Here is a 56825-nt window from a genome sequence, read left to right as displayed (position 1 = left end):
CCCGTGTCGACTCCAGGCGCGCAGGCACCGGCCACCACCGGTGTGCATCACTTCTCCCCGACGGTCTCGGACGTCGAGGCCTCGGCCGACTGGTACTCGAGGGTCTTCGGGCTCGAGCGCCTCCCGGCGACCTTCCCCCACCACGCGGACGAGGAGGGCGGGTACGCGGTCCTGCTCGCGGACCCGCAGACCGACCTGTTCATCGGGCTGCACTCCCACCGCGCCCACGTCGACGGGACGTTCGACGAGCGGCGCACCGGGCTCGACCACCTCGCGTGGGGCGTGGCGGAGCGCGGCGACCTCGACACCTGGGCGACCTGGCTCGACGGGCTGGGCGTCGCGCACTCCGGCGTGATCGACAAGGGCGAGCCCATTCCCTACTCGACCGTGGTGTTCCGCGACCCGGACAACATCCAGCTCGAGCTGATCCACCTTCCTGCCTAGGTGGCCTCCGGCCTCGTGAGCACTTTCGGTCGCTATGGCGACCGAAAGTGCTCACCTGCGCGAAGCGCACCCATGCCCGCCGCCACCTCCCCGAACGACGTGGACAGCGGCGCGAGCCCGATGCGGATGCCGTCCGGCGCGCGGAAGTCCGGCACGACCCCCCGGGCCCACAGCTGCGCCACGATCTCCCGCGCGTCCGGATGCCGCAGCGTCACGTGCCCTCCGCGGCGGGCGGGGTCCCGGGGGGAGGCGAGCTCGACGCCGAGCGGCGCCAGGGTCGCGTCCGCGATCTCGACGGCGAACGCGGTGAGCGCCTCGGACTTCGTGCGGACCGCCCCGATCCCGGCCTCGGCGTAGAGGTCCAGCCCGACCCGCAGCGGCACGAGCGCGAGCACCGGCGGCGTGCCGGAGAGGAACTGCCGCACCCCGGCCGCCGGGACGTAGCCCGCCCGCATCGCGAACAGGTCCTCGCGCCCGAACCAGCCCTGCACCGGCTGGCGCAGCACGCCGTGGTGCCGCGCCGCGACGTAGGCGAACGCGGGAGAGCCCGGGCCGCCGCCCAGGTACTTGTAGGTGCACCCGACGGCGAGGTCGGCGCCCCACGCGTCGAGCTCCACGGGCACCGCGCCCACCGAGTGGCAGAGGTCCCAGCACACGAGCGCGCCCGCGTCGTGGACCGCCCCGGTGATCGCCGCGGCGTCGGCGAGGTACCCGGAGCGGTAGGTGACGTGGGAGAGCGCGACGAGCGCCGTGCGCGGCCCGACCACCCCGGTCACCTGCTCGACCGAGACCCCGCCGTCGGGCTCGGTCGGGATCCAGCGCAGCGTGCACCCGGTCTCGGCGGCGATCCCCTCGAGCAGGTAGCGGTCGGTGGGGAAGTCGTCGTCGGAGAGGACGATCTCATCGCGCCCCTCCCCGGACGCGGCGACGGCGGCGCGGGCGAGCTTGTAGAGCAGGACGCTCGTCGAGTCGCCCACCAGCGTCTGCCCCGCCGCGGCGCCGAGGAGCAGCGCGCCGAGCCGGTCGCCCACCGCGGTCGGGAGCTCCACCCACTGCTCGTCCCAGCTGCGGATGAGCCGTGAGCCCCAGTCGTGCGCCGTGAACGCCGCCAGCGCCTCACCGGTGACGCGCAAGGGGCGGCCGAGCGAGTTCCCGTCGAAGTAGGCGGTGACGTCCCCGTCGAGGACGAAGCGGTCCCGCAGCGCGGCCAGCGGGTCGGCGGCGTCGAGCTCCTCGGCGCGTGCCGCGAACCCGGGAGGGATCACGCCGCCTGTCCGGCCTGCTCCCGGGCGAGGGCCTCGCGGGCGGTCGGCCCGTGGCGCCAGCTCTCCGGCAGCGCGAGCACCCCCGCACGCAGGCCGCGGACGACGAGACCGGCGGCCAGGTCGGTCGTCGGGAGCCCCGGCAGGCCGTGCATCCGGCGGGCCCAGCGCGGCTGCAGGGCGAAGCCGAGGGCCGCCACCGCGGTCCACGCCGGGCGCGCCGGGGTGGTGAGCGCGACGCGGGTCGGCATCGGTGGCGCGAACAGACGCAGCGCGGCACGACGGCTGGTCGTCGAGGCGCGCAGCTCGGGACGCACGGCCTCGAAGTAGTCGGCGACCTCGGCCCGGCTCGCGGGCACGTCGGTGGCACCGAGCAGCTCCGCGGCGCGGACCTGCTCGGCGAGGAAGCGGTCGGCGTCGTCGTCGGACAGGCCCGCCCCGGCGCGGCGCACGGCGTCGAGGAAGCCCCAGACCTCGGTGACGTGGACCCAGCGCAGCAGATCAGGGTCGGAGGCCCGGTAGGTCAGGCCGGTGACCGGGTCCACCCCGTGCACGTGCTCGTGGACGGCGCGGACCTTCGCCGCCATCGCGTCGACCCGCTCCCGCGAGGAGAACGTCACCGTCATGACGTACTCGGCGGTGCGGCTCAGCCGGGGCCAGAACGCGGTGTCGAAGTCCGAGTGCTCGGCGACTCCCGCCATCGCCCGGGGGTGCAGCGCCTGCATGAACAGTGCCGACAGACCGCCCGCTCCCGCCGCCGGGTCCGCCATCACCCGCCACGTGACGCTGCCCGGCCCGAAGTAGCCCGACTCCGGATCCGTGGGAACAGCCGTGGCGGTCATGGGTCCAGGGTGTCCTCGCGCAGCCAGGTCCGCCACGTGGGGACGAGAACGTCGAGCAGCGCCCCTGGGTTCTCGAGGTTGGGGGAGTGCGCGGCGGCGGGCACGGCCGCGAACTCGGCCTCCAGCCGGTCGGCCATCGTGCGCTGGGTGGTGACCGGCCAGGCGTCGTCGTTCATCCCGCACACCACCAGGGTCGCGAGGCGGCGCCCCCGCAGCGCCGCGACGAGCTCGGGCACGCGGTCGGGCTCGCTGCGCAGCGCGTCGCCCATCCCCAGCAGCGCGGTCGGGGAGGACGACGCCAGGCGGTGGCGCAGGAAGGCCGCGACGGCGGGATCGGCGGCCGCCCAGTCACCCGCCTGTTCACGGAGCGCGACGACGGCGTCGAGGCCGCGCCGGCGCAGGACGGGCTCGAGGACGTCCAGACGGGACCGCCGGGGTCCCATGGGCAGCTCGCCGGGCCCCGTGTCCATGAGGGTCAGCCCGCGCACGGGGGCGCCGGAGAGGACGACGGCCCGCGCGACGAGCCCGCCGTAGGAGTGCCCCAGCAGCAGGACGGTCCGACCGGCGGTGGCCTCGGCGCGGACGACGTCGGCCACCACCGCGCCGAGCGGGCCCGGCCGGTGGTCGAGCTCGCCGCGCAGCGGCGGGGACTCGTACTGGCCGGGCAGGTCGAGGGCGAGCACGTCGATCCCGGCGTCGGCGATCGGGTCGATGAGCGGGGCGAAGTCCTCCTTGGACCCGGAGTAGCCCGGGACGAGCACCGCCACCGCGTCCCACTGCTCGTCCCCGGTCCGGGGCCGGGCGTCGGCACGCAGTGCGGCGAGCGGGCCCGGGAGCTCCACGCGCGCGGCGCGGTGGGAGGTCAGTTGCGCGGCTCCCGGCCCGGACGGGGGCGCCTCGACGACACGAACCGGGAGGGGGTCGCGGGCCGGGGTCACACCGGGAGAGTCTGCCAAACCGAGGGCCGGTCGCGGTGTGAACGCTGCGCGTCGGCGCCGCACCTCAGCGTGGTGGCCGCAGCCCCACGACGGTCGCCCCGCGCTGCTCGACGACGGTGCTGCCGACCACCGCGACCCCGACCGGACCCGGCGGGTCGGAGCGCCGGTCGACCGGGATCGCCGGACGGGTCGCGCCGGTGGCGGCGTCGACGACGGCGAGGCCGCCGGGGACCGGCACGAGGACCGTCGTCGGCGCTCCGAGGACGCCCGTGGTGATCGCCGCGCCGGGACCGAGCGTGTTCGGCAGCGTCCACCGCGGGAGCAGCGTGGCCGGATCGAGCCCGACGGTGGCGGTGCCGGTCCACCACAGCAGGACCGGGCCCGCGAGACGGACCCCGGTGGGCTGACCGGGCGGGTCGATGGCGGTCTCCCGCGCGGCGCCGGCGACGGGGCCCGCGGCGGGGCCGAGCGGCACCGTGCCGATCGGGGCGCCCGCCCCGTCGTAGACCCGCAGCGTCCCGTCCGGGGCCTCGAGGGCGGTGCGGTCGTCCGCGACCGCGACCAGGCGACCCCCCGTCACCCCGGAGAGCACGCTGAACCGGTCCTCGGGCTTGTCGTACTCCGCCGGGGTCGCGGAGAGCAGGCTGAGCCGGTCCGACGGCTCGGCGACGCAGCGCTCCAGTACGGCCACCGCATCGGCGCCGGCCGCGACCGAGACGTGCGGGCAGGAGGCGCGCGGCTGCGGGGTCGACTGCACCGGGTTGAGCAGCGCCCCGTACTCGAGGGTGGCGACGAGGTCGTCACGCCAGACCTCGAGGTAGTCGCGGCCGGTCGCGGTGACGTGCGAGCCGTCGACCAGCAGCCGGGTGCCCGGGCGTACGTCGGTGTTGCGGCTGGGGCCGCGCCGACCGGTCGACGGGTCCACCGTGGCGACGTCGCTGCAGAAGGTGCCCACCGGCGACGTGGTGCGGAAGAGCGCCAGCACGTCCCCGAAGCCGGTGCCCAGCGTGCACAGCGGCTCGGGGCGGCGGTACTGCCACGCCGGTGCCCCGGTCGCGGCGTCCAGTCCGGTCACCACACCGCTGCCGTCCGGGTCGGTGTCCCCGGTGGCGACGACCGGACCCGCGGTCGTGGGACCGGCGATCAGGTCGGCCCCGGGCGGCTCCCCGGCCGGGTTCGCGGCCCGCCACGCCGGGACCAGCGCCGTCGGCACCGGACCGTCGACCGGCGGGGCCAGCGGCGCGGCCGCGGGGCTCAGCGTCGTGGAGGCCTCGTCGCCCGCGCGGAGCACGAGCAGGGTCCCGACGACGGCCGCGACGACGATGAGGGCGATCGCCAGCAGGTCGACCCGACGCCGCCGTTCCGCGCGGGGCCACCACACGGCCCGGCGGTCCGTCGGTCGAACTGTCTCCGCAGCATCCGCGGTGTCCACCGCGTCCGCTGCGTTCTCCCCGGCCGGGCGGCTCGGGGTGCGCCGCCCGCCGGGGGCCGTCACCGCCTGATCAGTCCTCGCCCGCGCCGTTCGCGGCGACGGCGGTCTGGGCCTCGTCGCTGCCGCCGGAGCCGCGGCTGCCGCGGCCGCGACGGCGCCGACGACGCGGCCGCGAGGACCCGCCGCCCTCGCCGTCGTCACCCGACGCGTCGGCGGGGCCGTCCCCGGCGGTCGCCGATCCGCCCTCGGATCCCCCGGAGTCGCCCTGGGCGGGCCCGGACACGACCTCGCCGCCACGACTGCGGGTGCGGGACCGGGAACGCTGCTTGCGCGGCCGGGCGCTGCTCTCGGTGGTGTCCGGCGCAGCGGGGGCACCGTCCGGGGCGTCCTCGTCCTCCTCCTCGGCGGGACGACGGCGACGCGCCACCCGGCCGGTCGCGTCGTCGGGGATGCCGAGGTCGCGGTAGAGGTGCGGCGAGTTGGAGTAGGTCTCCGGCGGCTCGGGGGCGCCGAGCCCCAGGTCGTCGGAGATCAGCTTCCACTTGGGGAGGTCGTCCCAGTCCACGAGCGTGATCGCGATGCCGGTCTTCCCCGCGCGGCCGGTGCGGCCGATGCGGTGGATGTAGGTCTTCGCGTCGTCGGGGCACTGGTAGTTGATGACGTGGGTCACGCCCGTGACGTCGATGCCGCGCGCCGCGACGTCGGTCGAGACCAGCACGTCGATGCGTCCGCTGCGGAAGGCCTTGAGCGCGTGCTCGCGGGCGCCCTGGCCGAGGTCGCCGTGCACCGCGCCGACCTTGAAGCCGCGCTCGGCGAGCTCCTCGGAGACCTTGCTCGCGGTGCGCTTGGTGCGGGTGAACACCATCGTCGGGCCGCGGTCGGTCGCCTGCAGCGTGCGGGCGAGGATCTCGACCTTGTCCAGGGCGTGGGCGCGGAACACGAACTGCGCGGTGCGCTCGCCGATGGCGCTGGCGTCGACCTGCTCGGCGCGGATGTGCGTCGGCTGCGTCAGGAACGTGCGGGCCAGCGTGATGATCGGGCCCGGCATGGTCGCCGAGAACAGCATCGTCTGGCGCTTCGTCGGCAGCATCCCCAGGATGCGCTCGACGTCGGGCAGGAAGCCGAGGTCGAGCATCTCGTCGGCCTCGTCGAGGACCAGGCCGCCGATCTTCGCGAGGACCAGGTGACCCTGCTGGGCGAGGTCGAGCAGCCGGCCGGGCGTGCCGACGACGAACTCGACGCCGGTCTGCAGCGCGGCGATCTGCTGCTCGTAGGGGCGGCCGCCGTAGATCGAGACGACCCGGGTGCCGAGGCCCTTCGCGGCCCCCTCGAGGTCCTTCGCGACCTGCAGGCACAGCTCGCGGGTGGGGACGACGACCAGCACGCGCGGCGTGCCGTCCTCGGTCGGGGTGCCCAGGCGCTGGAGCAGCGGGACGCCGAAGCCCAGCGTCTTGCCGGTGCCGGTGCGTGCCTGGCCGATGAGGTCCTCGCCGGCGAGGGCCAGCGGCAGCGTCAGTTCCTGGATGGCGAAGGTGCGCTCGATGCCGTTCGCGGCAAGCGCCTCGACGATCTCGGGGGCGACGCCCAGCTCGGCGAACGTCGGGGCGTCCGCGGACGAGGAGGTCGACGCGGCCGGGTCCTCGGGTGGGGCTTCCGTGGCGACCTGGTCGGCCGCGTCGGGATCGGGTTCGGGGGTGATCGTGTCGGTGCTCAGCGGTCTGCCTTCCTCACGGCTCGTGCACGCGAGGTGAGCCGGCTGGCTCGACCGCCTCCCCGGGCCCGGGCTTCGGTGCCCGGTCGGAGTCGGTGACGGCGATGACGACGTCACCGGGGCGGGAGAGCCGACGAGGCGCCCGCGCGCTGGATTCTTCCTGCGGCGGGTCGGATGGCTCGGGCCACCGGGCGACGCGCCCGCAGGAGGCCGGAGCCGGCGACGGGCTGTGCGTGGGGGAGCGGCCCCGGGTGGGGCCACATCGGTCGAGTGGGGGTGTCACCGGCTCGGACCACCAGTGATGATACCCGCAGCGTGGCGCAGTCGGCAGCACCACGGGGGGTGTGGCGCCTAGGGTGCTCCGTCGTGACGGATGCGGGGCGTGACGCGGGGGGCGACGGATCGGCCGAGTACGGGCCCACCGCCCTGCTGCTCGGGCTCGTGGCCTACGGCGAGCTCTCGGCGTTCTCCCAGCTCGCCGCGGACGCCCAGCGCTCCCCGGACCTCGCGGGACGCGCCGAGCTCGCCACCCTCGCCGCCGTCGAGATGGATCACTACGTCCGCGTGCGGGACCACCTCGCCGCACGCGGCGTGGACGTGCTCGACGCCATGGGGCCGTTCGTCGCCCGGGTCGACTCGCTGCTGCGCGCGGTCGGTGCCCGCGACTGGCCCGAGGCCCTGGTGGCCACCGCGCTGGGCCGGGGCCTGGTCACCGACCTGCAGGGCGAGGCGCTCGAGGGGCTCTCCGGGGACGAGGCGGAGCTGGTCCGCGAGGTGATCGCCGAGACCGGTCACGGCGCGTTCGTCGAGGCCCGCCTCCGCGAGGCGTGCACGGACCCCCAGGTGCACGCGCGCCTGTCGATGTGGAGCCGCCGGCTGCTCGGGGAGGCCCTCGCGGCCGTCGTGGCGACCTTCGAGGAGCACCCGGGGCTCGCGGCCGTGGTGGAGGGCTCCCCGGGCGGTCAGGCGCGCACGGCGGTGCTGAAGCGGTTGAAGTCCCAGCACAACAAGCGGGTTTCCCGGTTGGGGCTGTAGCGGGTGCCCGGGCCGCCGCCGTCGGCCGTTCGCCCTGCGCGGACGAGGCGGTGGGTCGGCCACCCGCGCCCCGGTTCTGGACTAGCCTCCGCGGGCGCATCGGTCGCCGTGAACGTGGCGACCGCGGAGTCGGAGCAGACCGGAGGGTCGCGTGGAGGTCAAGATCGGCGTCGCGGACAGCCCGCGTGAGCTGGTGGTCTCGAGTGGGCAGACGCCCGACGAGGTGGCGGAGCTGGTCGACGGCGCGCTCTCGGGCAGCAGCGGCACCCTGTCGCTCACCGACGACAAGGGGCGTCGCTACCTCATCCCGTCCACCCGCATCGCCTATGTGGAGATCGCACCGTCCGAGGTGCGCCGCGTCGGGTTCGGGGTGGGCGCGGGCACCAGCTAGGAGGCCTTCGGCCTCGTGAGCACTTTCGGTGGCCATGGCCACCGAAAGTGCTCACGAGCCTCCGGCACCCAGCGGGAATCCCCCGATGCCGCGCCAGGCCAGCGTCGACATCAGGGCGATGGCGTCCTCGCGCGGCGGCTGCAGGCCCGCGTCGAGCCAGTACCGGGCCGCCGTCGTCGACAGCCCGACCAGCCCGACCGCGAGCAGCCGCGCCCGGTCGGGCTCCAGGCCGGCGTCCGCGGTGACGACCTCGGTGACCGCGTCGATGCAGTCCGACGTCGCCCGGTCCACCATCTCGGCGATCTCCGGCGTCGCGCGGGTGTCGGTCTCGAAGACCAGCCGCATGGCGCCGTCACGGGAGGAGACGACGTCGAAGTAGGCCTGCACGGCGGCGTGCACGCGGGCCTTGTTGTCGGTGGTCGAGCGCATCGCCGCGCGCACCGTGCGCACCATCTCGTTGGCCGCGGACTCCACCAGTGCGCGGTAGAGGTCGAGCTTGCCGGGGAAGTGCTGGTAGAGCACGGGCTTGCTCACGCCCGCCCGCTCGGCGATCTCGTCCATGGCCGCCGCGTGATAGCCCTGGGCGCCGAAGACCTCCCGCGCGGCCGCGAGGAGCTGGGCCCGACGCTGGGAACGGGACATCCGGGGACGCCCCGCCGCCGTCGGCGTCGCCGCGCCGATCTCGCTCATCCGGTCCGTCCTTCCCGCGCTCAACCGGGGTCCGCCCTCACAGGCACCTCTTCCGAAGGGCCCGCCCCGATCGGTCGACCCTACCCATGACCGTGGGCGAGCGCGTCCGTCACACGCAGTCCCGCGCCGGTCGCGCTACCGACACGTCGGGGTCGGGTTCCCTTCACCTCGTGGTCACCTGCATCCTTGTCCGGTGACGATCACTGCTCCCCGAGGTGGTCGCCCGCTGACCGGCGGGTGGCCGGTGTCCGCCCGCCGCCGTGCGCCGCGTCCGCCGGAGCCCGCGCCGCCGGCGCCGCTGGCGCCCGAGGCCGCGCTGGGCCCGATCGGCGACCCCACGCCGCACTGGCCGGGACGCCACGTCGCGATCGGTGAGACGGCCCTGCACGTCCGGGAGACCCCGCGCGCCCCCGGATCCGGTCACGACGGCACCGTCGTGCTCGTCCACGGCCTCGGTGGGTCCTCGACGAACTGGACCGACCTGGCCGGCGGGCTGTCGTCGCGCTGGCGTGGCCTCGCCGTCGACCTGCCCGGCTTCGGGCGCACCGACCCGCTCCCCTCGCGGGACTACTCGCTGCGCGCGCACGCCGCCACGGTCGCGGCCTACCTGCGCACCCTCGGCGAGCCGGTGCACCTCGTCGGGAACTCGCTCGGCGGCGCCGTCGCCCTCAGTCTCACGGCCGACCACCCCGACCTGGTGCGCACGACGACGCTGGTCAGCCCCGCCGTCCCGGACCTGCGGCCCGCCCCGGCGAGGCTCGGCGACGGCAAGATGGCGCTGGCCGTGCTCCCGCTGCTCGGGGCCAGGACCCGCCGCGAGCTGGCGACCGAGGACGCGGCCACGCGGCTGTGGCGCACCATGCGGCTCTGCTACGCCGACCCGGAGCGCGTCAGCGAGGCGGCGTTCGCCCAGGCCGTGGCCGAGGCGTCGGAGCGGCTCGGCCTGCCGTGGGCCGCCGAGGCGATGCAGCGCTCGTTCGGTGGCCTGGTCGGGACCTGGTTCGCCCGCGGCGCGGGCTCGCTCTGGGCGACCGCGGCGCGCGTGGCCACCCCGACGCTCGTGGTGTGGGGCGAGCGCGACCGGCTCATCTCCGTGCGCAAGGCCCGCCGTACGGTCGCGACGATCCCCCGGGCACGGCTGCTGCGCCTGCCCGACGTCGGGCACGTGGCCCAGATGGAGACCCCCGCGCTCGTCGCACGCGCGATCCTCGGCATGGACGACGCCGTCGCCGACGGCCGGTGGGACGCCTCCGACCTGGCCCCCCGGCCGCCCGGGGTGTGTGAGAACGTGCCCGGGTGACCGGATCGAGCGGATCATCCCGCCCGGGGAGGGAGCGACGCGGAGCCCGACCGTCGACCCGCCCGCGCCGCCGGGGTGAGCCGCTCGCAGCCTCCTGGGATCCGGAGCAACCGGAGTCCCGGGCGCGCCCCGACGCCTCCCACCTGCGTCGCCGCGCGGCGCTCGCCGTCCTGGTGGTCCTGCTGCTCGTGCTCACCGGCGTCGTGCTCGCCCGCACCCTCCTCCCGGGCGGCGACACCACCGACGTGCGCTCGCCAGCGGCGGCCGCCGAGGTCGGGCCCGTCGTCGGGGAGGCGCCCACCGGCGGGGACTACGCGGACGTGAACATCCCGACCGCCGAGCTCCCCGTGGGCGGCGCGTTCCCGGTGTCGGGGAAGGGCACGTGGCGCGTCGTGCCCGGGTCGACGCCCCAGGTCGGGCAGGGCCGCCCGTACACCTACACCGTCGAGATCGAGGACGGCACGACGCCGGCCGAGGGCGACCAGGCGTTCGTGACCGCGGTGGACGCCACCCTCGACGACCCGCGCAGCTGGGCGGGCTCCGGGCAGATCGCGCTGCGCCGCATCGACGCGGGGGAGGTGCCGGACTTCCGGATCAGCCTCACCTCGCAGCTGACGACGCGTGCGCAGTGCGGGTACCAGATCCGCTACGAGGCCTCGTGCTGGAAGTCCGACATCGGCCGGGTGCTCATCAACGGGTCGCGCTGGGTGCGCGGGGCGGGGGCGTTCGAGGGGCAGCTCGGGCTCTACCGGCAGTACGCCATCAACCACGAGGTGGGGCACGTCTTCCGCAACCAGCACGTGCCGTGCGCCGAGAACGGCGTGCTCGCGCCGGTGATGATGCAGCAGAGCTTCGGCGTCTCGAACGACTACCTCGCCCAGCTCACCGACGACACCCCGCAGGGCGCCCAGATCCCGCGGGACGGCAAGGTCTGCCGGCCCAACGCCTGGCCGTTCCCGACGGGTGGCCCGGCGCCGCGCTGAGTCCCGCCCTCCTCGTGAAAGCAATGGCCCCCACCCCCATCGCCGTCGGGAACACCCACCCGCCGCGTGGGGTTGAATGCCGGTAGCAGTCGACGAAGGAGACGCACGCGATGGCATCCCTGCCGCCCCTGGTGGAACCGGCCGCCGAGCTGACCAAGGAGGAGGTCGCGCGCTATTCGCGGCACCTCATCATCCCGGACGTCGGGGTCGAGGGTCAGAAGCGGCTCAAGAACGCGAAGGTGCTGGTCGTCGGCGCGGGCGGCCTCGGAAGCCCCGCGCTGCTGTACCTGGCGGCGGCGGGTGTCGGCACGCTCGGCGTCGTCGACTTCGACGTCGTCGACGAGTCGAACCTGCAGCGCCAGGTCATCCACGGCCAGTCCGACATCGGGAAGTCGAAGGCGCAGTCGGCCAAGGAGTCGATCGCCGAGACGAACCCGTTCGTCACGGTGAACCTGCACGAGACGCCGCTCGACTCGTCGAACGCGCTGGACATCTTCCGCGACTACGACCTGATCCTCGACGGCACCGACAACTTCGCCACGCGCTACCTGGTGAACGACGCCGCGGTGCTGATGGGCAAGCCGTACGTGTGGGGCTCGATCTTCCGCTTCGAGGGCCAGGTCTCGGTGTTCTGGGAGGACGCCCCGAACGGCCAGGGCCTGAACTACCGGCACCTCTACCCCGAGCCCCCGCCGCCGGGCATGGTCCCGTCGTGCGCCGAGGGCGGCGTGCTGGGTGTGCTCTGCGCGTCGATCGGGTCGATCATGGTCACCGAGGCGATCAAGCTGATCACCGGTATCGGCGACACCCTGCTCGGCCGGCTGATGGTCTACGACGCCCTGGACATGGAGTACCGCCAGGTCAAGATCCGTCGCGACCCGGACGCCACCGAGGTCACCGAGCTCATCGACTACGACGCGTTCTGCGGCACCGTCTCCGACGAGGCGCAGTCCGCGGCGGCCGGGCACACCATCACCGCGGTCGAGCTCAAGGAGAAGATGGACGCGGGCGACAAGTTCGAGCTCATCGACGTCCGCGAGCCGCACGAGTGGGAGATCGTCCGCATCCCGGGCGCGAAGCTCATCCCGAAGGACAAGATCCTCTCGGGCGAGGCCTTCGCGGAGATCCCGCAGGACCGGCAGACGATCCTGTACTGCAAGTCCGGCGTCCGGTCGGCCGAGGCGCTGTCCGCGCTGCAGAACGCGGGCTTCTCGAACGCCGTGCACGTGGGCGGCGGCGTGACCGGCTGGGCCCAGCAGGTCGACACCTCGCTGCCGACGTACTAGGTGCCGAAGGCTCGTGAGCACTTTCCGGTGCTATAGGACCGGAAAGTGCTCACGAGGGCTCCGCCCACCTACGCCGGTGCCAGCTCCCGCTCCTCGGCCGGGGAGTCGAGCGTCTCCTGGGCGATCGCGTCCCGGACCAGCGACGGGTCGTCGAGCGCCGCGCGGAAGCGTTCGTCGTGGCGCTGCCCCGTCCAGCCCGCGATGACCATGACCGCCACCGCGTTGCCGATGGCGTTGGTCAGCGCCCGGCCCTCGCTCATGACGCGGTCGATGCCGACGATGAGCGCGATGCCGATCGCCACCGCGGCCGGCGGGAAGAACTCGCCGCCGAAGGCGCTGAGCGACGCCGCCAGGGTGACGAGTCCGGCCCCCGTCACCCCGGCCGCGCCCTTCGAGGTCAGCACCATCAGCCCGACCAGCGCGATCTGCACCCCGATCGGGAGGTCCGCGCCGCCGGCCTGGGCGATGAACAGCGCCGCCATCGTCAGGTAGATGCACGTGCCGTCGAGGTTGAACGAGTAGCCGGTCGGCAGCACCATCCCGACGACCGGGCGGGAAGCCCCCGCCGCCTCGAGCTTGGCGAGCAGGCGCGGCAGCACCGTCTCCGACGACGAGGTGCCCACGATGATCAGCAGCTCATCCTTGATCATCCGGATCAGCTTGAGGACGTTGAACCCGCTGACCGCACACACCGCACCGAGGATCCCGACGACGAACACCGCGCACGTGACCCAGAAGGCGATCATGAGCAGGCCGAGGTTGGCGAGCGTCTGACCGCCGAACTGGGCGACCGTGTAGGCCATGCCCCCGAACGCGGCGACCGGGGCCAGGAACATGATGATCCGGATGACCCCGAAGATCACCTTCGCGATCAGGTCGATCCCGCCGACGACCCGCTCGCGCAGCGCCGGGGCCAGCATCGAGGTGGCCACCGCGACGAGGATCGCGAGCACCAGCACCCGCAGGATCTCGTTCTCGACGAACGGCCCGAACACGCTGTCGGGCAGCAGGCTGTCGGTGATGAACGAGACCGCGCCGGACTCCTGGCCCGCCTCCTGCACGCTCTCGGCGGCCTTCGCGGCGTCGGTCGGGTCGATCCCGCCCATCGGGAAGCCCGCGCCGGGCTGAACGAGGTTGACGACCAGCAGGCCCAGCGCGAGCGCGATGACCGTCATGACGAGGAAGTAGCCCAGCGCGCGCACCGCGAGGCCGCCGGCCCGGGCGAGGTTGCCCAGCGAGGCGATCCCGACGACGACGGTGCAGAAGATGACCGGTGCCGTCACCATCTTGATGAGCTGGATGAACGCGTCGGCCAGCCACTTGAGCTCCTTCGCGAAGCCCGGCGCGGCGAGCCCGACGACGATGCCCGCGGCGATCGCGACCAGCACCCAGAACCACAGCTGCTTGTGCACCCCGCCCCGGTGCCCGGCGGGTGGGGGGATCGGGGGCGGGGCGGCATCGGTGGTCGTCGACATCGGTGTCTCCTCAGGCAACAGTGGCGCGGATCTCATGCGGTGGGGTGAGGTTAGGAAGGCGCCCCGCGCGTGGCCCAGCACTTGCGCCAGGACTTGAGGAAGCGTTGAGCTGACGTGAAGGTGCTGCTCGTCGAGGACATGGCCGCGGTGCGCGACGCCCTGGTCGCGGTACTGCGCGCGCAGGGCTGGCGGGTCGCGACGGTCGGGACCGGCATCGACGCGGTCGCGGCCGTCGAGGACGCCGTCGACCCACCCGACCTCGTGCTCCTCGACCTCGGCCTGCCCGACCTCGACGGCGTGGAGGTCTGCCGCCGCATCCGCGGCCGCTCCTCGGTCCCGGTCATCGCGGTGACCGCGCGCGGTCACGACAGCGCCCGCGTCATGGGCCTGCGCAGCGGTGCGGACGACTACGTGGTCAAGCCGTTCTCGGTCGACGAACTGCTCGCGCGCATCGAGGCCGTGATGCGCCGCGTCTCGGGGCACGCGCTGGTCTCGACGGTCACGGCGGGTCCGGTCACCGTGGATCTGGGCGCCCGGTCGGTCCTCGTGGACGGCGCCGAGGTCGCCCTGCGCCGCAAGGAGTTCGACCTGCTCGCGGCCCTCGCGCGCCGGGGCGGGAAGGTCGCGACCCGTGAGGAGCTGCTCGACGACGTGTGGGGTCTGGCCCCGGACGACGTGGGCGCGGACGCCGGGCGGCGGACCCTCGAGGTGCACGTGGGCGCCCTGCGCTCACGCCTGGGCGTCCCCGGCCTGGTGGTGACCGTGCGCGGTGTCGGCTACCGCCTCGCCCTCGGCACGGGAGACCGCGGAGCCCGTTGACCCCGGCGCCCGCGGGAGGGTGACGACGAACGCCGTCCCCCGCCCCGGTCCGTCGTCGTGCGCCAGCCCGGGCCCGACGCGCACCGTGCCCCCGCGGCGCGCCACCACGCGCGCGACCAGCGCGAGCCCGAGGCCCCGGACCCCGGCCGCCGTCGTGCCCGACTTCGTCGACCACCCGGCGGCGAACGCGGCGTCGGGATCGGGGAGCCCCGGGCCGTCGTCGGCGACCCGGATGACGAGGGCGTCGTCGCCTGCGGACAGGTCGAGCTCGACGACCCCGCGCCCGTCGCCCTCGAGGGCGACGTCGAGAGCGGCGTCGAGGGCGTTGTCGAGCAGGTTGCCGACGACGGTCAGGTGGTCGTCGGAGGCGTCCGCGTCACCGGTCGGGGCCGGGAACGCGGTGCCCGGGGCGATGCGCAGCGCGATGCCGCGGTCGCGGGCGTCGGTGGCCTTGTCGAGGACGAGCGCGGCCAGCGCGGGGTCGGCGACGGCCTCCCGGAGGTCCTGACCGAGGAGGCTGCGCTCGCGGCTCCAGCGCACGGCGAGGTCACGGGCGTCGTCGTGGGCGCCCAGCTCGATGAGCGTGGAGACGGCCTGCAGGTGGTTGGCGTGCTCGTGGGCCTGGAACCGCAGCGCACCCGCCACCGAGCGGGCGTCGTCGAGCGCCCGCATGACCTGCTCGACCTCGGTGCGGTCCCGCAGGGTGACCACCCAGGCGCGGTGGCCGCTGCCGTCGTCGTCGGCGCGGGTCCGGTTGAGCAGCAGCAGGCGCTCCCCGACGAGCACCGTCTCGTCGCCGATCGGGCTGGGGTCGGCGAGCCGGGCGGCCAGCGCCGGGTCGACGCCGAGCTCGCCCAGGGTGCGGCCGGTCAGCCCGGCCGCGGGGTCGACGCCGAGCAGCCGGGCGGCCTCGTCGTTGACGACGGCGAGGCGGTCGCGCTCGTCGAGCACCAGCAGCCCCTCGCGCATCGCGTGCAGGACGGCCTCGTGGTGGCGGTGCAGCGCGGTGATCTCGGCGGGCTCCAGGCCGAGGGTGTCGCGGCGGACCCGGCGCGCGGCCACGACGGCGAGGCCCACACCGATCCCGATCGCGGCCACCGCCCCGAGGGCGAGGACGGCGAGCTCGCGCAGCACCCGGCCCGCCACGTCCACGCGCAGCAGCCCGACCGCGACCATCCCGACCACCGGCGCGCCGGGCCCGGCCGTGATCGGCACGATCGCGCGCACCGACGGGCCGAGGGTGCCGGGGAACGTCTCGACCACGGTCTCGCCGCGCGCCGCGGGCAGGAACGTGCCCTGGTAGGGCAGGCCGATGAGCGTCCGGTCGGGATGGGTGAGCCGGGTGCCGTCCGGCGTCATGATCGTCACGAACGAGGCGTCGGCGCCGAGGCGGACGGCCTCGGCGGCGGGTTCGAGGGCGGCGCTGTCCCGGGTCGCGACGGCGGGTGCGACCCCGGGCGAGGCCGCGACGGTGCGGGCGAGGCCGACCATCCGGGCGGTGGCGTCGGCCTCGACGAGCGACGCCGTCCCGACCCCGCTCACCCCGGCCGCGATCAGCACCGTCGCGAGGACGGTCACGACCTCGACGACGAGCAGCCGGCGCACCAGCCGGGAGCGCCTGCGCATGGCAGCACCGTGACCGTGGACACCGTCCGGCGCAAGGGACGTCCCCGGATGCGCGCCGGGACGCCGAGGAACGGACGAACCGGAACGGCTCCGTCACGAGATGCGACACACAGTAACGAAGAGGGACACTCCGACGGATGAACTCCGCGGCTCGGATGTCACACTGAGGACACGATCGCCCCTCGCGGCGGTCACGATCGCGAGGGGTGGGCGTGGGACGACGGCGCGACGCGGCACGCCCGCGTCGGTCCTGGGGCACGTGGATCCTCACCGGGGTCCTCGTGGCGCTGGTGGCCACCGTCCTCGCGGTCACCGGGCTCGTGAACGCCTCGATCGGCAACGACGCGGACTCGCACAACCAGGGCGACAGCTCCCACGTTCCCGCGGACATCGCGCACGGCGGGACGTTCGTCGACGGCCGGACCGACCCCGCCCGCTCGACGGCGGTGCCGCCGAGGACCGTCGCGCTCACCTTCGACGACGGCCCGGACCCCACGTGGACCCCGCAGATCCTGGCGGTGCTCGCGAAGCACCAGGTCCGGGCGACGTTCTTCGTCGTCGGGTCGCTCGCCGTGCGCCACCCCGAGCTGCTGCGCCAGATCCGCGCCTCCGGCAGCGAGATCGGGATCCACACCTTCACCCACGTCGACCTCTCGCAGGTCCCGGACTGGCGCCTCGAGCGCGAGCTCGGCGAGACTCAGCTCGCGATCGCCGGGGCCACGGGCGAGACGACCTATCTCCTCCGGCCGCCGTTCTCGTCGACCGTCGACGCCATCGACGACCGCGCCTACGCCGCGGTCCTCGCCTCCGGGCGCGACGGCTACGTCAACGTCTTCACCGACGTCGACGGCGAGGACTGGCAGCGCCCCGGCGTGGACGCCATCGTCCGCAACGCGACCCCGAAGAACGGGGCGGGCGCGACCGTGCTGATGCACGACGCAGGCGGGGACCGCGCCGAGACCGTCGCCGCGCTCGATCGCCTCATCCCCGAGCTGCAGGCCCAGGGCTACCGGTTCGACACCGCGACCGCCGCCGTCGGGGCGCCCGCGGCCGCCGCGCCCGCCCCGCCGCGGGACCGGATGGTCGGCGGGGGTCTGGTCACGGCGGTCGACCTCGCGACCGGCGGCGTGCGCGTGCTCCTGGGCCTGCTGATCGCGGTGGGCCTCGTCGTCGTCGTGCGCCTGCTGCTCACGCTCGTCGTCGCGCGGCGCCACGCGCGGCGGCGTCGGGACCCGTCCTTCTCGTGGTCCGATCCCGCCCACCCGAGCTCGCGCGACCCGGTGTCGGTGATCGTCCCGGCCTACAACGAGACCGAGAACATCGAGGCCACCCTGCGCTCGATCCTCGCGAACGACCACCCGCTGGAAATCCTGGTGGTCGACGACGGATCGAGCGACGGCACCGCGGAGCTGGTCGAGTCCCTGGCCCTGCCCGCGGTCCGCGTGATCCGCCAGCCCAACAGCGGCAAGCCGATCGCGCTGAACACCGGCGTCGCCCGGGCGCAGCACGATCTCGTGATCATGATGGACGGCGACACCGTCTTCCAGCCCGACACCGTGGGCCGGCTGGTCGCGCCGTTCGCGGACCCGGAGATCGGCGCCGTGGCGGGCAACGTCAAGGTCGCGAACCGCACCGAGTTGATCCCGCGCCTGCAGCACATCGAGTACGTCGTCGGGTTCGGGATCGACCGCCGCGTCCAGGACACGCTGCGCGCGATCACCACGATCCCGGGCGCGGCCGGGGCGTTCCGCCGCCGGGCCGTGCTCGACGTCGGCGGGCTGTCGGTGGACACCCTCGCCGAGGACACCGACCTGACGATCGCGCTCGGCCGTGAGGGCTGGCGGGTGGTGTACGAGGAGCGCGCCGTCGCCTGGACCGAGGCGCCGACGACGCTCACCCAGCTCTGGCGCCAGCGCTACCGCTGGACCTACGGCACCATGCAGGCGGTCTGGAAGCACCGGCGCTCGCTGCGCGAGCGGGGGGCGTCGCGGCGCACCGGATGGCTCGGGCTCGGCCACATCGGCGTGTTCCAGGTGCTGTTCCCGCTCGCCGCGCCGTTGGTCGACATCTTCTTCGTCTACGGCCTGATCTTCGGCGACCCGGCGATCACCCTCGTGCTGTGGGGCTCGATGCTGGCCGTCCAGACGGCGGCGGCGGCCTACGCCTTCCGGCTCGACGGCGAGCCCCTGGCCCCGCTGTGGGTGGCCCCCCTGCAGCAGCTGCTCTACCGCCCGCTGATGTACGCGGTGCTGGTGCGCTCGCTGCTCTCGGCCGTCACGGGCGGCCGGGTGCGCTGGCAGCGGATCCAGCGGCTCGGGGCGCTGCGGGCGCTCATGCCGGGCACCCCCGCGGCGGTGCCTGCCGGGAACGTCAGCGATGCGGCGTCGCTGACGTCCAGTGTCAGTAGCGCCGCATCGTCGATCGGCATGACCGCCCGCGAGCAGGCCCCGGCCGCCCGGCTGGAGGCCACCCGGGTGGCCGCCGCCGCGACGCTCGACCCCCCGCGGGAGACGCGCGGGCCCGCGTCGTCCGGGAGCGAGAAGGCGGAGCGCACCCGGTGGCTGGACGTGCTGCGGGCGATCGCGCTGGTCCGGGTCGTGGGCTACCACGTCCTGGGCTGGGGCTGGCTGTCGTTCGTCTTCCCGTCGATGGGCGTGATGTTCGCGCTCGGCGGCTCGCTGATGCTGGCCTCGCTGCGCCGAGCGGAGGCCGTCGACGTCATCGGGCGACGGATCAAGCGCCTGCTCCCGCCGTTCTGGGTGTTCGGCCTCGTCGTCGTCCCGGTGATGTTCTGGCACGGCTTCGGCGAGGACCCGGTGCCCGACGCGGCCCAGTGGCTCTTCTGGGTGGTGCCGATCCTCGACCCGCCGAGCAGCGCGTGGGCCGGCGACGCGACCGTCGTGCTCTGGTACATCCGCACCTACCTGTGGCTGGTGCTCCTCACACCGCTGCTGCTGGCGGCCTGGCGGCATCGGCCCGCCGTCGCGATGGCGGTGCCGCTCGGGATCGTCGTCGTCGACGCCCTGCTTGACGGCGGGCTGCGCGACTTCGGGGCCGTGGGCACGGCGCTCGTCGACGCCGCCGCATTCGCCGGCTGCTGGATGCTGGGCTTCGCCCATCGCGACGGGAGCCTGCGCCGCCTCGCCGCGGGCCGGGCGGTGCTGCTCGCGGGCGCGGCGATCGCGGTCGGGACCGCGTGGGCGCTCACCCACCCCGCGGGCGACGACGGGATCGACCTCAACGATATCCCGCTCGCCCAGGCCCTGGTCTCGCTCGGCGCGGTGCTGCTCGTCCTGCGCTACACCCCGCGTCTGGCCTGGCTCGAGCGCGTGCCCGGGCTCGGGCGCCTGGTCACGGTGATCAACGCCCGGGCCGTGAGCATCTACCTCTGGCACAACGTCGCGATCGCCCTCGCGATCGTGGTCGACGACCGCCTCGGATGGCCGTCGACGTGGTCGCTGATCGGCACCTCGGTGGTGCTGACGACGGTGCTCGCGCTCGGCCTCGGCTGGGTCGAGGACCTCGCGGCCGGCCGCAGGCCCGCCCTCATTCCGGGGCCGGGCCAGCGCGCGCTGCGCCGTCGGGAGCCGCGTCGCCCCGCGCCGATGCCGCCGATGATCTCCGACGGCGGTCTGCTGCTGCCGCCGGAGACCGAGGAGAGCTCGCTCGCGGCGCTCAACGCACTCCGTCCGGCGTCGGACTTCCACCGCGACCCGCGCTTCGCCGCGGCCGCGCCGGTCCCGGTCACGGCGCGCTCGCTTCCCGCGGGTCGTCGGTGGGCCAGGCCGATGGCGCCGGGGACCGCGGCGCCGGGTCTGGTGGCGCCGGGAACGTCGGTGGCGCCGAGTCCGGCGGCGGCGGGACGTGCTGCAGTACCGGGACCGGTGCCCTCGGGTCGGGCTCCCTCGGCGTGGCCTCCGGCGGACCGCCCGTCCTCGGGCGCGGGGTCGCCGGGTCGCCCGCCGTCGGGTCCGGGCTCGTCGGTACCGGTGCCGTCCGTCCCGTTCCGGGCGATGCCGCCGTCCGGACCGCTCGCGCGGATCCCCGACTCCCGCCGCTCCGGGCCGCCGTCGCAGCCCGGCACCGCGCTCGGTCCCCCACCGTCCGGACCCGCCCCGTCCGGCCCGTCCCGGGGGCAGGACCGCGACGCCGTCACCGGCGTCACCGGGAGGGCCCCGACCGGGGGCCGGCGCCGTCTGCTCTCGTTCGGTGGGGGCGAGCCTGCCGAGTCCCGGGACGGCGACGCCGGCCGCGGCGGCTCCGGGCGTCACACCACGCACGGCGAGGACGGCCCGTCCGCCGGCGGGCGCGGGTCGCACCGCGCGGAGGGTGACGAGGCGCCGATCCACGACCCGAGCACCCCGAGTCGCCACCGCCGCTGAGCCCACCGGCGTGGTTCACCGTCGCGAGGGGCACGTGGCGCAGGTTGGCGGCGGGCTCCGCAGGCGTGTTGTGCTCGTGATCATGGGAAATGGGCCGCCCCGCCCCGCGCCGCCGACTCAGCGCACGACGCGGTACCAGTGCGGCGTGTCGTCCGCGATCGACTCCAGGCGGACCTGCGGTGTGCCGGGGCGGCGCGGGAACATCGGGGTGCCGTCGCCGAGCAACACGGGGACCACGAGCACGAGCACCTCGTCGAGCAGGCCCGCGTCGAGGCACTGCGCCGCGACGTCGGCGCCGAGGATGGTCACCGAGCGGTCGCCGGCCAGCTCGCGGGCCGTCGCGACGGCGCTGTGCAGATCGGTCGCGAACCGCACCCCGGGCGACGCGACCGGGGGCGGACGGTGGGTGAGGACGACGGCGGGCCCGTCGTACTGCCCGCCGAAGGCCCCCTCGGCGTCGGTGCCGCGGTTCGGGTCGTCACCGTCGTGCGTGCGGCGTCCGACGAGGAGCGCGCCGACGCTGGCGAGCAGCCGGTCGGCGGCCGGGTTCGGGCGCCCGGCGAACTCGGTGAGCCAGCCCATGTCGCCGCCCGGGCCGGCGATGAAGCCGTCCAGCGACGAGGCGGCCGAGTAGATCAGGCGTGCCACGGGGTCCTCCTCCGCGAGTGGGAGCCGGACCGTATCGACCTCGACGGCCGACGACACCGGAAATGTCCGGGAATGCGAAGATCGACGCCGTCGGTGACAGGGCGCTCACACAGGGTTCACGATCTCCACACCAGCGCGGCCGACTGGGCTGTTCGTATGCATACCCAAGCGTTCGTCCGGACGTGGTCGTTGCTCCTTGTCCCGAGAGGTCGCCATGCCGATCCCCGTCCCTGAAGCGATCGACGAGCAGGCCGAGGTCGCCGCAGGCAAGACCCGCGCCAGTCGGTCCCCGGGCGCCTACCTGGTCAGCGCCGCGCTGGCCGGTGCCTACATCGGCGTCGCGGTGTGCCTGATGCTGGCCGCCGCGGGTCCGCTCAATGCCGCCGACAGCCCGTTCACCAAGCTCGTGCAGGGCCTGGTCTTCGGGATCGCGCTGACCCTGGTGGTGTTCGCCGGGGGCGAGCTGACCACCGGCAACATGATGACGATGGTGATCGGCCTGTTCGACCGGGCCAAGCGCACCGGGCCGGGCGCGGTCGTCGCCGTCATCCTGTTCTCGTTCCTCGGCAACCTCGTCGGCGGCCTGGTGTTCTCGCTGCTCATCGAGGCCTCCGGCGTCCTGAAGATCGCGAACCCGGGGCAGCAGCCCGCGATGCTGGCCTTCCTGGCCTCCACCGCGAAGTCGAAGGCCACCGAGGGCGTCGGCACCATGTTCTTCCGCGGCGTGCTGTGCAATGTCCTGGTCTGCCTCGGCGTCTGGATGGCCGCGCGCACCCGCAGCGACGGCGCCAAGCTCGTCGTCCTGTTCTGGGCGCTGCTGGCGTTCATCACGACCGGCTTCGACCACGTGGTCGCCAACATGACGATCCTCGCGCTGGGCCTGTTCTCCGGGCTGCCGGGCGTCACCGTGGGGACGTTCGCCTGGAACATGCTCTGGGTCGGACTCGGCAACCTCGTCGGCGGCGCCCTGCTGGGGGCCGCGTACGGCTACGTCTCGCGCGGCGAGCGGCCGGCCGAGCCGGACGCCGGGTCGGACGCCGAGCCCGAGCCGGCAGCACCCCTGGAGCGGGAGGTCGCGCAGGCCTGAACCGCCCGGCCCGACGACGCCCCGGAGAGCACCACTGCTCTCCGGGGCGTCGTCATGTCCGGGCGGCCTCGTCGGCACCCTGGTGTGGAGGAGAGTCAGGCCGCGGCGAAGGTGTAGCGGCTGCCGACCGCACCGGGCAGGAACGCGTCCCCGAGCTCCTGGGCCAGCCGCATCTGGGCGCGCCACCCGGTGCAGTGGGCGGGGACGAGGACGTCGGGCGCGAGGTCGGCGAGTGCGCCGACCGTCGGCTCGATGATCTGCTCGAAGCCGGGCCCGGTGAGGTGCAGGCCGCCGAGCAGCGCGTGCAGCCGCTCCGAGCCGGTGAGACGCAGCGCGTGCCGGACGATGTTGACCGCACCGGCGTGCCCGCACCCGGTCAGGACGACGAGACCGCGGCCCCGGACGTTCACGACCAGCGCCTGGTCGTCGACGATCCACGGATCGGGGCGCCAGGCCTCGTCGAGGAACGCCTCGTGGAAGGCCATCCCCCGCTCGAACTCCGTCGTGCGGTCCACTTCGCCGGTGATCAGCACGCTGCCGTCGAGCAGGAACGACGGCTCGCGGCGCTCGACCAGCTCGATCCCGTCACCCACCAGCGCCGCGCGGTCGAGGAGCGGCATGACGAAGGGCTCGGCGTTCGGGGGCGCCAGCCGACGGCGGGTGAACGCCACCGGGTGCAGCACGAGCGGACTCGGCGAGCGACCCAGCCAGCGCTCCAGGCCCGGGAAGCCGCCGGTGTGGTCGCCGTGGCCGTGGGAGAGGACGACGGCGCTGACGTCGGACGGGTCGATCCCCAGGCGGCGGCCGTTGACGGCCAGGCCGTCGGGGGAGACGCCGGTGTCGAAGAGCAGCGTGTGGTCGTGGCCGTTCTTCGTGACGGTGACCAGCGCGGAGAACCCGTGCTCGGCGATCAGCCCGGTGGTCGTCATGCCGCCCACGTACTGCGGTGCCTCCTGCGGGTCACCGGTGCCGAGGCGGGCCCGGGTGGCCACGTCGCTGTTCAGGAGCAGCGCGTCGAAGCTGTTGTCGACGAGCACGGTGATCGTCAGCGCGTCGACCGGCTCGAGGGCGACGGGATCGACGGCGGCACCCGCCGCGGTGCGGGGTGCGGCGAAGGCGACGGCGGCGGGATCGGCGGGCCCGGTCTCGGTGCACATGGTGGGGGTCCTCCCGGGCGGTGCAGCGTCGGGCCGTCCTGGCCCGCCCCGCCGATCGTGGCACTCCCGGCCCACCTCGCCGATCGTGGCACTCCCGGTCCGTCCAGGAACCCTCTGGCGGTCCCATGATCGCTTCTTGTGCGGCGGAACGCGTCAGATCTGACGCGTTCCGCCGCACGGAACTCGATCACGGAGGATCGGCAGGGTCCTGCTGCGCCGTCCGACACCCGCCGACACCGACGCCGTCGTGGGCCTGCTGGGCGAGCTCGGCACCCGGACGAGCCCGGTGTCGTCGGCTGCGCGTGGTGGGGCGTGGGCCGACTGCTGGTCGACGCCGCCGCGTGGTCGGCCGCGTGCGCGGGTCCGGCTCGATGCAGTTCTCGAGCGGGCTGTGGCGCCCGGAGTCGCACGCGTTCCACCGGCGGCCCGAGTCTACCGACCGCGACGAGACGCCGAGCGCTACGCGCGGCCGGTGCCCCACGAGCGTCGAACTCGTCGCGGCGGGAGGAACCGGTCGAAACCCGGTCGGCGACCTGCTCCACCGGGGTGATTCCTGGTCCCGATTCCCGCGACCGGCGTCACGCTGTCGTCGGAGTTCGTGCGCACCGAGGCGTGGAAAGCGGGCCGGAATGGCGACATACGCGTACATCTTCTCGTACAAGGCCGAGACGTGGGCCCGGCTGATCGCCGAACCCCACGACCGGACCGCGGCGGTGCGGAGCACCGTGGAGGACGCCGGTGGCACTCTCGAGGCGCTCTACTACACGGTGGACGATCTCGGCGGGCTGGCACTCGTCGAGGCGCCTGATGCCGATACCGCGGCAGCGATCAACCTGGTCATCATCGGGTCGGGCGCCTTCGAGACGGTGCGCGTGCAGCGGATCGTGCCCGCCGCTGAATTCACCGCGGTGCTCGGCCGGGCGCAGGCCGCGTCGCACGGATTCCGCCGTCCCGGGGGCTGAGTCGCCACAGCGACGAACGGCCCCGGAGACGACAGGAGCCGGGCCACCCGTGGTGGCCCGGCTCCCGTCGTGTCGACCCGACTAGCCGAGCCCGAGGCCCTCTTCGGCCTTGGTCACGCCGGTCTCGTTGTCGATCGTGGTGACGCCGGTGGCGTCGTCGATCTTCTTCGTGGTGTCGGCGACGCCGGTCGACTCCTCGACGCCGTGGACGCTGTGCCCGACCTCCTGGATGGCGCCGTCCGGCGTCTCCTCCGCCTGGGCGACGCCGCCGCCGAAGCCGACGAGGGCGGTGGTGGCGACAGCGCCGCCGACGATCCGGCTGATCATCTTCTGGTTCATGTGGGGAGCCTCCTTGGCCTGTCCGCCCCTCGTGGGGCGGCGGGTCAACTGCTGCGTGGAGTCGGGGATCTCCGACGCGCTAGGGATGCTCGCACGTTCCGTCCGGTCTACGTGGCTAGTCCGTTTGCATCGATGTTAACGCCCTGTGATCCACACAACGCTGAGAGTGCCCGCCCCGGCCGCCGGCATCGTCGCGGCCACGGGCCCGTCCGGATCACCCGCAACGGATGAGGACGCGAGGGGCGCGGATGTCCGACGGTCGGCCCGTCGGTCTGACCCCCCGGACGGAGTCACTGGATGGACATCGCCACGCTCAAGGACGAGATCGTCGCGCAGGTGCGGACGTCGCGTCAGGGGGAGGGGCACTGGCTCGGCATGGCGGCGTTCCGGTGGGGCTTCCCGCTGCTGGAGATGATGCGGCGGAACCCCGGGACCGGTACTTCGTGACCCCGATCGTCGACGCCCCGTACGCCCGGACGTTCGTCGACCTCTCGGGGGGCGCGGTGATCCTGACCGTTCCCGCGGTGACGGATCGCTACTTCACCGTCCAACTGCTCGACATGTACACGAACAGTCGCGGATACGTCGGGACGAGGATGGGCGATACGTACGGCGGCGATTTCCTCATCGTCGGACCGCAGTGGACCGGGGTGGTTCCCGAGGCATCCGACGGACGATCACGATGCCGACGACCGTGGTCTGCCTGCTCGCCCGGGTCGCCATTCTCGACGACGACGTCGCGGGCGCCGTCGCCATCCAGGGCCGGACCGCTCTGCGACCGGCCGAGCCCGGCGCCGCGGTGCCTGCCGCGCCGCACCCCTACCGGGACTACCGGAAGGGCGACCCGCTCGACTTCTACCGGCTGCTCGCCGACGGCCTGACCGCGTTCCCTCCGGCCGCCGCCGACCAGGGTGTGCTCGGCCTCCTGGAGAGGATCGGCATCGGTCCGCACCGCCCGTTCGATCCCGCCGCAGTGCACCCCTCGGCCGTGGACGGTCTCCGTCAGGCCATCCCCGACTCACTGCAGAGCCTCTACGCCGAGCTGCCGTTCGCCGGCCCGATGCACAACGGGTGGATTCTGCTCAACCCGGACACCGTCGGCGACTGGGGCGTCGACTACTACGCTCGTTTCGAGGTCGCCCAGGCCGGTCTCCTGGCCAACAGCGTCGAGGAGGCCTATTACGTCGGCGCGGTGGTCGACACCGACGACGATCCGCTCGTCGGGGACTACCGCTACGAGATCACGTTCTCGCCCGGCGAGTTCCCGCCGGTCGAGCAGTTCTGGTCGGTCACGATGTACGAGAATCCGGCCGCCTTCCTCGTCGAGAACGACGCCGGGATCTACCACCGCGGCAGCCTGACTCCCGGGCTGACCTACGCAGCCGACGGTTCCCTGACGCTCTACCTCCAACGGGACGCGCCGTCACCCGAGAAGCGCGGTAACTGGCTCCCGACGACTCCGCCCGGCGAACTGTTCCGGCTCATCCTCCGCCAGTACGTTCCCCGACCGGACATCCTCCGCGGCCGCTACGTGCCGCCGGGGGTGCGGCGCGTCCCCTGAGCATCACGCCCGGTCTAGAAGGAGTCCAGGGCGTCGGTGTCGTCGATGGCGTGGGTCATCCGACGGATGAACTCCAGGGAGGCCTCGGGCGGCTGCATGTCCGGTGCCTCCGGGGGCTGGCCGAGGGTCCCGGTCCACCAGGCCAGGGCCGAGAAGAGGTTGTGGCGGTAGGCGAGCCAGGCATCGTCGACCGAGACCCCGGTGACGCCGCCCGCCCGGAGGCACTCGACGTAGTGGGCGATGAGGTCCCGCTCCCACCGGCGCCGGTCCTCGACGCTCAGGGCGGTGGACATGGCGTACGCGAGGTCGCGGCCCCAGTGTCCCTTGCAGGAGCACTGCCAGTCGTTGAGGCCCATCCGCCCCCCGGCGGTGATGTACCAGTTCTTGAGGTGCGGATCGGAATGGATCAACGTCCGCGGCAGGGTGCTGTGCTCCAGGACGCTGCGCAGGGTCGCCGGCCAGACCTCGTCGGCGCGGGCGAACAGGCGCGCGGGAATGACCTCCTCGGCCTGCTGGAACCCGCGGGCGCACGCGGGACCGAAACCCGCCTTCTCGACGGTGATCGTGAAGTACTTCTCCCAGCCGTTCCACGCCGCGAGCTCGGTCTCCAGCGCGGGGCTCTCGTGATACGCCGCGTGGACCTCCGCGAGGACCGAGAGCTGGTCCCGGGCCTGCTCCTCGGTGAGGTTCATGTCGTAGTCGCCGAAGGTGACGTCGTCGGCCATGTCGTCGAGGACGATGAAGGAATTGAACGACCGGGGGTCGAACTCGGCGAACCGCGCTCGGGGCGCCTCGATGTCGAGCCGGTCGCGGACGTCGCGGAAGAACAGCGTCTCCGCCGCGATGCCGCCGTTCATCCCGAGCAGGTAGCGGCTCTCCAGGGTCATGGTGCTCTTGCAGAACACACTGGCGGGCAGCCCGGCGGCGCGACCGGCGTCGTTCCAGTCGAGGTGGATGCGCCGCCGGCTCGACGTGCCCTCGTCGACGGGCCCGAGCCGGTGGGCGACGACCTCCGCGCCCGCGTGATCGCCCCCGAGAGCGCTCGTCAGCCAGGTCGGGGTGATCTCCTCGTAGCTCATCGGCAGCTCGGAGGCCTTCTCGAGCGTCCGGTGGGCGGCGTGGTCCACCTCCGCGGCGTAATGCTTCTTGATCTCGTCGAAGGTTGTCTCCACGATGACCTCTCCTCACGGCTGCAGCGACGTAGCGTCCGATCCTCGGGCGACGAGGTGCGAACTGGGTCACATCCTGGGGTCGCATCGTCGAGGTATCGATGGTCGAGCGGCCAACTATCACTCGATATGCTGTCCACTCGGCCAGGCCGACAGAGCCCCGGAGAGCGCACCACCGGGGCGTTGGCCGAAACGCGCGAGGTCATGGGTCATGTTGGGCAAAGGCGGCCATGGACATCGATCAGCACACCGACGACGAGGTCCGGCGTCTCGCGCGTGACCTGCTGCCGCGCAGCGAGATCATCGCGGGACAGATCACCGAGCACGTGCTGCGGGTCGTGCCGGAGCTGGCTCCCGCCGGTACTGCCGACGCGGTGGCGGTGGTGCGTCACAGCACCGACCAGAACATCGGCGCGATGCTCGCCACGCTCGCATTCGGAGTCCCGTCGAACCGCATCGAGGCCCCGGCCGGCACCCAGGACCTCGCGCGCCGGCTGATCGCCGGCGGCGGCGACGTCACCCACCTGCTCCGCGCCTACCGGGTCGGGCACGAGCTGCTGTGGCGCATCTGGACCGACCACGTCGAGGCCGAGCTCGACGACACCGCGCGCGGGCCGCTCGGCCTCGCCGTCCTGCGGGTCTCGTCCCAGCACCTGTTCGACTTCATCGACGCCGCCTGTCAACGCATCGTCGAGGAGTTCCCCACGAGCCTGGCGCCCCACGCCTACGCGGCCGGCGGCACCGTGCCCAGCGGACGAGCGGCCACCGTGCGGGCGTTGCTCGGCTCGGACCCGGTCGATCTGCAGGCCGCCGGAATCGCCCTCGGGTACGAGGTCAACCGCGTCCACGTCGCCTTCGTCGCGTCCCCCCTCTCCGGGACGGCAGGGGTGCGGCACGAGCTGCAGCGGGTCATGGACGTCCCCGACGCGACGGGCCTGACGCTGCCCGCCGGCGACGGCACCTGGTGGGGCTGGCTCGCGTGGACGGGGTGGCCGACCGACGCCACGCTCGACGCGCTGCGAGGCGTGGCCCTCGACGACGTGGTGGTCGGGATGGGGGAGCCCTCACGCGGTCGCGACGGGTTCCGGTCCGCCCATGCCCGGGCACGGGAAGCGGAACGTGTCGCCCGTCTGCGATGCGATCCCGCGCCCGGCGTCATCCGCTTCCGTGACGTCGAGGTGGCGTCCGTGCTCTGCGTGGACCCCGATCGCGCCCGACGGTTCGCCGAGGAGAAGCTCGGCGACCTCGCGACATGCGACGAGGCCCATCAGCGGCTCCGCGCGACCCTGCGGGCCGTCTTCGCGCACGGCCACAACCGGGGCGACGCGGCACGGGCACTCAACGTCCACCACAAGACCGTCACCTACCGGCTCCACCAGGCGGAGAAGATTCTCGGGCGTCCACTGACCGCGTGGACCGCCGATGTCGACGCCGCGCTGGCGATCCACGCGGCTCTGAACGGATCGTGAGGGCGGAATACGTGGGTGGGAGCTGGTTTCTTGGTGTTCTCACCCGACAGCAATAGGCAGGGAGACCGGATGGTAGCTAGTTGCTCCATCGTCGCCCTCTCGCGAAGGACGCTGCCCAACCCGGGGGCAGAGCGTCGATGCCGGGATCCACGGGTAATTCTCGTGACAGCAGACCCCAGAGGGCCGGCTCATAGAGCGCCAGGCCTGTGACGCGACCGGGGTATGTCAGTGCGAATTCGATGGCTATTGCTGTGTCCACGGCGACGGCTCTGAACCTCGACGAAAGGCGGGCCATCAACGGCTTCCATCGGGACGATGAACTCGAACTCGGATGTATGCACACAACAGTCGGTCCGGAGCCGGCCTCACGATAATATCCAAGCATCCGATGTCCGTTTTCCTTCAGAGGTCCGGGCGTCTCTGTCAAGAACTCAGTGTCGCGCGCCAACTCGGTCGCATGGGAACGCAGGTTCCGATGTGGATCGCGGATTCTCACCGTCCGAGCGCGACACGCTACTGAGAGTGGGTTCTGCGTGCGATATCGAACGGCTCTGCTGGGCATGGCCGCGCAAGATTCGGCCCGCCGGGCCGGGTGGTGCGGTCCGTCGTCGAACCGATGGGCTCGTGGACGACGCCTGCCGCGTAGCCGGCCGGTGGCCCGGCGGGATCCATGGCGGGTCGTCGACAGGCCGACCCCGCGGGGCTTGGGGCCGGGGGTACGGTGAGGCTTCAGGCGTTGTTGGCCTCACTAGGTGCACGGTCGGCTTAGCGCGGGTTCTCGGGCGCAGCCGACGAGACCAGTCAGTGGTGCGCTCGACATGACAACCGAAGGTCAACAGCCCGATTTCGAGCAGGGGCTCGCCGCAGCCCTGGCCGAGGGCGGGGCCCGAGCGGCGCAACTCATCTGCGAGCTCTGTGTGGTCGCTCTGCCGGTGACCGGGGCGGCGATCACGGCGATGACCAGCCCGGATCATCAGAGCCCTGTGTGGGCCACCGACGCGGTGGCGACGCGGATCGACGAGCTGCAGTTCCGGCTGGCCGAGGGCCCGTGCGTGGAGGCGTTCACCTCCCGCGCTCCGGTGCTGGTCCCCGACATCACCGAGGGCGTCCACGAGAAGTGGCCGATCTTCGCCGCCGCTGCCGTGCGGGAAACCACGGCGCGGGGGATGTACGTTCTCCCGCTGCTCGGCGGGGTGATCAGTATCGGGGTTCTCGACTTCTACCGAGACGAACCCGTCGCGTTCGAACCGGTGGACCTGGCTCGCGCACGACGCGCAGCGGACGCCGCGTTCTGGGCGGTGCTGGACGTGCGCCCCGGAGCGACGCTGGACTCGACCGGAGCGCCCGACACGACGGGGCCCGGAGGTGGCGTCGACGTGGACGTCGAGGGCTGGTTGGCCGATGTGCCGCTGGAACGCCCGGAGGTCTACCAAGCCACCGGAATGATCATCGCCCAGCTGGAGGTCTCCCCGGACAGTGCCCTGGCCACCTTGAGGGCCCACGCCTTCGTCCATGATCGGCCGATCGACGCGGTCGCCCGCGAGGTCGTCGCCCGCACGCTGTGGTTCACCAAGGAGCGCTGATGGCCACAGCCTCGGAGAACCGGGAAACGGCGCTGCTGGCGGCGTTGATCCAGGTGGCCGACACGCTGGTCGCCGACTTCGACATGCTCGATCTGCTGCACACGCTGACCACCGACTGCGTCGCGCTGTTCCCCGCCGACGCCGCCGGACTGCTGATCGCCGCCCACCGGGACACCCTGCAGCTCGTCGCGTCCTCCAGCGAAGCAGCCCGGCTGATCGAGCTCTTCCAGCTCCAGTCCGACGAGGGCCCCTGCCTGGACTGCTACCGCAGCGGGCAGCCAGTCAACGCTCCCGATCTGACCGCGGGCGATACATGGCCCCGCTTCACCGCCCGAGCCGCCGAGCAAGGGTTCCGCTCGGTGCACGCGGTGCCAATGCGCCTACGCGGACACACCATCGGCGCGTTGAACCTCTTCGGCGCTGCAGCCGGCGCGCTACCCCCGGCTGACCTTCGGGCGGTCCAGGCCCTGGCCGATGCGGCGACCATCAGCATCCTGCAGGAACGCGACGCGCACACCCAGCACACCGTCACCTCGAGGCTCCAGACCGCCCTCAACAGTCGGGCGATCATCGAACAGGCCAAGGGCGTGCTCGCCGAAGTCGGACACCTCGACATGGGCGAGGCATTCATCCGCCTGCGCGACCACGCCCACGCCACCGACCAACCCCTCACCGAGCTCGCCCGCCGTCTGGTCACCCGCGAGGCGGGAACTGAGGTCCTCGACCAGACCAGCCCATAGAGGAACGCTGGGATTTCTGGTGCGCGTACCACCGGCGCTGATCGCCGGGTACGCCGCCACCGTCAAAGCGGCGGTGGCGATCATCGGGGTGTTCGACGGCGAGATCGCGACCCTGCAGGGGCAGGTGGACCAGCATTTTGGCCGACACCGGGATGTTGAGATCTACCGCAGCCAGCCCGGGCTCGGAGCGGTCCTCGGCGCCCGGGTCCTGGGCGAGTTCGGCGACGACCCACCCGCTACGCCGGCGCGCGAGCGCGCAAGAACTACGCCGGCAACAGCCCGGTCACCCGCGCCTCGGGCAAGAAGAGAACCGTCACCGCCCGCTGGGTGCGCAACACCCGCCTGGCGGACCCGCTGCACCAGCAGGCGTTCTCCGCGCTGACCGCCTCCCCGGGCGCCCACGCCTACTACAAGGCGCTGCGCGCCCGCGGCACCGGCCACCACGCCGCGCTGCGTCAGCTGTCCAACCGGCTGGTCGGCATCCTGCACGGCTGCCTCAAGAACCCGACCCTCTATGACGAACACACCGCCTGGGCCCACCACACTAAAGATCAAGAAGCGGCCGCTGCTTGACACCGAATCCCCATGGGATGCCCTGAGCTGCATTACGCCGCGCGAGGCTTGCGCGTCTTCTGCTGCCTATGAGCTTGACCCCGTAGGCCGGACACCGACGGTGTGGGGTCAGTGATCTTGGGCGGGCTGGTGTGGTGGGCTTCGAAGTCCACCGGCGAGTGCATTCCTATGCTGGAATGGCGCCTTTCTCGGGTTGTACCAGCATTCTATCCACTCGAAGATGGCCGTGGCAAGTTCGAATCGAGTCGACCATTTGCGCGAGTCGAGAAGCTCGATTTGCATCGTTCCCCAGAACGACTCCATCATCGAGTTGATGCTCCTACAGTCGTCAAGCGGCGTTGGTGATCGCGCACCGCTCGAGGCGTGGCACGATGACGTGGAACAGTTCACGGACGAGGAAGCGCTTGAGGCAGCGCATGATCTCTGTTTTGCTCTCCCCTTCTTCGGTGCGCCTGGCGACGTAGGAAATGGTTGGCTGGTGAAATCGCATCGGCACTACTAGAATAGGGTGCAGGGCGGCGTTGGCTTGACGATGCCCGCCACGGTGCAGGCGGTGGCGTTGCGTTTTCCCACTGGAGGCCGGGATGGGGCAGGGGCCGCAGAGCTTCGCGAGGGCACCGTCGTGGGAGATTCGCTCGGGGTTGTCGTCGACCACGATGAGGAGCGCCGCGGCGGAGTCAAGCGCCGACTCCGAACAGCTGGGGCAACGCCGGGTTCGCCCTGGCGGTCAGGGTGTCCAGAACACGGTCGTGGCACAGGGCCTCGCCCTCCAGGTCGCGGTAGCGGCGAGCGAGGTTGCGCAGGCTGTAGCGGGCGGCGTCGCCGGGGTCTGCATACCGTCGATATCGAGGGCGAGGCAGGCCTCGATGAGCGGGCGGTCAGCGAGGGGCTCGAGCTGCTCGCGGAGCTCACTCGGGGCGGTGACAACCAGGCTCTTGAGCGCCACCATGGTCTGCGTGCGCGCCTTGACCGCGGTGTCCTTGGCGATCTTGACCTGGCGGATCATTTCCACCGTGCCCTCGGCGGTCTTGGGGCGGGCGGTCGCGGTCCCGGCGAGGACGGCTCGCGCGGCGTTCTCAGCATCCAGGGTGTCGGACTTACCGGCCTGGCGGCGCGCCTGACGGTTGGGCCGGTTGACCTCGAGGACCCGATGACCCTGCCGGCGCAGGCGCGCGAGGCCAAGCCCAGCTTCGTAGGAGCCGGTGCCCTCGACACCGAATGCCGCGACCGCTCCCAGGCTGGTAGCCCAGGCCTCGAGGTGCTGATAGCCGTCCGTGTTCGCCGACACCGACAGTTGCGAGAGTCGGCCGCCGATCTCGTTGAGGGCAACAGCGATGTGGGTGTTCTTGTGGGGTGCCGACTGGGATGACGATGCGTTCTTCGCCGACATTCGAGGTGCTTGTCATCGACCGGGTGTCCTTTGCACTGGGCGCGTGGTCGCTCGCGTCCGGGCGGGCGGACAACAGGACTGTGATGGGACCTGGGGAATCAGGCTCCTATGAGGTCACTGCCCGTTCGGGCGCGTCGCTACTGCACTGCCCCGGGGCGGTCGACAGATCAACGCCAGGGCACCTCACGGGCCGGTCGTAGCAAGGGTCAGACCACCCCGGGAGCCGCAAGCCCGGTCTCACAGTCGTAGCAGTCGCCGATCGAGCCCATCGACGGGACCAGCCCCTCGTCGATCAGGCGTCTCCCGAACGCCCACGACGTGAATTGCGACCCGTGATCGGAATGCATGATCGTCGCTGTGTCCGGGACAGGTCGGCGGCGGGTAATGGCCATACCGAGCGCGTCGACAACCAACGCGGTTCGCATGTTGTCGTCGATCGACCAGCCGACGATTCTGCGGGAGTAGACATCCAGAACGGCCGCGCAGTACACCTTCCCTTCCGCCGTGTCGTGTTCGGTGATGTCGGTGACCCACAACGGTCCGGGCCCTCGGCGGCGAAGTCGCGGTCGACCAGGTCCGGGTAGGGCTCCGCGGCCGGGTCGCGGCGGGTGCAGCCGCGGTAACGCCGCAGCGGTAGACGTCGTTTCGCACCATGACCCGCACGACGCCGCGTGGCCGACCGACTTGGCTCGACGAGCCTGGAGCGCGCGTCCTGCGCGTCGCGGCAGCGCGGACGGGAACAGTGCTCGCGAAGGGGCCAGGCCCAGAACTGGAGGTTCCCAACTTGCCTCCGACTGCTTCCCGTCTATCTCGGACCCGGCCTCCGGTGCCGGTTGTCCGCTGGCCAGGCCGCGAGCACACTGTGTGTCGCCCGGTGTGCGCCTGCCTGGGTCGCTGAGGAGGACGGCGATGTCCCGGATGCAGGTGAGGTTCCTCCGGACGTCCTTCGGTTCCCGTATCGCCTACGCGACCGTCGGGAGCGGCCCCCCGTTGGTGATGGTGCCGCCCTGGTCGAGCCACCTGGAGGCGTTCTGGGAGCTCGAGGGCTATCGGCGGCTGAGCTCGGGGTTCGCCACCGGTCACACCGTGGTGATGTACGACCGATGGGGAACCGGACTCTCCGACCGCACCCGCGATGACCTCTCGCTGCACGCGGATGTGCAGGTCCTCGACGACGTCTCGTCCCATCTGCGGCTGCGCCGGGCTGCCTTGTTCGGGTCCTCGCACGGGGCTCCGGCCGCCCTGGAGTACGCGGCAGCGAACCCGAGGCGGGTGTCCCGGCTTGTGCTCTACAGCATGGAGACCGGCAGCGGACCGGACGACCCGCGCTGGAACGCTTTCCGCGACCTCATGCTGGCAGACTGGGAGATGGGGTCATTCACCCTGGGCTCGGTGCTGCTCGCCGGGGCCGGCAAGGAAGAGATCTCGTCGTTCGCCCGCCTGTGGCGGCGCTGCACCTCGGCCGAGATGGCGGTCGGTCTCCAGGACGCTGCGATCCGCCACGACACATCCGCTGCGATGGCGGCGACGCGGGTCCCGACCCTCGTGGTGAGCCGCCAGGACGACCGTCTGATCTCCGCAGAGGCGTCCCGCCGGATCGCGGCCGCGATCCCCACCGCTGAGCTGGTCCTACTGGACGGCGAGGCGCACCTGCCGCACGAGGGCGACGTGGACTCACTCGTCGCGGCGGTACTCGCCTTCCTCGAACCGGCGCCGCACCCGGCCGATGGTCCCTCGGATTCCCGCTCCGCCGCGGAGACAGGGAAGCTCACCGAACGGGAGCGCGAGATTCTGGATCTGCTCGCGGCTGGAGCGACCAACCGGGCAATCGCCGACCGGCTGGTTATCAGTGTGCGCACCGTCGAGCGGCACACGCTGAACATCTACAGCAAGCTTGGCGTGCGGGGTCGTGCTGAGGCGATCTCGGCGATCTACGGTCGACCTCCCGAGTCCGCTCGCTGACTCGGCGCTGCCCGCCTACCGATACCTCGGTGCGCCGTTCTTGGTGGCGCCGTGGCGGTACTTACGCAGTACCGCACTGTTGACGGTGGTTTCGCGGGCATCTGTCCGTTTCTGCAGTCGTCGTGGATGCGTGTTCAGACCGACGCGGTGGGCGGACTTCGCTTCCTAGCGTTTCGGCATCGACCCGCTCGTCCAGGGTCGGCCGAAGGACAAGGAGTAGGCCATGAACCACTCGATCGATGCTCGTGGCGCTGTTCGGAAGGGTTTGCTTGGCGGTGCCGGTGATCCGGGCTATGAGCGTGCCCGGTCGCTGTGGAACGCCGCCATCGACCGGCATCCCGCCGTGGTCGCCTGCCCCGCCGGGGCCCGCGATGTGGCCGCTGCGGTCGGGCACGCGCGAGCGCGCGGTCTGGAGCTGGCGGTGCGCGGCGGTGGGCACAGTGCGTCCGGGGCCTCGTGCGTCGACGGCGGTATGGTGATCGATCTCGGGGCCCGGATGACCGCGGTCGTGGTCGACCCGCAGACGCGCCGGGTTCGCTGTGGCGGCGGCGCGACGATGGCCGACCTCGACGCTGCCACCCAGCGGCGCGGCCTCGCGGTCACCGGTGGGACGATCAGTCATACCGGAGTCGGCGGTCTCGCACTCGGCGGGGGCTACGGCTATCTGACGCAGATGGCCGGGCTGCTCGTCGACAATCTCGTCGCCGCGCAGGTCGTTCTGGCTGACGGCCGTGTGGTGCGGGCCGACGCTGACGAGCACCCCGACCTGCTCTGGGCGTTGCGCGGGGGTGGCGGCAACTTCGGGGTGGTGACCGAGTTCGAGTTCAACCTGCACCCGGTCGGTCCACAGGTGCACGTCGCGATGCTGTTCTGGGAGCTGGAGCGGTGCACGCCGGCGCTGCAGTTGGCCCGCGACGTCTGCGCCGAGTTGCCGCGGGACGCGGGGATACTCATTGCCGGGTTGAACGCCGCGCCAGCACCGTTCGTGCCGCCAGAGCACCAGCTCGCGCCCGGCATCGCCATGATCCTCGTGGGGTTCGGTGACGCTGCCGCGCACGACCATCGCCTCGCGAAGGTCTGCGCGCGGCTGACCCCGGCGTTCGAGATGGTCCAGGACATGCCCTACGTCGCACTGCAGCAGATGATCGACGGGGCCGGACCGTGGGGCATGCATGCCTACTCGAAGGGCCTCGTCCTCGACGACCTGACCGACGACGCGATCGCGGTCCTGGCCGACCACCTGCCCCGTAAGTCCAGCCCGATGAGTGTCCTGCCGATCTTCCCGCTCGGAGGCGCCTACGCCGACGTCCCGGACGACGCCACGGCGTTGTCCACGCGCCGTTCCGCCCGATTCAACGTCAGCATCGACGCCATCGCACCGACACCCGAGCTGATGGCCATCGACCGGGAATGGGTTCGCGGGCTCTGGGACGCCCTGCAGCCGTTTGCCCGCCAGGGCGGGGAGTACGTGAACTTCATGTCCGAGTACGAGCCCGACCGCATCCGCTCCGCCTACGGCACGAAGTTCGACCGGCTCGCCGCGATCAAGGCGACCTACGACCCGGACAACGTGTTCCGCGGCAACGCCAACATCACCCCGGCCCAACCCACAGTCTGATCCCGGAACCACTGGGATATGGCCGAGTCTCGCGCCGCCGCTCGGGACCGCCGCGGCGTAGGCCGTCGTGGATGATGGCGCTGGAGTAACAACCGCGCCCCGGCGCGCTGCTTCCGGCGCAAGTCCAACCCGCCTACGCTCGTCCTCGGGACTTCGTCGAGCGCCCACAGGGAGTACGGCCGGTTCCCGCAAGACGCATTTCACCGAGACCGTCACAAGCCGCCCGTGTGCGGACCTGGAGCTGAGGTGACGGACTCGGTGGCGCAATCGAATCGTAGTCCAGATCGTGAGGAGTTCAAAGCGATGGCGAAGTTTGTGACGTTCTTCAGCTACCGACCAGAGACCTGGGATCATCTGCTGGCAAGACCATCCGATCGCGGCAACGCGATCGCAGCCGCAATCGCCAGCCTCAGCGGGAACGTCGAACTGGTCTACTACATGTTCGGCGAGTACGACGGAATGGTCATCGTCGACATGCCGGACGCCTCCGACGTGGCCGCGATTTCCATCGCGGTCACCAGCACGGGAGCGTTCTCGAAAGTCGAGACCCGACCACTGATCGCCCCTGGCGACATGCCAGCGGTCCTCGAGAAGGCCGGCCGCGCACGTCAGGCTTACGCCCCGCCCGGAGACTGACCCGGGGCGATGCGGTTGGGCACCCTGGAGCTGTACCGCGACACCGAGGGCGGGTTGAGCGGCCAGCGGCTTGCCGACGAGCTGGTTCGGTCATCGTTGGCCGCCTCGACTTTGGTCGAGTTCATCCGCGACCTCGCCTCGGGTGGTGACGAGCCCGCCGCGCCGGTCGGCCCCGCGAGTGGGGCCTCCGGGGATGGGGCCCCGGAGCCGGCGGGATGGCTGCTGGCAGGCCGATCGTCGGTCCTGACATTGAGCCGACTTATCGGACGAGGTTGCAGGTGACGGTCCCTTCATGGGCCGGAGGTATAACCGGCCCAGCGCTCGAGCAACTCGCCACCGCGATATGCGGTGAAGGTCGCCTCCCAGCCCCTTATTGCGGATCGCAGGGTCGCGCGTGTCAGGGCGCCGACGACGGGGATCTCCAGGAATCGTCGGTCCGGGTGCGCCACTACTTGCGGTCTTGCGAGTGCGGCGGCCTGATCCACGATCTCCGGCCGGCGCTCGTCGGCACGGCGCGACGCGTTGATCCCCGGCCTGCTCACTCTTACGGGACTTCCTCGTCCGGGTTGTCTGGCGTGTCAGGGGCATCGCTCCGCGACGGGGGTGGCCAACATGGATGCGTTGGGCGCAGCGTTCGAGCAGGGCCTGTATGTCGTAGTGGTCGTTGATCACCGTCTTGGCCCGGTCGAGAGCTACGGTCCGCTTGACCCCGGGGCCGCGGCCAACGTGATGCTGGACCTGCGCGCGCTGCTGGCCGAGCAAGGGTTGGACGAGATCCGCGTCACCACCGCCCGGCTGCACCCGCCCGCCCAGCCGGTGCACCCGGACGACCCGTAGGTACTCCGGTGGGTCTGGCCGCGGTGCGGTCGAACAGCAGCGCGTCGAGCGGGACCGGCGTGGGCGTGGCGGGCAGGAAGGGGCGCATGCGAGTCCAGCGTCCGGTCGCGGGTCCGCGCCCTGGGGAACGACGGTCAGGTTGGCCAGGCGTGTGCGCAGGTCGCACCGCCCTCCACGGCTCGGCGGCGAGCTCGGCTCCCGCGAGTGGACGCGGGTCACCGGGGCGCGCCAGCCCCTCTCGTCCGGTTGCTTGACGCGGCGCCGACACTGGTGTGACGTAGGCCATACCGAGGACGGTCCGGGGACGGCGCGCCCTGGGCAGGCACCCGGGTCGGGGTCGGCGCAAGCCCGGTCCCGGTCGTCCGCAGCTGCAGGGAGCAAGTCGCGATGTCTGTTCTCGTGCTCGCCTCCGAGCCGGCCGCCTCGGCCGCCCGCGCTACTTCGGCCGTCACCAGCCCGCGGCCCACCACGGCGCCGCCGACCACCTCCCCGGCTCCTGCCTCAACCCCGGTGAGCAGGCCCGCCGCCGTGCCCAGCCCCCGCCCAGCGCCACTGGCCGCCGCGGGGAAGGTGTTGTCGGTGCCGACCGGAGCAGGCGCGCGGATCGAGGCCCGTCACGACACCATGGGCGGGGTCATCATCACCGTGGGGGGCGATCTGGGCCGCAACGACGCTGCGGTACTGAGCCGCCAGCTGCACACCGCACTCGAGACCACACCCAGCGTCGTGGTGCTCAACGTGCGCGCGGTCACCGGCACCGACCCCTGCGTCCACGAGGTGCTCGCAGTCGCCCAAGACCGCGCCCGCACCGCGAACATCGCGCTGCACGTCGTCGACCCACACCACCACCTCACCGACGACCAGTAACCGCCACCGGACCGACCACCCGAGCACACATTGGGGGATGGACTCCGGCTCGGGCGATCCGCGCGGACCTGATGCAGCGGGCGCACATCGTGCTACTCGCGGGTGAGGGGATCGGCACCAACGAGATCGTGCGCCGAGTCGGCGTCTCAAAGCCGACGGTGATCCTCTGGAAGCAGCGCTACGCCGCCGAAGGGCTCGGCGGGCTTGAGGATCGGCCGAAGCCGGGACGGCCCTCGGACACCGACGAAGCCGAGGTCGTCGCGCGCACCCTGGAAGCGCCGCCCGAGCGGCTGGGGGTGAGGCACTGGTCGAGCCGGCTACTCGGCGCCGAGCTGGGTATGAGCAACGTCACCGTGGCCAAGGTGTGGCGGCGGTGGGGCCTGCAGCCCTGGAAGCAGGAGACCTTCAAGTTCTCGACCGACCCTGAGCTCGAGGCCAAGCTGCGCGACGTCGTGGGCTTGTACCTGCATCCCCCGGAGAAGGCAGTCGTGCTCTGTGTGGACGAGAAGTCGCAGGTCCAAGCGTTGGACCGGACCGCGCCGATCCCGCCGATCCGCCCCGGGCTGCCGGAGAAGGCCACCCACGACTACGTCCGCCGCGGCACCACCACACTGTTCGCAGCGCTCGAGGTCGCCACTGGCAAAGTGGTCGACGCGTGCTTCGACCGGCGCCGACACCAGGAGTTCCTCACGTTCCTCAAGCAGGTCGCGAAGGCCTACCCCCGGGTCAAGCTGCACGTCGTGGTGGACAACTATGCCACCCACAAGCACCCCACGGTGAGGGCGTGGCTGGCGCGGCATCCGCGGGTCACGCTGCACTTCACCCCGACCTCGGGCTCCTGGCTCAACCTCGTCGAGGTCTTCTTCTCGATCATCACCCGTCACGCCATCCGCCGCGGCAGCTACGCCAGCGTCGACGACCTCACCGCCGCGATCCGCACCTACATCGACGGCTGGAACACCCGATGCGGCCCCTTCGTATGGACCAGGACCGCCGACGAACTACTCCCCCACGCCACACCCGGTAAACGAACCTCGTTCACGCGACACTAGTCACGCCATCAGGTGCCTCAACTCGACGCGACTTGCTCGTCGAGCACGCGGGCCAGTCTCGGCCTAGTAGCGGCTCGTGCGCCCTATACCCGTCGCCGCTCTCGATCAAGGTGAAGTAGCCGCATGCATCTTCATTTGAATGCGCGTCCTTATCGACGGTCCCGCTCGACTTCTCCTCCGCCGGCGAGGACGGAGGGAAGGATGCGGCTAACGGCTAAGACGGCAGACAGGAGTTGTTCACCTACATAAAGTTACGATAGAACGATTCTATGTCTCCTGCTATCGTTCTACGACACGATTGTCGCGCTTTGGGAGTCCAAGATGAAATACGTTGCAACCTGGTGGGAACGCTCGGGCGGATCTTTCAACGATTATGAGGCCGCACAGAAACGAGTGCTCGAGGTCTTCCAGTCATGGAAGATGCCTGAAAGTCTGACCTTTCATCAATTCGTAGTTAGGGTCGGTGAGTTCGGCGGTTATGCCGTGATCGAAACCGATGAGCCTGCAGATATCCACCGGTTATCCAGCGCATTTGCGGTTTTTCAATTTCGAGTGGAACCCGTGATGGATGTGATGGATGCCGTGGCCGCAGAGGTCGACGCGATCGGTTGGCGTGACTCGCTCTCGGGATCGTAAGATATAGAGGCGCGGCACCCGACTCGACGTCGCCGGTGTCCTGCGTCAGAGATTCGTCGCGATACATTTTGGCAAGGATTGGAGGATGTCCTTCGCGGCCTTGGTCCACACGAACGATTTCGGGTCTTGGTTCCAGATTTGGTTCTCCATCGCCGGACGTCGCGTTCGAGAGCGACGACGCTAACGCGCCCGGGTGGCTTCGCCGAGTTGCTCAAGACCACCGACCGAGCCGTGCTCCGGCCGCCCAACGGACTCGAGCCTTTAGCGCTCGCGCCGCATGCCGACGCCGGCCTGACCGTCACGCACATCGTCCGCAAGGCGGTCCAGATCCTCGGTCCGGTAACCCGAGTCGTCGTGGTCGGGATCGGCGGGCTGGGACACATCGCTGTCCAGTGTCTTCGGGCGCTGGGTCCGGCTGAGGTGATCGCGGTCGATCCCGACCCCGAGGCGTTGAAACTGGCGATTGACTGCGGCGCCCACCACGCCATCACGGCCGACATGGCAGGTATCGAGGTCGCCTGGATCACCGGGGGTAGCGGCGCGGAGGCAGTGATCGACTTCGTGGGCGAGGGCGACGTCCCGACGGCATCGCTCGCCATGGTGCGCGCTGCGGGGACCTACTTCGTCGTCGGCTACGGCGGTGAGCTGCGGGTGCCCACCTTCAACCTGGTGCTGCCCGAGATCAGCATCGTCGGCAATGCGGTGGGCAGCCACGATGATCTGCGCGAGCTCATCGCGCTCACCGCCGCCGGAGTCGTGAGCCTTCGAACCCGCACCTACGGGTTGGACGCGATCGCCGACGCCATCGCCGACCTCGAGAATGGGCGCATGCACGGACGCGGTGTCGTGGTGCCGTGACGGAACAGCGATGCTGGCCGACGACAATGGAGGGGTGGCCGTGAAGTGACAGGGTTGTCGCTCGCCAAGCGAGTGATCCCGGAACCCATCGCGCTGCCGATGAGTTCCATAGCCTCGTTCGGCCGGCGCGACCGGTGGTGGGTGGTGGCCCGCCGGTGCAGCGGACACGGGCTTCGATGACGGCCGTAGGCGACCGCCTCGCTGACGCTGATTGGCACGGGGCTCGTGTCCGACCACGAGAAACAAGTCTGGGCACAGAGCTGCGCGTTGATCTCCGAACATGCCCGATAGGCCGCTCCGTAGCGCCCGTCCGGGCTAATGCCCGACGGAGATCACCGTGCGGCCGAAAGATCGAGGTTAGGCTTCTCGCTACGAACGACCTCACGCAGTTGCGCATAGAGCGCTCGGCATGGATTATACGGAGTTTGTCTGCCTAACAACAGGCAATTTGGAAAGGAACCAGGTGGACACCCCATGGACAGCGAGAGCGGCTACATCCTTACCGAGGTCTGGAAAGCCAGGCCGTCTTGGATCGCGCTTTCCCTGGAGGAGCGACAGCAGTTCTTCCACGAGAAGATCGGTCCGTTCATTATGAGCCTAGTCGAACAGGGTGCCGAGTTCCTTGGCTGTGCCATCAACGACAACACGGGTCCGGAGCGCATGGATTATCGGTACATGGCCGTCTGGAAGCTGCACGACAAGGCTTTCAGCGACCGACTCGAAGTCGGCGCGAAGGAAGCGGGTTTCCTAGATTACTTCGAGCAGGTCAATTTCAGCGGCAACATCATCGCACCGGACGTGATGAACGCCGACATGATCCAGCTCGATGCGTAAACCTGGGAGCCTCCTGAGGAGTTCTGGTTCGTCAGAATGCCAGACCCCGTCCCCGGACAGTTTTCGACCGGGCTTGCCCGCGAGTACGACCAAGTTCGCCGCGGACCAGGAATACGACCACCACGGTAAGCACGATGTAGAGGACGAAGTAGGCGATCTCGCCGGTGCTCATATCGGGCATCAGCAGGGGCGGAATCGCCATCAGGGCGGTGATCGAGCCCGCGACGACGGTGACCCACATGGCGACGCGGGGCGAACGTCCGGCCGCCCACATGGACCGCCTCTCCGTGCTGCTGGCGCTGTCGCGCTACCTCGAGACACTGGCCCGACGCTGTGGGGCAGAGCCCCGAGCCGGGGCCATCGAATCCAGCATCGACGTCACCGGGGCGACCGAACTCGGTCTCTGAGCCCCGACCGCAAGGCCCCCAACCGCCCCGTCCGCCGGAACCCCAGCCACCGCCGTCCCGAAACTGGGGACGGTCACGACAGGCCTCTACGCGCTGAATCCGCCCTCTTCGGTCACCGCAGGCCCCTCGCCGTTGACAGCCACTACCGGATGCCACGACCGTGACCTCAGCGCGACGCGATCGGCAGGACGTAGGTGAGGCAAATGCGCGGCAACGTGGGAGACCTGATCACTCAGCATGGCCGACGAGTCGATCAGGCAGACCGAATCGGCACGATCGTCGAAGTGCGCGGCGAGGATGGCCCATTCCTGGTGCACTTCGAAAGCCGGGGCCGCTGCTGGGTATTCCCCGGCCCGGACACCGAGATCACAGCGGCCAAAGACCTCCCGACCTGATCAGCTCGGCCCCACCAGTCGGTCGGACCTCGGTCAACCCTCAGGCCTGCACGGGGCTATCGTTGAGCGTCATGAGTCGACTGCGGTCGATCACTGAGGTGCCCGCGCTGCACGGGCTCTCGATAAGGGCTGCCGAGGACGCCGTGCTCGACGCCGATCTGCTGCCCCATCGGGTGTTGCCAGCTTCGGGCGTAGCCTGCGTCGACCGCGAGGACGTCGCGGTCGTTCGCGGGCAGGTCCCACGCCCGCGGGCGCGCATCGTCACCGGGAGTCGGGTCTGCTTCTGGTGTGCGCCCTGGGGAGACGACCCGCCCGGCGGCGGTGGCGGCACCCCCTTACCGCGAGGTCCCCGACCCCTGTCACCCACCGGCTCCAAGCCGCTCTAAAGGACGGGTTCCGCCTTCCACGTGCTGGCGGCGCGGGCATCCCGGGTCACCCGCCGCGGTCCCGCCTCGGCCGTCTGACAGATTCTCGGTCGGAGCGAACGCCTTCTATCGGGTACTGAGGCTGTCCCAGGTCATTCGCACCTCGCAGCCGTATGCCATAGAGCCGACTTAATCGGAGCAGGCAGCACGACCCCACGGTGCTGCTGCGGGTGCGCCGGGCCGCGCTCGCGGACCGCGGCCGGCCGGCAGGCCGATGGTCCGGTCCGAGACGACAACGAGGGGAACGTGTGTTGGCCGAGGAATCGCGTGGATGACGACCTGGCGGTATTGGCCGCCGCCGCGGCCTGGTTGACCCGTACCCCCCGGCTGGCGAACGGCCTCGACCGACTCTGCCCCGGGCTGCCCCGGTATCGGTGACGGCGGTGGCTACCAGGATCGTCATCCCGCCGCCCTCGGCTGTCTGCTGACTGTGTTCGTGCCCGTCGACGACCTCGGCTCGCCGTGCGGGGCGCGGCATGCAGCAGCGATCCGGGTCGGAACAGACGGCGACTGGTATGGCCGTCAGGGTGGTCGACTGGTTACTGTCGGTGCAGAAGATCTGCGCTGACGCCCTGGACCCCGGTGCTGCGTGGCGGCGAGCCGACGTCAAAGCGGGGGACCATGGCGGGCGAGTTGGACGCGCTCTGGGACGAGGTGCCAACGCAAGCCTCGGTCGACCGGGGCGAGGACGCCGAGGGGCGGATCGTCGCCGGTGGGGCGCCGGGGTGGGCAGAGCCGGTGCCTGCCGTTCTGGGCGGGGGGCGTTATCGGGTCGGGTCGTTGATCGGCCGCGGCGGGTCGAGCGAGGTGTTCCGCGGCCACGACGCGCTTTTGGGGCGGCCGGTGGCGATCAAGCTGTTCCCGAGCGGGTCTGCGGAGCCGACCGGGTCCGCGGAGCCGCGGCGCTGGCGTGAGGTGCGCACAGTGGCCGGTTTGAACCATCCCCGGGTGGTGTCGGTGTTCGACGCGGGCACCCACGCGGGGCGGTCGTTCTTCGTGCTGCAGTTGGTGGAGGGCTCGAGTCTCTCCGAACGGCTGGCATCGGGCCCGCTGACCCTGGGCCAGACCCTGCGCCTGGGCGGGGGCCTGCTCGCGGGTCTGAGTCATGTCCATCGCAGCGGGGTGACCCACCGCGATCTCAAACCCGCCAATGTGCTGCTCGACCACACCGATCGGCCGTATCTGACCGATTTCGGTATCGCCACCTGGCTCGGGGCGGCCGCGCTGACCCTGGAGGGGCTGATCCTGGGGACGCCGGCCTACCTGGCGCCCGAACAGGTACGCGGGCAGCCGATCGGGCCGGCCGCGGACATGTATGCCCTGGGCCTAGTGCTGCTGGAGTGCCTGACCGGGCGCCGTGAGTATCCCGGCGACCCGGCGACCGCGGCGCCCGCCCGCCTCGGTCGCCCACCGGCCATCCCGGCCGAGCTTCCCGACCCGGTCGCGGCCGCGTTGGCGGCCATGACCCGCCCGCAGGCCGACCGGCGGCCCGACGCCGCCGAGCTGGCCGCGCACTTCGCTGCCCTGCTCGGCTCGGCCGCCGGGGAGCCGGCCCAGCTGCGCCCGATCTCCAGCGCGGCGGTGGATCGTCCCGGCGAGCACGGTCCCTCGGTCTCGCCCCACTCGACCGCCACCGGCTCTCGACGCGGACCTAGCAGCCCTGGCTCCCCCACGCCGACACCCCACGGGGCGGAACCCAGTCGACCGGCCGCCCGGCCGCAGCGACGTCGGCCACGGGTGACGGCGGGCGCCGCGAGCCTGGTCCTGCTGCTGGCCCTCGGCAGCGGGGTCGCGGCGGCGGCCCACGGGGGACCTGCCCCCGCGGACGCCACGCGCAGCGTCGTGGCCGCGGCCCCTCCGGTGCCCGACCCGATGCTCGGCCCGACCCCCGCGACGGGTCCCGCCAATAGACCCGGCCCATCCCGGGAATCCACCATTCCCGCGCGCCCGCCGGTCGGCTCCGGCGACCGCGAAGCGGACGCCGCCGATCGTGACCGCCCCGCCACCCCCGAACTGGCCGTCGAACCCGTCGTGGCGATGCGTTCGGACCCCGCACCCGGCCATGCTGCGGCGCAGACCCAACCCGATGGCTCCACCCAGGCCCGGGACGCGACGACGCCGGAGGCACCACGAGGCGCCGCCTCCTCGGGGCACGGGAAGACGTCGGACAAGAGCACCGGGTCGACGACCAGGAAATCCTCAAAGTCGCCCCACCCGAGCAAGCACCAGGTGGCCGACATCGTCGGGGTCCCCCGATCGGCACAGCGCTCGACAGCGCACACCGCACACCGGGCGACCGAGCACGCCTCGCGTGCGATCAGTGCGATGCTCCCGAGCAGTGACACCGCAGGCGAGTCCGACAACCGCTGACAGCGAACCGTTTCCGGCCGGATTTCGCTGGACCGGCGTCGGTTCCACGAACGGCCGCCCGATCGGCTGTCCATATCCGGCGCAGCCGCACCCCTTCGAGGCCGCAGTTAGCGGTTTCCGAAGTCGGTCGCACGTTTGGTAGTCGAATACCCTCCCGGTCATGGAGCCGACTTATCGGATTGAGCCCACTCGACTGGACCGGATACAGTGGCAAGAGCGCCAACATGCAGTGGTCTTGTCAGCGAGCCGGGGGGCTCACCCTTTGACGTAGGCGAGCTTCTCAGCGACGAGTCCGCCGCGGATGGTGAACACGTCGATGCCGCGGACGTGTCCGTTGCCCCAGTCGTAGCGCCAGCGCACCACCGCCCGGTCGTCGGCGATAATGGTCTCCTCGGTGGTGAACACGCCGTCCGGTGATGCTGTGAACAGCGTCGTCCAGGCCGCTCGAACCGCGCCTGCCCCGGTGTGACATGTGCCGTTGGGGGGCGAGGTGTCCTCGAAGACGCAGTCGGGCGTCATCGCTTCCATGATCGCATCGATGTCCTGGGCATCGAACGCTGTGTTGAATCGGGCGAGGGCAGCGAGCGTGGTCGCGGTCGTCGTCTCGGGGGTGGCCGCTTCTGACGTGTTCGCTTCTGACGTGTTCGCTTCGGTCGTGGTCATCTCTGTCGTGGTCATCTCTGTCATGGTCATCTCTGTCATGGTCATCTCTGTCGTCGTGGTGCGAGTGTTGTGGTCTCGGGTGTGGTCATGCCGCCCCGAACCGGCCCAGCAGTGCTGTTGGGGTTGCGCCTCGGATTCGACCGGGACCCGTGGGCCGATTGCACCCATCTCCCGGTAGAGCGCTTCGGTGCCTCGAACCTCGTCGTGGCTCTCGTCGTAGCCGACGGGCTCGGGCCAGGTCCCAGGTGTGGGTCAGGGGTGTTCGTCGACGGACAGTTGCACGAGGCCTTCCGGTGCCCGGCGCCTGGCCGTGGCGAGCGCGGCGCCGGCCACTCGGTCGGCGATGGTCAACGGGTCCTGGCCGAGCAGCCTGAGGTCGAGGTGGTGGCCGATCTCGCGGCGATTAGCTCCGGGGTCCAGCCTTGCTCGTTGACCAGGTTGACCGGGTCCCGGAGGTCCTGTCCCGGGGGTGGGCGCGGCCCAGTTCTCGCCGGCGGCGTGTACGGCTCGAACAACCCGGCGCTGCTCTACGCGTAGAGGTCGCGGCCCTCGAGTGTGGGCAGCACTGTTCTCAGCTTTTCGCGTAGTCGGAGGCGCCCCACCAGTCGACGACCACAACCGGGTCCTGGCCGACGACCCAGGCGTCGTGGCCCGACGGCAGCGCGGTGACCTGGCCGGGGGTGGCGTCGAACTCGTCGCCGTCGGCGGTGCGGATCCGCAGCGTCCCGCTGACGTGGTATTGGAAGTGGGGTGCCTCGCACAACTCGGTGCCCGCGGCCGGCTTGATGTCGGTCGACCAGCGCCAGCCGGGCGCGAGGGTGAGCCGGCCGATGTCGGCTCCGCCGATGTGCAGCAGGTCAAGGCGGCCGTTCGGGAACTCACGGGTCTCGGTGGGGGTAGCGAAGTCCTGCTGCTCGTATGGGGTGCCCATGATGCTCTCCAGAGGGGGTTCCGGGTCGATCCCGGATCGGGGTGGTCTGACCGGGACGACGGTAGGAACGCGACCTTGCGCTCTGGTGGCGGCTGAGGACGATGACCGCTATGTCGGAGCTCCGCCTGCAGTTGCTGGGGCGGTTCCAGGTCCGCCGCGGTGGCGTGGAGGTGGCGCCGGCCGCGTTCGGCGGTCGCAAGGTCCGCGCGTTGCTGCGGGTCCTCGCGGTTCGCTCTCCCGATCTGGTGACCCACGAGGTGCTCGCCGAGGCGCTGTGGCCCGATCGGCTTCCGGCTGATCCGGCCGCGAACCTGGGGGTCCTGGTGAACCGGGCGCGACGTGCTGTGGGGGAATCATCGGTGATCGTCACCGGTACCGGTGGATACGCGCTGGGGGAGTGCACGGTTGACGTGACCGAGTTCCTCGAGGCCGCCGATCGTGCCCGGGCGGCCACCGACGACACCGCCGTGATGCGATCCGCGGCGGCTGGCCTGGCGATGTGGGCCGAGCCGCTGGTCGAGGACACCTACACCGACTGGGCCCGCGAGCCCCGCGAACGACTGCACCGCGTCCACGTCGACCTCGCCGAGCGCGCCGCCCGGGCGGTACTCGCGCTCGGCGACCCGGCACGCGCGGTGAGCTGGGCCATGGACGCCGTCGCCGCCGACCCGCTACGGGAGTCCGCGGTGCTGGTCCTCGCGCGGGCCTCGGCCGCAGCCGGTGACCTGGCGGGAGCCCTGGCCCGTCTGGCCGAGCTGCAATACCGGTTGGCCGACGAACTCGGGGTCGATCCGTCCTCTGCCGTCGATGCCCTGCGGATCGCGCTGCTGGACGGCGAGCGCCCACCGGACGGGCAAGTGTCCGCCCCCGCTTCGTCCCGGGCGCCCCCTGCTGGCGGGCAGCCGCGCTCGGTGAGTGTGCCGGTGTTCGTCGGCCGCGACGCGGAGCTCGCCCGCCTGCGCGAGGCGGTGCGGGCCCGGCACGTGGCGACGCTTGCGGGCGTCGCCGGGGTGGGCAAGTCACGGGTGCTGGCCGAGCTCGTGCGTGACTCGTCGCTGCCGGTGCTCGCCGCGCGGGCATTTCTACCCGAACGCACTGAGGCCTGGGGCCTGGCTCGCTCGATGCTGCGCGAGGCCGTCGCCCAGGACAGCGCTGTCGTCGACGGGCTGCCCTCACGGGTGCGCTGGGCGCTCGCTGATGTCCTGCCCGAGCTCGACGCCACCGAGACCGAGGAAGGGCTCGACGGCGAGAGCCGTCGCGCGCTGATCCTCTCCGGGGGGCTGCGCATCCTGGGGGCCGCGACCGGCGCCGGTGCCCTGCTCGTCGTGGACGACCTGCAGTGGGCCGACCCGAGCAGTCTGCTGCTGCTCGCCTCGGCGCTGGCCCGGCTCCCCCGTCTGGCCACGGTGCTGACCTTTCGCCCCGACGAGATCGCCGCGTCGGTGCCCGCCGACCTGCGATCCATCCGAGCAAGCACCGAGATCGTGGTGGGTCCGCTGCCACCCGACGCGGTCTCGCGGCTGCTGCGCGACCCGGGCCTGGTCGCCGCGGTGCTCGAAAGCACCGATTGCACCCCGTTCGCCATCACCGAAGTCCTGCGCGAGCTGCTCGCGCGTGGGGCCGTCACACTCGGATCGCGCGGAGGTTGGATCCCCCGATCCCCGGCAGCGGCCGCCCTCGCCGCCGAGCTCGGCCACACGGGACAGGCCGCCGCCGTGCGCCGCCGCGCCGGCCGGCAGACCGGGTCGCACGCCGAACTACTCGCCCTGCTCGCCCTACTCGCACGAGAAGCCCCAGCCTCCACTCTCGCCGAGGCAGCCGGGCTGGAACCACGAACTGCGCTCGAGGCGCTTTCCGGGCTGGCCGACGCCGGGCTGGTCCGACTCGGCGAGCGCGGCTGGGCCACTGCGCACGACCTGGTCACCGAGACCGTCACAGCAGGCCTCGAGGTCGGCGACCGGGGCCGCCTGCACGCCCTGCTCGCCCGGGCCCTCAATGCGGAGGACGCCGACCACTCCGAGATCGCCCGCCACCATCGTGACGCCGGCGACACCGCCGCGGCCGCCGCATCATTCGCTCACGCTGCCCAGGGCGCCCTGACCGCGCACGCCACCCGCGAGGCGTTCACTCTCGCCGACGCCGGGCTCGCGCTGGCCCCCCGACCAGGCACCCGCGCCGACCTGCTCACCGTCCGCGCCGAAGCCGGCTCAATCCACGGCGACCACCACGCGGTAGACGACCTGCGCGCCGCCCTCGCCGCCACCCCCGCAGGCCCACTCCGCTCACGCCGCCTCTCCCGACTGGCGATGCTGATCTTCGGCGCCCAGGACCCCCAGCGAGCATCCGAGCTCGCCGAGCTCGCTATCGTCGCCGCCGCCGGCGACAACACCGCCCTGGCTCTGGCGCTGGAGACCGCCGCAATCCTCGACATGAACCTCGACCGCGCCGACCGCGCACGGGAGCGCGCCGAGAAGGCCCTCGCTCTGCACCGTCGCCTCGGCGACGCCGCCGGCGCCGCCCGAATCCTCGACGGCCGAGCCATGGCGACCTTCCTCGAGGGGCGCATCGCCACCGCGATGGAACTCTTCGGCCGTGCGGCTGGGCTGTTCACCGACTCCGGGGAGCTGCTGCAGGTCGTGACACCACGCTCCACGCTCGGCCATGGCCTTGTCTTCATGGACCGCCCGGCCGAGGGACTCGTCGAAACCGACACCGCACTGCGTCTGGCCTGCGACCTCGACACCCCCGAAGGCCAGGCCTACGCCCTGTGGCACCGCTCAGAAGCACTCTCTGCCCTCGGCCGGACCGAGGAAGCCGAAGCTGACGCTATCGAAGCACTCCACACCGCCCAACGGGTCGGCCACCGGGGATGGACCGCCACCGCCCATCGCGCCCGCGGCATCGCGCTCACCGCCTGTGGCGACCTCGACAGCGCCGCCGCCGCCTTCACCGCATCCGCCGCGGCCGCCGGCGACACCCTGACCCTGTTCGCCTCCTGGGCCGCGGCGCGCACCGCGCTCGTCGCCGTCGCCCGCGGAAACCTCGACCGGGCCAGCACGGCTGTCGAGCGCGCGCTCACCCTCGGTCCCCCACTGGGGCACTACGAAGCCCGCCTCGCCGACGTCGAACTACACGCCGCCCGCGGTGACCCCGCCACCCCACGGCTCGCGGCGACCGCACTGCGCCACGCCACCAAAAACGGACACCGCGTAACCATCCACCGCCTCGTCGAGCTGGCCGGCACCCCGGTCTGATCCGCCCGGGTGGCACCGCCTGCGCTGACCGTTGGCGTTCGGCTTTCAACGCCCTACCGGGCTTGCTGACGCAACTCCGTGTTGCGGGCCGAGGGGTTCGGCGGCGTTCGGGAGCAATGCTTGAGACCTGTGGATGAGGTTGGAGGGGTCGTACCCTCCGTCTGATCTTGGTGTGCTCAAGCAAGATCGGCGCGCCAACGCCGGTCGGGAAGGTACGACCCGTGCTCACCGTAGTTCCCGGAGCCGTGATGCCGAGGACCCCCGCCGCCCAGAAGGGTCGGTATCGTTGATCGACACCATCGTCCGGGACGGGGCCCGGCGGATGCTGGCCGCGGCGTTGCAGGCCGAGGTCGAGGCCTACGTCGCCGCGTTCACCGACCAGCGCGACGAGGCAGGCCGGCGGCTGGTGGTGCGCAACGGCTCCCATCAGCCTCGGGAGGTTCTCACCTCGGCGGGCGCGGTGGAGGCGCCGCAAGACCCCGAAGATCACCGAGGTACTGCCGCTGCTGTACCTGCACGGGCTGTCCTCGAGCGACTTCGGGCCCGCCCTGGACCAGTTCCTCGGCTCCAGCCACGGCCTGTCCCCGGCGGTGATCACCAAGCTGACCGAGTCCTGGAAGGCCGAGCAACGGGCCTTTGGCGCCCGCGACCTGTCCGGCGTGGACTACGTGTACCTGTGGGCGGACGGGATCACGTCAACATCCGGCAGACCCGGCACGGCTTCCCGCGCGCGATCTGGGCGCAAGGGTGTGCTTCTGGCGGGCGGCAGGGAAAGCTGCGCCGTGGACGACGACCAGCTCGCACCCCTCGGCAACACGGACGCCGCCGCCAACCCCCGCCATGAGGCGCGGAGCTGACCTCAACGGCGAAAGCGTGTCCCAGGTAGACCTGGCGAGCCGATCGCGCGGCCGGCCACAGAAAGGGATCACCGCACGCTGGTCGTGGGCCTGCTCGCCGATCCCGACACCCCCGCGGAGATCTCCCTACAGCGCTACGTGACGGGATAACTGTGGGCCGTGCCCATTGCGACGTCGACGGGACATCGATGCGTTCCGGTACCCCGGCCCTGACCGTCGAGCAGACGACGGGCGTCCGCCGGTGGTCAGGCCATGAGCGGGACCGGCTTGGGCATCAGGACGATCCGCCAGCCGTCGGGGTCTTCGAAGGTCAGTGCGCCGTTCTCGCGCCACCATGGGTTCGCGAGCTCGACCACCTCGTGACCCGCCGCGCCGAGGCGGCGGACCACGTCGAACATCTGCTCCTCGGTCGCGAAATAGAAGACCAGCAGGTTCTCCAGGCTGGGCGCTTGCCCGGGACTGCCGTCGACGTGCGAGGAGAACTCCAGGTGGTACTTGTCGCCGGGGAGTCCCACCATCGCCACCTCGTAGCCATGCCCGTTGGTCCGGTAGAGCTCAGGCATACCAAGCTGGCCGCAGTAGAACTCCAGCACCGCGTCGAGCTTGTCGGTCGGTCGAGTCATCCGGAACTCCACCGCAGGCAACGCCTGCGGCCACGTGCCCTCGGACAGCTGCTGCATCCTGCTCCACCTCCGTTGATCTCAACGTTGACTGGACGCTAGTGGGCCAGCGGCCATGGGGTGCGTTCGCGGAAACTCCGTGTCGATCCAGACCTGGTTGGCCCGGTTGGCCTTCACGGCGCTGCTTCGGGCCCCGAACGGAGTCTGGGCGAGACGCTGTCGGCGACGCCAATGACTGAGCGCGGGTGAGCTGAGCACCCTTGGGTCGTCCGGTGGTGCCCGAGGTGTACGTGATGATCGCGTCGTTCTCGAGGCTCACCGCCACGGATGGTGGTGCGTCGTCGGAAACGGCGGCGGGCGATCAGTTCCTCATAGCCGTGCTCGCCGATGTGGCTGAGCTCGACGAGAGAGAGCCCGGGGCGACGCCCGGCGAGCTCAGCGGCGACCTTCTCGTGAGACTCCCTGGCCCTTCGGGCCACCTCAATCAGGACGAAACGGACCGCTTCCTTCACAGCCGCACCGTGGAACAGCACGGCACTGTCGGAGTCCTCGACCATGTAGCCCAGCTCGGCGGCCGCGAGCCGGGTGTTCAGCGGGGCGAACACCGCGCTCATGTCCGCGACGGCGAACAGCGTCTCGAGGAACTCGGGTGGTTGGGACCGAGATCGGCCACCCGCGCACCGGGGACGACCCGAGCTCCTCGCGTAGCGCCCGCCGGAGGGCGTGCGCCTGACGATGAAGCTCGCCGTGGATGGCCTGCGTGCAGGGTGGCGACGGCGTACCGGGTGCTGCGGGCCCGTCGGGCCGACCACGACCCGATGCCGCGGTTGTTCATGAATTCCTCCGGCCGCGAGGCCCATGCGGCGACGATGACGACGAGCGGAAGCGCTCGGAGAGCCGACCGACGGGGCCGCCGCCGCGTGCAGCGGTGCGGCCCGTCGCGCAGGTCGGCCCGTGTGCTCAGTGTTTCTCGTAGGACCCCAGGCCGGGGCGGTAGGTCTTGTCGTCGAGGAACTGGGCCATGCCCTGCTGCTTGCCCTGGTCGGGGTCGTGGCCCGTGGCTGCGTCGAGCTTGGCGTAGAGGTAGTCCTCGGCCTCGTCCCAGGACATCTGCTGCGCCTTCTTGAACCCGACCTTCGCCGCCCGCAGGACGTGGGTGTTCATCCCTGCGAGCTTCGATGCGACCTCGACCGTCCGTTCGCGGAGCCGGTCACTCGGGACGGCCTCGTTGACCAGACGCATCTCGGCCGCACGCCGACCGTCGAAGGCCTCGCCGGTCATGATGAACCAGAGGGAATCGCGGGCCGGAATGGTCTCGGCGAGCGCCCGCGACACGAGCCCGCCGGGCGGGATGCCCCAATTCACCTCGGAGAGACCGAACGTGGCGTCCTCCGCCGCGATCGCGAGGTCGCAGCACACCAGCGGTGTGAAAGCGCCGCCGAAGCACCAGCCGTTGACCATCGCGATCGTCGGCTTCGAGAAGTGGATGAGCCGCCGCCACTGCCACTCCGCGGACTCGCGGCGCGCGCGGACCTCGACGTGGGGCGGGCCCGCCTCCACTACGCGGAAGTACTCCTTCAGATCCATCCCTGCTGACCACGCCTCGCCGCGCCCGGTGAGCACGACGCATCGGACGGCCTCGTCGGCCTCGAGCACTTCGAGGGCGAGGATCATCTCGCGATTGAGGGTCGGGTTCATGGCGTTGCGCTTCTCGGGGCGGTCGAAGAACAACCAACCGATACCGTGCTCGGCGTCGACCTCGATCGACACCGTGTCGAAGGCCGGCGTCGCTGAGGTCGTGTCTCCTGCGGTCATGTCTTGCTCCTCTGCTGATGGGGGTCTGGGCCGGGTCAGCGATCCAGGCGCAGGCGCATCGGCTGGGTCTCGAAGGCGCGCATGGTGTTGTTGTGGTGCCGGGTCGGTGCGGCCGCGACCTCGATGCGCTCCACCCGGGCCGCGAGCGCCGCGAGCAGGGCCTCGGCCTCGAGCCGGGCGACGTGCTGGCCGACGCACTGGTGCAGGCCCATCCCGAAACCGACGTGACCGGACGGGTCGCGGTCGAGGTCGAACCGGTCCGGGTCGGCCCAGTGCCGGGGATCGCGGTTCGCGGAGCCGAGGAACATCAGGATCTTGGCGCCCTCGGGCACGACGGTGTCCCCGACCGGGACGTCGACCTCGGCGGTACGGAAGAACGTCTGGACCGGGGACTCCCAGCGGATCGCCTCGTCGAACGCGACCCGCGCGAGCTTCGGGTCGGCCCGCAGCCGGGCCCACGCCTCGGGGTGGGTCGCCATGGCGCGCAGCACCGCGCCGAGGCCGTGCACCGTGGTGTCGACGCCGGCCGAGAGCAGCGAGCGCACGACCAGCGGGGCCTGCTCGGCGGTGATCTCACCCCGGTCGGCGGCGGCCCAGATCGCGGCGCCGAACCCGTCGTCGGTCAGGACCTCACGGGCGCACTGGGCGTTGACCCACCCGGCGTGCTCGGCGACGTGCGGAGCGCCCTTGGCGACCAGGTCGTTGGCCGGGCCGAAGGCGTTGAACAGGTGGTCGCCGTAGGGCAGCAGGTGCTCGCGGCCCTCCCGGGGGATGCCGACGGCGTCGGGGAACACCCGCAGCGGGAAGGACTCCGCCAGCGCCGGCATCACGTCGACCTCGACGACACCCGCAGGCCCACTGTCGGCGAGCAGCGCGTCGACGTGCTCCTCGCCTGCGGCGAACCACTGCTCGCGGAGCCGGCGCAGCGCCCGCGGGCCGAGGATCGGGGCCAGCACCCGGCGGGGCGCGTCGTGATGCGGCGGGTCCGTCTCGAGCAGCAGCGACGGGGGCCGCCACGGCTGCTCCCTGCGGAAGTTCGACAGGCCCACCCCGGAGCCGGAGCAGAACCGCTGCCAGTCGAGCAGCGCTGCGTGCACCTCGGCGTAGCGCCCCATGCCGTAGAGGTCGTCGTACCGGGTCAGCGGGACGATCGGGCCGGCGTCGCGCAGCGCCGCCTGGAACGGCAGCGGGTTCTCCAGCGTCGAGCGGGAGAACGGGTCGACCTCGCCGACCGGTACCTCGGTGGTGGTCATGGCAGGTCCTCCGCTACAGGTCCAGGACGAGTCGGTCGGTGCAGGAACGGGAGACGCACGGGAACATGCAGTCCCCGGCGGCGCGCTCGTGGTCGGCGAGGATCGAGTCGCGGTGATCGGGCACGCCGTCGAGCACCGTGGTCTCGCAGGTGCCGCAGGTGCCCTTCTCGCACGAGGAGAGCGTGGTGGCGCCGGCCTGCCGTGCGGCTTCGAGCACCGAGAGCGCCGGGGTGACCGTAACGCTGGTCCCGGTCCGGGTGAGCTCGACGGTGAACGGCGCGTCACGGACCGGCGCACCGACCTCCGCGGCGCTGAACCGCTCGGTCCGCAGCCGGTGCGGGCCCCAGCCGGCGCCCGCCACGGTCTGCTCGACGGCGTCGAGGAGCGGTGCCGGGCCACAGCAGTAGACGACGGTGTCGGTGCGCGGGTTCCCGAGCCAGGCCGCGAGAGGCAGCAGCCCGTCCTCGTCCTGGGGGACCACGTGCACGCGGTCGCCGTAGCGGGTGAGGTCGTCGAGGAAGGCCATCGAGGCGCGGCGACGGCCGCCGTAGAGCAGCGTCCAGTCCACGCCGAGGAGGTGGGCCTGATGGATCATCGGCAGGATCGGGGTGATCCCGATGCCGCCCGCGATGAACACGTAGCGGGCCGACGGAACCATCGGGAAGTTGTTGCGCGGTCCACCGAGCGCGACCCGGTCATCGAGGCCGAGCTCGTCGTGCACGTAGGCCGAGCCGCCGCGGCCGTCGGGCTCGCGCAGCACCGCGACCCGGTACTCGTGGGGGTCCCAGCGATCGCCGCACAACGAGTACTGGCGGGTCTCACCGGAGGCCAGGGTGACGTCGATGTGGGCACCGGGCTCCCAGTCCGGGAGGCGTGCCCCGCCCGGGTGGGCCAGCGTCAGCGAGACGACCCCGTCGGCCGCGACCGACTTACCGGTGACCACGAGCCGGTCCGCCCCGACCTCGGCGATGCCCGCCGAGCGACCCTCCGTCGCCATGAGCCCCATCTACCGGCCTTCCTCGCCTCGGTGCGCTGATCCCGAGACGATGCCGGGGGCGACGGCACCCTCGACATAGCGTTCTCATTCAATGAGCGAGAACCTGTCGTCGGGATCACTCGTGCCGCCACCGGAGGTCCGCACGCCTGCCGATCGCGCGAAGCGGCGCTCGATCTGACGCGCTGCCGCGGTCAGCGTGGGGAGATGCCCGCGGGCGTGCTCGTCGTTGGGCACGATCACCGAC

The 56825-nt window shown here is 71.7% G+C and carries 51 protein-coding genes and 5 pseudogenes; 31 read left to right on the top strand and 25 right to left on the bottom strand.

The window, feature by feature from the left end; all coding sequences use genetic code 11:
- Positions 1 to 3 precede the first annotated feature (3 nt).
- On the top strand, positions 4 to 444 hold the full coding sequence (locus tag VGI02_RS01750) for a VOC family protein (protein ID WP_331625505.1): 441 nt from the start codon (positions 4 to 6) through the stop codon (positions 442 to 444).
- Positions 445 to 476: 32 nt separating this feature from the next.
- On the opposite strand, the gene VGI02_RS01745 is transcribed toward VGI02_RS01750, so the two are convergent.
- The 5 genes from VGI02_RS01745 to VGI02_RS01725 all read right to left on the bottom strand — a co-directional run bounded on the left by VGI02_RS01745 (position 477) and on the right by VGI02_RS01725 (position 6746).
- Entirely contained in the window at positions 477 to 1709 is a 1233-nt protein-coding gene (locus tag VGI02_RS01745; protein WP_331625504.1) for a kynureninase, read from the bottom strand.
- Positions 1706 to 2548 (bottom strand): oxygenase MpaB family protein, encoded by an 843-nt coding sequence (locus VGI02_RS01740; RefSeq protein WP_331625503.1) that lies wholly within the window; start codon positions 2546 to 2548, stop codon positions 1706 to 1708. Before VGI02_RS01740 ends, VGI02_RS01745 begins: the two co-directional genes overlap by 4 nt.
- On the bottom strand, positions 2545 to 3486 hold the full coding sequence (locus VGI02_RS01735; protein ID WP_331625502.1) for an alpha/beta fold hydrolase: 942 nt from the start codon (positions 3484 to 3486) through the stop codon (positions 2545 to 2547). The genes VGI02_RS01740 and VGI02_RS01735 overlap by 4 nt, the downstream gene beginning before the upstream one ends.
- A 64-nt stretch (positions 3487 to 3550) precedes the next feature.
- Positions 3551 to 4867 (bottom strand): Rv3212 family protein, encoded by a 1317-nt coding sequence (locus tag VGI02_RS01730; protein WP_331625501.1) that lies wholly within the window; start codon positions 4865 to 4867, stop codon positions 3551 to 3553.
- A 121-nt stretch (positions 4868 to 4988) separates the two neighbouring features.
- A complete protein-coding gene (locus VGI02_RS01725; protein WP_414638173.1) occupies positions 4989 to 6746 on the bottom strand; it encodes a DEAD/DEAH box helicase in 1758 nt (585 codons plus the stop codon).
- Between the two features lie 249 nt (positions 6747 to 6995).
- Here VGI02_RS01725 and VGI02_RS01720 point away from each other — a divergent pair, with 249 nt between their 5' ends.
- Together VGI02_RS01720 and VGI02_RS01715 are read left to right on the top strand one after the other, a co-directional pair.
- Positions 6996 to 7664: a ferritin-like fold-containing protein gene (locus VGI02_RS01720; RefSeq protein ID WP_331625500.1), complete on the top strand. Its 669-nt coding sequence runs from the start codon at positions 6996 to 6998 to the stop codon at positions 7662 to 7664.
- Positions 7665 to 7815: 151 nt separating this feature from the next.
- Complete coding sequence (locus VGI02_RS01715; protein WP_331625499.1) at positions 7816 to 8055, top strand: DUF3107 domain-containing protein; 240 nt, start codon at positions 7816 to 7818, stop codon at positions 8053 to 8055.
- A gap of 51 nt (positions 8056 to 8106) precedes the next feature.
- Here the strand turns inward: VGI02_RS01715 and VGI02_RS01710 are convergent, their stop codons facing one another.
- Complete coding sequence (locus tag VGI02_RS01710) at positions 8107 to 8745, bottom strand: TetR/AcrR family transcriptional regulator (protein WP_331625498.1); 639 nt, start codon at positions 8743 to 8745, stop codon at positions 8107 to 8109.
- A gap of 193 nt (positions 8746 to 8938) precedes the next feature.
- Between VGI02_RS01710 and VGI02_RS01705 the strand changes: the two genes are divergently transcribed.
- From VGI02_RS01705 to moeZ, 3 genes are all read left to right on the top strand, one after another.
- On the top strand, positions 8939 to 10045 hold the full coding sequence (locus VGI02_RS01705; RefSeq protein ID WP_331625497.1) for an alpha/beta fold hydrolase: 1107 nt from the start codon (positions 8939 to 8941) through the stop codon (positions 10043 to 10045).
- Positions 10042 to 11028, top strand: coding sequence for a DUF3152 domain-containing protein (locus VGI02_RS01700; protein ID WP_331625496.1), 987 nt, complete (start codon positions 10042 to 10044; stop codon positions 11026 to 11028). Before VGI02_RS01705 ends, VGI02_RS01700 begins: the two co-directional genes overlap by 4 nt.
- A 110-nt stretch (positions 11029 to 11138) precedes the next feature.
- Entirely contained in the window at positions 11139 to 12314 is a 1176-nt protein-coding gene (moeZ, locus tag VGI02_RS01695; protein ID WP_331625495.1) for an adenylyltransferase/sulfurtransferase MoeZ, read from the top strand.
- Positions 12315 to 12382: 68 nt separating this feature from the next.
- Here the strand turns inward: moeZ and VGI02_RS01690 are convergent, their stop codons facing one another.
- Positions 12383 to 13789, bottom strand: coding sequence for a cation:dicarboxylate symporter family transporter (locus VGI02_RS01690; protein ID WP_331625494.1), 1407 nt, complete (start codon positions 13787 to 13789; stop codon positions 12383 to 12385).
- A 114-nt stretch (positions 13790 to 13903) separates the two neighbouring features.
- Here VGI02_RS01690 and VGI02_RS01685 point away from each other — a divergent pair, with 114 nt between their 5' ends.
- A complete protein-coding gene (locus tag VGI02_RS01685) occupies positions 13904 to 14608 on the top strand; it encodes a response regulator transcription factor (RefSeq protein ID WP_331625493.1) in 705 nt (234 codons plus the stop codon).
- Here VGI02_RS01685 and VGI02_RS01680 read toward each other — a convergent pair.
- On the bottom strand, positions 14519 to 16234 hold the full coding sequence (locus VGI02_RS01680; protein WP_331625492.1) for a sensor histidine kinase: 1716 nt from the start codon (positions 16232 to 16234) through the stop codon (positions 14519 to 14521). The two genes, VGI02_RS01685 and VGI02_RS01680, sit on opposite strands and share 90 nt — an antisense overlap.
- Before the next feature lie 206 nt (positions 16235 to 16440).
- Between VGI02_RS01680 and VGI02_RS01675 the strand changes: the two genes are divergently transcribed.
- Complete coding sequence (locus VGI02_RS01675; RefSeq protein ID WP_331625491.1) at positions 16441 to 20616, top strand: glycosyltransferase; 4176 nt, start codon at positions 16441 to 16443, stop codon at positions 20614 to 20616.
- 117 nt (positions 20617 to 20733) lie between these two features.
- Here VGI02_RS01675 and VGI02_RS01670 read toward each other — a convergent pair whose 3' ends face one another.
- Positions 20734 to 21264, bottom strand: coding sequence for a dihydrofolate reductase family protein (locus VGI02_RS01670; protein WP_331625490.1), 531 nt, complete (start codon positions 21262 to 21264; stop codon positions 20734 to 20736).
- A gap of 214 nt (positions 21265 to 21478) precedes the next feature.
- On the opposite strand from VGI02_RS01670, the gene VGI02_RS01665 reads away from it, so the two are divergent.
- Complete coding sequence (locus VGI02_RS01665; RefSeq protein WP_331625489.1) at positions 21479 to 22351, top strand: formate/nitrite transporter family protein; 873 nt, start codon at positions 21479 to 21481, stop codon at positions 22349 to 22351.
- A 95-nt stretch (positions 22352 to 22446) separates the two neighbouring features.
- Here the strand turns inward: VGI02_RS01665 and VGI02_RS01660 are convergent, their stop codons facing one another.
- Entirely contained in the window at positions 22447 to 23508 is a 1062-nt protein-coding gene (locus VGI02_RS01660; protein WP_331625487.1) for an MBL fold metallo-hydrolase, read from the bottom strand.
- 629 nt (positions 23509 to 24137) lie between these two features.
- Between VGI02_RS01660 and VGI02_RS01655 the strand changes: the two genes are divergently transcribed.
- A complete protein-coding gene (locus tag VGI02_RS01655; protein ID WP_331625486.1) occupies positions 24138 to 24470 on the top strand; it encodes a GYD domain-containing protein in 333 nt (110 codons plus the stop codon).
- Positions 24471 to 24551: 81 nt separating this feature from the next.
- Here the strand turns inward: VGI02_RS01655 and VGI02_RS01650 are convergent, their stop codons facing one another.
- On the bottom strand, positions 24552 to 24809 hold the full coding sequence (locus tag VGI02_RS01650; RefSeq protein ID WP_331625485.1) for a hypothetical protein: 258 nt from the start codon (positions 24807 to 24809) through the stop codon (positions 24552 to 24554).
- 297 nt (positions 24810 to 25106) lie between these two features.
- Between VGI02_RS01650 and VGI02_RS01645 the strand changes: the two genes are divergently transcribed.
- The 3 genes and pseudogenes from VGI02_RS01645 to VGI02_RS01640 all read left to right on the top strand — a co-directional run bounded on the left by VGI02_RS01645 (position 25107) and on the right by VGI02_RS01640 (position 26370).
- On the top strand, positions 25107 to 25256 hold the full coding sequence (locus tag VGI02_RS01645) for a hypothetical protein (protein ID WP_331625484.1): 150 nt from the start codon (positions 25107 to 25109) through the stop codon (positions 25254 to 25256).
- Positions 25199 to 25420, top strand: a pseudogene (locus VGI02_RS29065) (DUF1254 domain-containing protein); the annotation flags it as partial. The gene VGI02_RS01645 and the pseudogene VGI02_RS29065, both read left to right, overlap by 58 nt.
- Before the next feature lie 71 nt (positions 25421 to 25491).
- Positions 25492 to 26370, top strand: a complete 879-nt coding sequence (locus tag VGI02_RS01640) for a DUF1214 domain-containing protein (RefSeq protein ID WP_331625482.1) — start codon at positions 25492 to 25494, stop codon at positions 26368 to 26370.
- Positions 26371 to 26384: 14 nt separating this feature from the next.
- Here VGI02_RS01640 and VGI02_RS01635 read toward each other — a convergent pair whose 3' ends face one another.
- Complete coding sequence (locus tag VGI02_RS01635) at positions 26385 to 27542, bottom strand: phosphotransferase (RefSeq protein WP_331625481.1); 1158 nt, start codon at positions 27540 to 27542, stop codon at positions 26385 to 26387.
- Between the two features lie 227 nt (positions 27543 to 27769).
- On the opposite strand from VGI02_RS01635, the gene VGI02_RS01630 reads away from it, so the two are divergent.
- The 4 genes from VGI02_RS01630 (at position 27770) to VGI02_RS01615 (ending at position 31904) form a co-directional block, all read left to right on the top strand.
- Positions 27770 to 29008 (top strand): PucR family transcriptional regulator, encoded by a 1239-nt coding sequence (locus VGI02_RS01630; protein ID WP_331625480.1) that lies wholly within the window; start codon positions 27770 to 27772, stop codon positions 29006 to 29008.
- A gap of 818 nt (positions 29009 to 29826) precedes the next feature.
- Complete coding sequence (locus VGI02_RS01625) at positions 29827 to 30591, top strand: ANTAR domain-containing protein (RefSeq protein WP_331625479.1); 765 nt, start codon at positions 29827 to 29829, stop codon at positions 30589 to 30591.
- Positions 30591 to 31331, top strand: coding sequence for a GAF and ANTAR domain-containing protein (locus tag VGI02_RS01620; RefSeq protein WP_331625478.1), 741 nt, complete (start codon positions 30591 to 30593; stop codon positions 31329 to 31331). Before VGI02_RS01625 ends, VGI02_RS01620 begins: the two co-directional genes overlap by 1 nt.
- Before the next feature lie 327 nt (positions 31332 to 31658).
- On the top strand, positions 31659 to 31904 hold the full coding sequence (locus VGI02_RS01615; protein ID WP_331625477.1) for a hypothetical protein: 246 nt from the start codon (positions 31659 to 31661) through the stop codon (positions 31902 to 31904).
- Positions 31905 to 32032: 128 nt separating this feature from the next.
- On the opposite strand, the pseudogene VGI02_RS01610 reads toward VGI02_RS01615, so the two are convergent.
- The 4 genes and pseudogenes from VGI02_RS01610 to VGI02_RS01595 all read right to left on the bottom strand — a co-directional run.
- Positions 32033 to 32216 (bottom strand): annotated as a pseudogene (locus VGI02_RS01610) (integrase core domain-containing protein); the annotation flags it as partial.
- Between the two features lie 16 nt (positions 32217 to 32232).
- Positions 32233 to 32568, bottom strand: a pseudogene (locus VGI02_RS01605) (transposase); the annotation flags it as partial.
- Between the two features lie 63 nt (positions 32569 to 32631).
- Positions 32632 to 33294 (bottom strand): IS110 family transposase, encoded by a 663-nt coding sequence (locus tag VGI02_RS01600; RefSeq protein ID WP_331625476.1) that lies wholly within the window; start codon positions 33292 to 33294, stop codon positions 32632 to 32634.
- A gap of 206 nt (positions 33295 to 33500) precedes the next feature.
- On the bottom strand, positions 33501 to 33830 hold the full coding sequence (locus tag VGI02_RS01595; protein ID WP_414638172.1) for a DDE-type integrase/transposase/recombinase: 330 nt from the start codon (positions 33828 to 33830) through the stop codon (positions 33501 to 33503).
- Between the two features lie 373 nt (positions 33831 to 34203).
- Between VGI02_RS01595 and VGI02_RS01590 the strand changes: the two genes are divergently transcribed.
- The 9 genes from VGI02_RS01590 (at position 34204) to VGI02_RS01550 (ending at position 42594) form a co-directional block, all read left to right on the top strand.
- Positions 34204 to 35256 carry an alpha/beta fold hydrolase gene (locus VGI02_RS01590; RefSeq protein WP_331625475.1) on the top strand — a complete coding sequence of 351 codons (1053 nt, stop codon included), beginning with the start codon at positions 34204 to 34206 and terminating at the stop codon, positions 35254 to 35256.
- A 223-nt stretch (positions 35257 to 35479) separates the two neighbouring features.
- Positions 35480 to 36874: an FAD-binding oxidoreductase gene (locus VGI02_RS01585; RefSeq protein WP_331625474.1), complete on the top strand. Its 1395-nt coding sequence runs from the start codon at positions 35480 to 35482 to the stop codon at positions 36872 to 36874.
- A 246-nt stretch (positions 36875 to 37120) separates the two neighbouring features.
- Positions 37121 to 37510: a GYD domain-containing protein gene (locus VGI02_RS01580; RefSeq protein WP_331625473.1), complete on the top strand. Its 390-nt coding sequence runs from the start codon at positions 37121 to 37123 to the stop codon at positions 37508 to 37510.
- Between the two features lie 612 nt (positions 37511 to 38122).
- On the top strand, positions 38123 to 38347 hold the full coding sequence (locus VGI02_RS01575; protein WP_331625472.1) for a hypothetical protein: 225 nt from the start codon (positions 38123 to 38125) through the stop codon (positions 38345 to 38347).
- 579 nt (positions 38348 to 38926) lie between these two features.
- Complete coding sequence (locus VGI02_RS01570; RefSeq protein WP_331625471.1) at positions 38927 to 39214, top strand: hypothetical protein; 288 nt, start codon at positions 38927 to 38929, stop codon at positions 39212 to 39214.
- A gap of 29 nt (positions 39215 to 39243) precedes the next feature.
- On the top strand, positions 39244 to 40266 hold the full coding sequence (locus VGI02_RS01565; RefSeq protein ID WP_414638175.1) for an IS630 family transposase: 1023 nt from the start codon (positions 39244 to 39246) through the stop codon (positions 40264 to 40266).
- Between the two features lie 321 nt (positions 40267 to 40587).
- Positions 40588 to 40902, top strand: coding sequence for a DUF3303 domain-containing protein (locus tag VGI02_RS01560; RefSeq protein WP_331625470.1), 315 nt, complete (start codon positions 40588 to 40590; stop codon positions 40900 to 40902).
- 207 nt (positions 40903 to 41109) lie between these two features.
- Positions 41110 to 41760 (top strand): zinc-binding dehydrogenase, encoded by a 651-nt coding sequence (locus tag VGI02_RS01555; RefSeq protein WP_331625469.1) that lies wholly within the window; start codon positions 41110 to 41112, stop codon positions 41758 to 41760.
- A 474-nt stretch (positions 41761 to 42234) separates the two neighbouring features.
- Complete coding sequence (locus VGI02_RS01550; protein WP_331625468.1) at positions 42235 to 42594, top strand: DUF6616 family protein; 360 nt, start codon at positions 42235 to 42237, stop codon at positions 42592 to 42594.
- A gap of 31 nt (positions 42595 to 42625) precedes the next feature.
- Here the strand turns inward: VGI02_RS01550 and VGI02_RS01545 are convergent, their stop codons facing one another.
- Complete coding sequence (locus tag VGI02_RS01545) at positions 42626 to 42835, bottom strand: hypothetical protein (protein ID WP_331625467.1); 210 nt, start codon at positions 42833 to 42835, stop codon at positions 42626 to 42628.
- Between VGI02_RS01545 and VGI02_RS01540 the strand changes: the two genes are divergently transcribed.
- From VGI02_RS01540 to VGI02_RS01530, 3 genes are all read left to right on the top strand, one after another.
- Entirely contained in the window at positions 42834 to 43001 is a 168-nt protein-coding gene (locus tag VGI02_RS01540) for a hypothetical protein (RefSeq protein ID WP_331625466.1), read from the top strand. The two genes, VGI02_RS01545 and VGI02_RS01540, sit on opposite strands and share 2 nt — an antisense overlap.
- A 203-nt stretch (positions 43002 to 43204) precedes the next feature.
- Positions 43205 to 43396: a DUF1918 domain-containing protein gene (locus VGI02_RS01535; protein WP_331625465.1), complete on the top strand. Its 192-nt coding sequence runs from the start codon at positions 43205 to 43207 to the stop codon at positions 43394 to 43396.
- A gap of 1046 nt (positions 43397 to 44442) precedes the next feature.
- A complete protein-coding gene (locus VGI02_RS01530; protein WP_331625464.1) occupies positions 44443 to 46191 on the top strand; it encodes a serine/threonine protein kinase in 1749 nt (582 codons plus the stop codon).
- A 255-nt stretch (positions 46192 to 46446) separates the two neighbouring features.
- Here VGI02_RS01530 and VGI02_RS01525 read toward each other — a convergent pair whose 3' ends face one another.
- The gene (locus VGI02_RS01525) at positions 46447 to 46884 is read right to left on the bottom strand and encodes a nuclear transport factor 2 family protein (RefSeq protein WP_331625462.1); all 438 of its coding nucleotides are present in this window, start codon (positions 46882 to 46884) and stop codon (positions 46447 to 46449) included.
- Positions 46885 to 47425: 541 nt separating this feature from the next.
- Complete coding sequence (locus tag VGI02_RS01520; RefSeq protein WP_331625461.1) at positions 47426 to 47785, bottom strand: cupin domain-containing protein; 360 nt, start codon at positions 47783 to 47785, stop codon at positions 47426 to 47428.
- A gap of 110 nt (positions 47786 to 47895) precedes the next feature.
- Here VGI02_RS01520 and VGI02_RS01515 point away from each other — a divergent pair, with 110 nt between their 5' ends.
- Positions 47896 to 51039, top strand: a complete 3144-nt coding sequence (locus VGI02_RS01515; protein ID WP_331625460.1) for an ATP-binding protein — start codon at positions 47896 to 47898, stop codon at positions 51037 to 51039.
- A 286-nt stretch (positions 51040 to 51325) separates the two neighbouring features.
- Positions 51326 to 51731: pseudogene (locus VGI02_RS01510) on the top strand (transposase); the annotation flags it as partial.
- 410 nt (positions 51732 to 52141) lie between these two features.
- Here VGI02_RS01510 and VGI02_RS01505 read toward each other — a convergent pair.
- From VGI02_RS01505 to VGI02_RS01480, 6 genes and pseudogenes are all read right to left on the bottom strand, one after another.
- On the bottom strand, positions 52142 to 52519 hold the full coding sequence (locus tag VGI02_RS01505) for a VOC family protein (RefSeq protein ID WP_331625459.1): 378 nt from the start codon (positions 52517 to 52519) through the stop codon (positions 52142 to 52144).
- Positions 52452 to 52835 (bottom strand): AMP-binding protein, encoded by a 384-nt coding sequence (locus VGI02_RS01500; RefSeq protein WP_331625457.1) that lies wholly within the window; start codon positions 52833 to 52835, stop codon positions 52452 to 52454. The genes VGI02_RS01505 and VGI02_RS01500 overlap by 68 nt, the downstream gene beginning before the upstream one ends.
- A gap of 142 nt (positions 52836 to 52977) precedes the next feature.
- Positions 52978 to 53376: pseudogene (locus tag VGI02_RS01495) on the bottom strand (AMP-binding protein); the annotation flags it as partial.
- A gap of 100 nt (positions 53377 to 53476) precedes the next feature.
- Positions 53477 to 54331 (bottom strand): p-hydroxycinnamoyl CoA hydratase/lyase, encoded by an 855-nt coding sequence (locus tag VGI02_RS01490; RefSeq protein WP_331625456.1) that lies wholly within the window; start codon positions 54329 to 54331, stop codon positions 53477 to 53479.
- A 35-nt stretch (positions 54332 to 54366) separates the two neighbouring features.
- Positions 54367 to 55584: a cytochrome P450 gene (locus VGI02_RS01485; RefSeq protein ID WP_331625455.1), complete on the bottom strand. Its 1218-nt coding sequence runs from the start codon at positions 55582 to 55584 to the stop codon at positions 54367 to 54369.
- A gap of 13 nt (positions 55585 to 55597) precedes the next feature.
- Positions 55598 to 56581, bottom strand: coding sequence for a PDR/VanB family oxidoreductase (locus tag VGI02_RS01480; RefSeq protein WP_331625454.1), 984 nt, complete (start codon positions 56579 to 56581; stop codon positions 55598 to 55600).
- Between the last annotated feature and the right edge of the window lie 244 nt (positions 56582 to 56825).

Origin of the sequence: Actinomycetospora sp. (genome assembly GCF_036497245.1) — a bacterium.
Classification (GTDB): Bacteria; Actinomycetota; Actinomycetes; order Mycobacteriales; family Pseudonocardiaceae; genus Actinomycetospora.
The sequence above is the reverse complement of the archived record's forward strand: the minus strand, read 5'-3'. Positions and strand labels throughout refer to the sequence as shown.

Coding starts and splice junctions, on each gene's coding strand:
- VGI02_RS01740 (WP_331625503.1), bottom strand. CDS start 2,548: ATGACCGCCACGGCTGTTCCCACGGATCCGGAGTCGGGCTACTTCGGG.
- VGI02_RS01710 (WP_331625498.1), bottom strand. CDS start 8,745: ATGAGCGAGATCGGCGCGGCGACGCCGACGGCGGCGGGGCGTCCCCGG.
- moeZ (WP_331625495.1), top strand. CDS start 11,139: ATGGCATCCCTGCCGCCCCTGGTGGAACCGGCCGCCGAGCTGACCAAG.
- VGI02_RS01690 (WP_331625494.1), bottom strand. CDS start 13,789: ATGTCGACGACCACCGATGCCGCCCCGCCCCCGATCCCCCCACCCGCC.
- VGI02_RS01680 (WP_331625492.1), bottom strand. CDS start 16,234: ATGCGCAGGCGCTCCCGGCTGGTGCGCCGGCTGCTCGTCGTCGAGGTC.
- VGI02_RS01665 (WP_331625489.1), top strand. CDS start 21,479: ATGCCGATCCCCGTCCCTGAAGCGATCGACGAGCAGGCCGAGGTCGCC.
- VGI02_RS01660 (WP_331625487.1), bottom strand. CDS start 23,508: ATGTGCACCGAGACCGGGCCCGCCGATCCCGCCGCCGTCGCCTTCGCC.
- VGI02_RS01655 (WP_331625486.1), top strand. CDS start 24,138: ATGGCGACATACGCGTACATCTTCTCGTACAAGGCCGAGACGTGGGCC.
- VGI02_RS01650 (WP_331625485.1), bottom strand. CDS start 24,809: ATGAACCAGAAGATGATCAGCCGGATCGTCGGCGGCGCTGTCGCCACC.
- VGI02_RS01645 (WP_331625484.1), top strand. CDS start 25,107: ATGGACATCGCCACGCTCAAGGACGAGATCGTCGCGCAGGTGCGGACG.
- VGI02_RS01640 (WP_331625482.1), top strand. CDS start 25,492: ATGCCGACGACCGTGGTCTGCCTGCTCGCCCGGGTCGCCATTCTCGAC.
- VGI02_RS01630 (WP_331625480.1), top strand. CDS start 27,770: ATGGACATCGATCAGCACACCGACGACGAGGTCCGGCGTCTCGCGCGT.
- VGI02_RS01625 (WP_331625479.1), top strand. CDS start 29,827: ATGACAACCGAAGGTCAACAGCCCGATTTCGAGCAGGGGCTCGCCGCA.
- VGI02_RS01620 (WP_331625478.1), top strand. CDS start 30,591: ATGGCCACAGCCTCGGAGAACCGGGAAACGGCGCTGCTGGCGGCGTTG.
- VGI02_RS01600 (WP_331625476.1), bottom strand. CDS start 33,294: ATGTCGGCGAAGAACGCATCGTCATCCCAGTCGGCACCCCACAAGAAC.
- VGI02_RS01590 (WP_331625475.1), top strand. CDS start 34,204: ATGTCCCGGATGCAGGTGAGGTTCCTCCGGACGTCCTTCGGTTCCCGT.
- VGI02_RS01585 (WP_331625474.1), top strand. CDS start 35,480: ATGAACCACTCGATCGATGCTCGTGGCGCTGTTCGGAAGGGTTTGCTT.
- VGI02_RS01575 (WP_331625472.1), top strand. CDS start 38,123: ATGGATGCGTTGGGCGCAGCGTTCGAGCAGGGCCTGTATGTCGTAGTG.
- VGI02_RS01560 (WP_331625470.1), top strand. CDS start 40,588: ATGAAATACGTTGCAACCTGGTGGGAACGCTCGGGCGGATCTTTCAAC.
- VGI02_RS01550 (WP_331625468.1), top strand. CDS start 42,235: ATGGACAGCGAGAGCGGCTACATCCTTACCGAGGTCTGGAAAGCCAGG.
- VGI02_RS01540 (WP_331625466.1), top strand. CDS start 42,834: ATGGCGACGCGGGGCGAACGTCCGGCCGCCCACATGGACCGCCTCTCC.
- VGI02_RS01545 (WP_331625467.1), bottom strand. CDS start 42,835: ATGTGGGTCACCGTCGTCGCGGGCTCGATCACCGCCCTGATGGCGATT.
- VGI02_RS01535 (WP_331625465.1), top strand. CDS start 43,205: ATGCGCGGCAACGTGGGAGACCTGATCACTCAGCATGGCCGACGAGTC.
- VGI02_RS01530 (WP_331625464.1), top strand. CDS start 44,443: ATGGCGGGCGAGTTGGACGCGCTCTGGGACGAGGTGCCAACGCAAGCC.
- VGI02_RS01525 (WP_331625462.1), bottom strand. CDS start 46,884: ATGACCATGACAGAGATGACCACGACAGAGATGACCACGACCGAAGCG.
- VGI02_RS01520 (WP_331625461.1), bottom strand. CDS start 47,785: ATGGGCACCCCATACGAGCAGCAGGACTTCGCTACCCCCACCGAGACC.
- VGI02_RS01515 (WP_331625460.1), top strand. CDS start 47,896: ATGTCGGAGCTCCGCCTGCAGTTGCTGGGGCGGTTCCAGGTCCGCCGC.
- VGI02_RS01505 (WP_331625459.1), bottom strand. CDS start 52,519: ATGACTCGACCGACCGACAAGCTCGACGCGGTGCTGGAGTTCTACTGC.
- VGI02_RS01490 (WP_331625456.1), bottom strand. CDS start 54,331: ATGACCGCAGGAGACACGACCTCAGCGACGCCGGCCTTCGACACGGTG.
- VGI02_RS01485 (WP_331625455.1), bottom strand. CDS start 55,584: ATGACCACCACCGAGGTACCGGTCGGCGAGGTCGACCCGTTCTCCCGC.
- VGI02_RS01480 (WP_331625454.1), bottom strand. CDS start 56,581: ATGGCGACGGAGGGTCGCTCGGCGGGCATCGCCGAGGTCGGGGCGGAC.